Source organism: Nostoc sp. UIC 10630, from assembly GCF_010747425.1.
In the GTDB taxonomy this organism is placed as follows: Bacteria; Cyanobacteriota; Cyanobacteriia; order Cyanobacteriales; family Nostocaceae; genus Nostoc.
Genome location: NZ_JAAGOG010000032.1, coordinates 1 through 54127, shown reverse-complemented (window position 1 = coordinate 54127; position 54127 = coordinate 1). Strand labels below are relative to the sequence as shown.

38 protein-coding genes are annotated in these 54127 nt (G+C 40.6%); 19 read left to right on the top strand and 19 right to left on the bottom strand.

What is annotated here, in order from left to right:
- Window positions 1–41 precede the first annotated feature (41 nt).
- The 6 genes from G1O98_RS10955 to G1O98_RS10930 all read right to left on the bottom strand — a co-directional run bounded on the left by G1O98_RS10955 (window position 42) and on the right by G1O98_RS10930 (window position 8062).
- A complete protein-coding gene (locus tag G1O98_RS10955; protein WP_163928816.1) occupies window positions 42–1184 on the bottom strand; it encodes a hypothetical protein in 1143 nt (380 codons plus the stop codon).
- A gap of 90 nt (window positions 1185–1274) precedes the next feature.
- Entirely contained in the window at window positions 1275–1514 is a 240-nt protein-coding gene (locus G1O98_RS10950; protein WP_163928815.1) for a hypothetical protein, read from the bottom strand.
- A 312-nt stretch (window positions 1515–1826) separates the two neighbouring features.
- Window positions 1827–2456 carry a response regulator transcription factor gene (locus tag G1O98_RS10945; RefSeq protein WP_114085203.1) on the bottom strand — a complete coding sequence of 210 codons (630 nt, stop codon included), beginning with the start codon at window positions 2454–2456 and terminating at the stop codon, window positions 1827–1829.
- A 5-nt stretch (window positions 2457–2461) separates the two neighbouring features.
- The gene (locus G1O98_RS10940; RefSeq protein ID WP_163928814.1) at window positions 2462–5248 is read right to left on the bottom strand and encodes a PAS domain S-box protein; all 2787 of its coding nucleotides are present in this window, start codon (window positions 5246–5248) and stop codon (window positions 2462–2464) included.
- An 802-nt stretch (window positions 5249–6050) separates the two neighbouring features.
- Window positions 6051–6830 carry an SDR family oxidoreductase gene (locus G1O98_RS10935; RefSeq protein WP_163928813.1) on the bottom strand — a complete coding sequence of 260 codons (780 nt, stop codon included), beginning with the start codon at window positions 6828–6830 and terminating at the stop codon, window positions 6051–6053.
- A 392-nt stretch (window positions 6831–7222) separates the two neighbouring features.
- Complete coding sequence (locus G1O98_RS10930) at window positions 7223–8062, bottom strand: nuclear transport factor 2 family protein (RefSeq protein ID WP_163928812.1); 840 nt, start codon at window positions 8060–8062, stop codon at window positions 7223–7225.
- Window positions 8063–8146: 84 nt separating this feature from the next.
- Between G1O98_RS10930 and murG the strand changes: the two genes are divergently transcribed.
- Together murG and G1O98_RS10920 are read left to right on the top strand one after the other, a co-directional pair.
- Window positions 8147–9220 (top strand): undecaprenyldiphospho-muramoylpentapeptide beta-N-acetylglucosaminyltransferase, encoded by a 1074-nt coding sequence (gene murG, locus G1O98_RS10925; RefSeq protein WP_163928811.1) that lies wholly within the window; start codon window positions 8147–8149, stop codon window positions 9218–9220.
- A 38-nt stretch (window positions 9221–9258) separates the two neighbouring features.
- Complete coding sequence (locus G1O98_RS10920) at window positions 9259–10575, top strand: hypothetical protein (RefSeq protein ID WP_163928810.1); 1317 nt, start codon at window positions 9259–9261, stop codon at window positions 10573–10575.
- A 197-nt stretch (window positions 10576–10772) separates the two neighbouring features.
- Here G1O98_RS10920 and G1O98_RS10915 read toward each other — a convergent pair whose 3' ends face one another.
- Entirely contained in the window at window positions 10773–11426 is a 654-nt protein-coding gene (locus G1O98_RS10915; protein WP_163928821.1) for a response regulator transcription factor, read from the bottom strand.
- The gene (locus G1O98_RS10910) at window positions 11426–12691 is read right to left on the bottom strand and encodes a sensor histidine kinase (protein ID WP_163928809.1); all 1266 of its coding nucleotides are present in this window, start codon (window positions 12689–12691) and stop codon (window positions 11426–11428) included. The genes G1O98_RS10915 and G1O98_RS10910 overlap by 1 nt, the downstream gene beginning before the upstream one ends.
- A gap of 376 nt (window positions 12692–13067) precedes the next feature.
- Between G1O98_RS10910 and G1O98_RS10905 the strand changes: the two genes are divergently transcribed.
- The 4 genes from G1O98_RS10905 (at window position 13068) to G1O98_RS10890 (ending at window position 14975) form a co-directional block, all read left to right on the top strand.
- The gene (locus tag G1O98_RS10905) at window positions 13068–13586 is read left to right on the top strand and encodes a P pilus assembly/Cpx signaling pathway, periplasmic inhibitor/zinc-resistance associated protein (protein ID WP_163928808.1); all 519 of its coding nucleotides are present in this window, start codon (window positions 13068–13070) and stop codon (window positions 13584–13586) included.
- A gap of 63 nt (window positions 13587–13649) precedes the next feature.
- Window positions 13650–13883, top strand: coding sequence for a hypothetical protein (locus G1O98_RS10900; protein WP_163928807.1), 234 nt, complete (start codon window positions 13650–13652; stop codon window positions 13881–13883).
- Between the two features lie 234 nt (window positions 13884–14117).
- Window positions 14118–14360, top strand: a complete 243-nt coding sequence (gene sipA, locus G1O98_RS10895) for a regulatory protein SipA (protein WP_163928819.1) — start codon at window positions 14118–14120, stop codon at window positions 14358–14360.
- A gap of 57 nt (window positions 14361–14417) precedes the next feature.
- Complete coding sequence (locus tag G1O98_RS10890) at window positions 14418–14975, top strand: peroxiredoxin (RefSeq protein ID WP_163928818.1); 558 nt, start codon at window positions 14418–14420, stop codon at window positions 14973–14975.
- Between the two features lie 331 nt (window positions 14976–15306).
- Here the strand turns inward: G1O98_RS10890 and G1O98_RS10885 are convergent, their stop codons facing one another.
- Window positions 15307–19233 carry a DUF2157 domain-containing protein gene (locus G1O98_RS10885; RefSeq protein ID WP_163928806.1) on the bottom strand — a complete coding sequence of 1309 codons (3927 nt, stop codon included), beginning with the start codon at window positions 19231–19233 and terminating at the stop codon, window positions 15307–15309.
- Window positions 19234–19399: 166 nt separating this feature from the next.
- A complete protein-coding gene (locus tag G1O98_RS10880) occupies window positions 19400–20983 on the bottom strand; it encodes a glycosyltransferase family 39 protein (protein WP_163928805.1) in 1584 nt (527 codons plus the stop codon).
- A gap of 1282 nt (window positions 20984–22265) precedes the next feature.
- On the opposite strand from G1O98_RS10880, the gene G1O98_RS10875 reads away from it, so the two are divergent.
- Window positions 22266–24377, top strand: coding sequence for a TIGR00300 family protein (locus tag G1O98_RS10875; protein ID WP_163928804.1), 2112 nt, complete (start codon window positions 22266–22268; stop codon window positions 24375–24377).
- A gap of 40 nt (window positions 24378–24417) precedes the next feature.
- Entirely contained in the window at window positions 24418–24942 is a 525-nt protein-coding gene (locus G1O98_RS10870) for a DUF2085 domain-containing protein (RefSeq protein ID WP_163928803.1), read from the top strand.
- Between the two features lie 20 nt (window positions 24943–24962).
- On the opposite strand, the gene G1O98_RS10865 is transcribed toward G1O98_RS10870, so the two are convergent.
- On the bottom strand, window positions 24963–26171 hold the full coding sequence (locus G1O98_RS10865) for a NupC/NupG family nucleoside CNT transporter (protein WP_114085216.1): 1209 nt from the start codon (window positions 26169–26171) through the stop codon (window positions 24963–24965).
- 236 nt (window positions 26172–26407) lie between these two features.
- Here G1O98_RS10865 and G1O98_RS10860 point away from each other — a divergent pair, with 236 nt between their 5' ends.
- Entirely contained in the window at window positions 26408–31924 is a 5517-nt protein-coding gene (locus G1O98_RS10860) for an ATP-binding sensor histidine kinase (protein ID WP_163928802.1), read from the top strand.
- 2 nt (window positions 31925–31926) lie between these two features.
- Here G1O98_RS10860 and G1O98_RS10855 read toward each other — a convergent pair whose 3' ends face one another.
- Together G1O98_RS10855 and G1O98_RS10850 are read right to left on the bottom strand one after the other, a co-directional pair.
- Window positions 31927–32784 carry a hypothetical protein gene (locus tag G1O98_RS10855; protein WP_163928801.1) on the bottom strand — a complete coding sequence of 286 codons (858 nt, stop codon included), beginning with the start codon at window positions 32782–32784 and terminating at the stop codon, window positions 31927–31929.
- Between the two features lie 89 nt (window positions 32785–32873).
- Complete coding sequence (locus G1O98_RS10850; RefSeq protein WP_163928800.1) at window positions 32874–34274, bottom strand: amidohydrolase; 1401 nt, start codon at window positions 34272–34274, stop codon at window positions 32874–32876.
- Window positions 34275–34355: 81 nt separating this feature from the next.
- Here G1O98_RS10850 and G1O98_RS10845 point away from each other — a divergent pair, with 81 nt between their 5' ends.
- On the top strand, window positions 34356–35135 hold the full coding sequence (locus G1O98_RS10845) for a cysteine hydrolase family protein (protein ID WP_163928799.1): 780 nt from the start codon (window positions 34356–34358) through the stop codon (window positions 35133–35135).
- A gap of 271 nt (window positions 35136–35406) precedes the next feature.
- Window positions 35407–35862 (top strand): cupin domain-containing protein, encoded by a 456-nt coding sequence (locus G1O98_RS10840; RefSeq protein ID WP_163928798.1) that lies wholly within the window; start codon window positions 35407–35409, stop codon window positions 35860–35862.
- Window positions 35863–36225: 363 nt separating this feature from the next.
- On the opposite strand, the gene G1O98_RS10835 is transcribed toward G1O98_RS10840, so the two are convergent.
- Complete coding sequence (locus G1O98_RS10835) at window positions 36226–37881, bottom strand: B12-binding domain-containing radical SAM protein (protein ID WP_163928797.1); 1656 nt, start codon at window positions 37879–37881, stop codon at window positions 36226–36228.
- 328 nt (window positions 37882–38209) lie between these two features.
- Here G1O98_RS10835 and modA point away from each other — a divergent pair, with 328 nt between their 5' ends.
- Window positions 38210–39004 (top strand): molybdate ABC transporter substrate-binding protein, encoded by a 795-nt coding sequence (gene modA / locus G1O98_RS10830; protein ID WP_163928796.1) that lies wholly within the window; start codon window positions 38210–38212, stop codon window positions 39002–39004.
- A 160-nt stretch (window positions 39005–39164) separates the two neighbouring features.
- On the opposite strand, the gene G1O98_RS10825 is transcribed toward modA, so the two are convergent.
- Window positions 39165–40112 carry an NAD-dependent epimerase/dehydratase family protein gene (locus G1O98_RS10825; RefSeq protein ID WP_163928795.1) on the bottom strand — a complete coding sequence of 316 codons (948 nt, stop codon included), beginning with the start codon at window positions 40110–40112 and terminating at the stop codon, window positions 39165–39167.
- Window positions 40113–40683: 571 nt separating this feature from the next.
- Between G1O98_RS10825 and G1O98_RS10820 the strand changes: the two genes are divergently transcribed.
- Window positions 40684–41181: a quercetin 2,3-dioxygenase gene (locus G1O98_RS10820; protein WP_163928794.1), complete on the top strand. Its 498-nt coding sequence runs from the start codon at window positions 40684–40686 to the stop codon at window positions 41179–41181.
- Window positions 41182–41274: 93 nt separating this feature from the next.
- On the opposite strand, the gene G1O98_RS10815 is transcribed toward G1O98_RS10820, so the two are convergent.
- Window positions 41275–41658 carry a hypothetical protein gene (locus tag G1O98_RS10815; RefSeq protein ID WP_163928793.1) on the bottom strand — a complete coding sequence of 128 codons (384 nt, stop codon included), beginning with the start codon at window positions 41656–41658 and terminating at the stop codon, window positions 41275–41277.
- A 305-nt stretch (window positions 41659–41963) separates the two neighbouring features.
- On the opposite strand from G1O98_RS10815, the gene G1O98_RS10810 reads away from it, so the two are divergent.
- The 5 genes from G1O98_RS10810 to G1O98_RS10790 all read left to right on the top strand — a co-directional run bounded on the left by G1O98_RS10810 (window position 41964) and on the right by G1O98_RS10790 (window position 48286).
- A complete protein-coding gene (locus G1O98_RS10810) occupies window positions 41964–43946 on the top strand; it encodes an amylo-alpha-1,6-glucosidase (protein ID WP_163928792.1) in 1983 nt (660 codons plus the stop codon).
- A gap of 137 nt (window positions 43947–44083) precedes the next feature.
- Window positions 44084–45085: a glutathione S-transferase family protein gene (locus tag G1O98_RS10805; RefSeq protein ID WP_163928791.1), complete on the top strand. Its 1002-nt coding sequence runs from the start codon at window positions 44084–44086 to the stop codon at window positions 45083–45085.
- Between the two features lie 34 nt (window positions 45086–45119).
- Entirely contained in the window at window positions 45120–45575 is a 456-nt protein-coding gene (locus tag G1O98_RS10800) for a VOC family protein (protein WP_163928790.1), read from the top strand.
- Window positions 45576–45712: 137 nt separating this feature from the next.
- On the top strand, window positions 45713–46366 hold the full coding sequence (locus G1O98_RS10795) for a glutathione S-transferase family protein (protein ID WP_163928789.1): 654 nt from the start codon (window positions 45713–45715) through the stop codon (window positions 46364–46366).
- Window positions 46367–46852: 486 nt separating this feature from the next.
- A complete protein-coding gene (locus tag G1O98_RS10790) occupies window positions 46853–48286 on the top strand; it encodes a HAMP domain-containing sensor histidine kinase (protein ID WP_163928788.1) in 1434 nt (477 codons plus the stop codon).
- Between the two features lie 17 nt (window positions 48287–48303).
- Here G1O98_RS10790 and G1O98_RS10785 read toward each other — a convergent pair whose 3' ends face one another.
- From G1O98_RS10785 to G1O98_RS10775, 3 genes are all read right to left on the bottom strand, one after another.
- On the bottom strand, window positions 48304–48531 hold the full coding sequence (locus G1O98_RS10785) for a hypothetical protein (RefSeq protein WP_163928787.1): 228 nt from the start codon (window positions 48529–48531) through the stop codon (window positions 48304–48306).
- Between the two features lie 19 nt (window positions 48532–48550).
- Window positions 48551–50833, bottom strand: a complete 2283-nt coding sequence (locus G1O98_RS10780) for a heavy metal translocating P-type ATPase (RefSeq protein WP_163928786.1) — start codon at window positions 50831–50833, stop codon at window positions 48551–48553.
- Between the two features lie 119 nt (window positions 50834–50952).
- A complete protein-coding gene (locus G1O98_RS10775) occupies window positions 50953–51147 on the bottom strand; it encodes a heavy-metal-associated domain-containing protein (RefSeq protein ID WP_114084902.1) in 195 nt (64 codons plus the stop codon).
- A 389-nt stretch (window positions 51148–51536) separates the two neighbouring features.
- On the opposite strand from G1O98_RS10775, the gene G1O98_RS10770 reads away from it, so the two are divergent.
- Window positions 51537–52976, top strand: a complete 1440-nt coding sequence (locus G1O98_RS10770; protein WP_163928785.1) for an RtcB family protein — start codon at window positions 51537–51539, stop codon at window positions 52974–52976.
- Window positions 52977–54127 lie beyond the last annotated feature (1151 nt).

Below are 54127 nucleotides of genomic sequence, written 5' to 3'. Positions count from 1 at the left end.
TTATAATTATTCATCATAAAACCCCATGAAACCCATGATTATTAAACAATAAGCTCAGATTCGGGAAAGTCTTGTTCAAGTTTACCTTGAATATATAAAAAACTATCTATTGCGTGATTTAAAGCTGTTTCTTCATCTTTAACTTTTTCAAGAGAACTGTCTCTTTCCACTCTTAATTTATCAATATTTTCCTTATTTTTAGCTTTAGCTATAGAAAAGAAAAAATTATCTAATTTACCGATTAAAACTTTAGCAATTTTCTTATCTGGAAAATACTCAAATAAAGGTAAATGTTCCAATACTTGGTCAAAAGCAATATCAAGAATTAAGCCACCGAACTTCCAAAACACATTCTCTTCAGATAGTTTTTGATTCTCAAGTTTTTCTTTTTTTTGTAATAGCTCGCTAAGTTGAGCTTTTATTCTATCTGGGAACACGCAAGAAATAGGTACTTCAACCTGAAAAGGCTTGGGAACTGCACCAGGTATTTTTTCCATACTTCCATCAGGCGCAAGAGTTGCAAAATTCGATCCAACAGAACTGACTGGAATAAGCCTAACTGGAGAATTGGCTTGATTCCGTTGATATATTAACATTTGAAATTCAGGAATTTCAAGAAGGCGATCGCGTATCTGTTGTAAAGAAAATTTTGCTTCAAGTAAGTCCCATTTACTAATGACGAAATGAATTGGTACTTGACTATATGACATCCATTTAATAATACCTGGTAAATCTTTTATAAGTAAAGAATCAACATCTGATTGCTTATTGTTATTCATCAAATCATAGATTTTTTTTCCATCAAGAAGTCCCAAAATAGCATCTGATTGCTTAATAATGTTTTGAAACTCTGTGTCTTCCTCGTTTATATCTGTGAGTCTTCCTCCAGCGTAATCAAAATAGACAAACTCACAAGCATCATAGTATTCAAGAGTTTTTGGATTTTTAACACGACAAATATAAGACCATTCAGATATTTCGCTATATCTTGTTCCTTTAGGCCAAATTTCTCCAGCAATGATCTCTGTATATATAGCATTGAGTAGCTTTTTCTGCCTAGAATCTTTAACTTGAAGGTAAAACCCATGATCTGCTTGGATTCCTAGTGCCTTAAACATACTGGAAAGGAAAACTGTTTTTCCCGATCCTGATGCACCCAAAGTAATAATTTTATAAGTGTTCATAGGTCATGAATTATTCAATTATTTCTTTTATCATTAATTTTCACTAAACCAGCAATATTTAAGATATTTAAGTTATGAATATTGCGTTTATTAATAATAATTACCTTCTATATCACTTATTAATATCCATTGAAATTGGGATACATTTAAGGTTGTTGCAGTACTTGTTGATATCCATTTGGGTAAGGATATATTGAGGGCTGTTGCGGTAATACTTGTTTCAATATTGATTGTTTGGAGTTGTGGCATTTTTGCAATATGAGGAAAAAATTTAAAAGTAATAAATCTCAGCATTAAAAAAGTAGGCAAAAAATAAGTTTTATTGGACATTTATTTTGCACCTATGGATATTGTTGTATAGAAAAGTTCTAATCTTAAGGCTTTAATTTAGCTATAGATATCCCCGAAAATATTAATCATAAAATAGCAGGCATTAATAAGTTAATTCATAACCTTAGTCAAGAATTTTTAAATGATTGGCATCGCCAGCATCACTCAATTTAATGAGTGCGATTGCCCTCATCAAATTTATGCTCATCAAAACTAAGTGAATATACTAAGCCTAGAAAATAAGCCCAACATTGTCACTAGCGAAATGTTGGGTTTTAAACCTATCAAAATGTGAGGTCGAGAAGCTGCAAACTACAGTCTGACAATCCCGCGATTCAGCGCGGTGACTAGGGCTTGAGTCCGATCGCTAACGTTCAATTTGCCGAAAATATTATTGGTATGAAATCTGACGGTACTCTCAGCAATATTAAGGACATTGCTAATCTGCTGGTTATTCTTGCCCTTGGCGATCAGGCGCAACACCTCTAACTCGCGATCGCTCAATTCCTCACTACCCATCCGCTCGGCTAGCTTGGCTGCTATAGTGGGCGGAATATACCTTTGACCTTTATGAACAGTGCGAATCGCATCCAAAAGTTCGTTCGGTTCCGCGCCCTTGAGGAGATAGCCCTTTGCACCCGCCCGTAATCCCCGATAGATATCTTCATCGCCATCAAAGGTAGTCAATACAACGATCCGGGCGTGTTTAAACTTAGCACAGATGGCAGCGATCGCATCAGCACCTTCCATCTTCGGCATTCGCAAATCCATCAGCGCTACATCGGGTTGATGTTGGTGGAAAAGTTCTAACGCTTCTCGCCCGTCGCCAGCATGGCCGATTACAGTCATGTCTGGCTCACATTGAAGAAACATTGTTAAAGCTTGTCCCAAGATGGGATGATCGTCAGCAAGCAGGATGCGAATGACATTGGATTGGCTCATATCATTTACTCTCGGTAGACTAACACTGAAACTTCTGTTCCCTGTCCTGGCGAACTCTGAATTGTTAGTTTTGCCCCTATGCGTTCAGCTCGTTCGCTCATAATTAAAAGACCAAAGCTGTTGATAACAGATACACTGGCGATGTCAAAACCTTGCCCATCATCTTTGATTCGCAAGCTGCACTGGCTTTCTTGATACGCCAGTTCAATTTGGATTTCTCCAGCTTGGGCATACTTGAAGGCATTGGTTAATGCTTCTTGTCCAATGCGGAGTAGGTTATTTTCAACATCTGGAGACAAGGGGTATATCTCGCCTATTAATTGGCAGATAATATGTGTATTGGTAGGGGAAAACATCTGTGTGGCGAAGCGATTGAGAGCATTAAAAATGTCGCCGTCCTCCAATAATTGCGATCGCAATGCTTTTATCGAACGGCGTGCTTCAGTTAGCCCAGAATGAGCTAAGTCTCGCCCTGCTTTGATTAATTTCTGTGCTACTTCTATATCTGTTGTCAGTTTTCGTGAGGCGGTGTCTAAGTGGACAATAACAATGGTGAAGGCTTGTGCTAAAGTATCGTGAATTTCCTGTGCCAAGCGGTTACGTTCTGCTAATACGGTTGCTTGTTCAGCCTGCTTACGACTACTAATATCCTGTATTGCAGCCATCCTGATGGTACGCCCACGATATGACATAAATCTGGCTCTGATCTCAGCCGGAAATGTGCTTCCATCCTTACGCAGACAAACGGTTTCATAAATTCCTTCATCTCCTGAGCGAATCTTCTGCATTACCTGTTCCCGATATTCAGGAGCAGTAAAATCCATGACACGCATACCAACCAACTCAGAAAGTTCATAACCAAACATCTCAGCACAGGTTTGGTTAGTATCTAAAAGTATGCCTTGCTCGGTAATAGCGATCGCTTCAAATGTTGCCTCTGCTAATAGCCGAAATCGCGTCTCGCTTTCTAGAAGCGCTATTTCTGCCTGCTTGCGTTCAGCTATTTCTCGTTGTAGTTCTAGAGTACGTTCAGTAACCTGTTGTTCTAAAATCGAATTATAATCAGCTAGAATCTTCTCTGCTTTTTTGCGTTCGGTAATATCAATACAAACGGTGAGCGCATATATTACTTTCCCCGATTCATCAAAAATTGGGGTGCTTAAAACTTCTACAGGGATAGTTTTATTCGGGTGGCGAAACTCAAGATTATCAACATGGACAGTTTTACCAGCTAAAGAATATACAATTGGCAGTTCATCAGCAGGGCATAACTGGTCAGTTCCAGCTAGATAAATTTGATAATATTCTGCTATTTTTTCGTATTCGATAAATGGTAATAACTCTACGTTGACTAACTGTTGTGAAGCTCGATTAGTATAGTAGAGTTGCCCACTACTATCATCTATCGAAACACTCACAGGTATAGCGTCAAGAAATTGTTTCAGGCGGGTTTCACTTTGCAATAAAGCTTTGTTTAAATCCTGCATTTGGGAAAATTTTTCTTGAAGTTGATCCGCCATACTATTAAATGACTTGGCTAATTCCCCCAATTCATCGGAACGCTCTATTTCTATTCTTTTTTCCCATTCACCTTGAGCAAGCGCTAAAGCTGATTTTTTTAAAGCTAGAACTGGTTGAGTAATCCACCGTAAAATTAAAACACCGACAGCTACAGCCACTATCAAAGCAGCAATACACAGCACAATAGTGGTGCGGGTATTAACATTAATTGCCTGCATGAAGTCATCTTCTGGGACTACTACCACAATTAACCAGTCAAGTCCTCGATTATCTTGGAAGGGTAAAACTTGAATAAACTGCCGCTTCCCATCTATCGAAAAATATAATTGTTGTGAGCTATTAATTGACTTAAATTGATGAAATTTATTTTTTAAATATTTACTAGTAAATTGTGTTTTTTTATCATTACTATCTATAGCCAAAAATGGCTTGATTCTATTCTCTGCTAATTGTGTCTCTAAATTATTTGAGCGGAAAGGCTTTTCATTAGTTGAGGTTGCTACTAATCTTCCAGACTGACGCTCAACAATAAAACTTATTCCTGTTTTACCAATTTTTAAATTTTGTAGAAAAGTACCAATTTTGGATAAGTTTAAATTTGAGAGTAATACACCTTGCAAATTTTCCTGTTTATCGTAAGCAGGTTGACTAGCAGCGATGTACAAGGCAATGCCAGAATTATGAGGATAAATTTCACTCCAAATTGGTCTTTTTTCTGCTATCGCTTTGTTATACCAATTACGTCTTTGAGTATCATAAGGTTTGCCAAAATCCTTTATTCCCGTGCGTGTGCCTTGTTTATTAGTAGTATAAGTCCGTAAGTTATACTTAGTCGATTTACCAGATGCTCTGATTGTCAAAGAGCCATCAGGAAATATTTCTGCTGAAATAAACTCTTTATTTTTATTGGCAAACCCAATTAGACTAACTTGACTAAATACTTTTAATTGCTCAAGAAAATATTTTTCTAAGATAGCAAAATCTTGTATATTTAATTGTCCAAGTTTAATAGTATTAGCATTATTCTGATTAATTTGTTGGGGAGTTTCAAGAAAAGTATGCAGATTCTGCTGAACACGCTGGCTAATTTCACTTAGTAGCCGTGTGGCAATATTATTTACTGCTTTTTGCCCATTCTTGAATGAGAGATAACCTGTTAAACTCACCACCGCTAAGATTTGCAGAATAAAGGGAATAATCAGAACGGTTCGCAGAGAAGATTTAACGCGAAGAGAAAGAAAGTATTGAAGATATGATATTTTGTTAAACAATAAAATGTTCCTTTTATTGTCAAGATTATAAAAGTTACTTAATAAATTAAACTTCAGAAATTTTTAAGTGTCTGAAGCAGAAGTAGTTCAGGCTTTTTTAACTCATCCTGAATTCACTACAGCAATTTTATTTTGATTAATAATGAATGTTTTCTTTAAGTTATATATATAGTCAGCACTTTTCTTTGGATAACATATATGAATTTTATGTAGGAGTAAAAATCATTTTTGCATAATCTAGTTCTAAAAAATGCGTACAGAAAGATTAATTATAAAAAATCTCTCTTAGGATAGATGCTTATTTTATTTTCTAATAAGCAAAAACTATATAACTACAAGACAATCAAAACAATTTCCGCAATCATCTACAACCAAAAGCTATAATTTTTTGAGGAAATTGTAATTTCCTGCATTTTCTCAGATTTTCCAACCAGCCTTGAAGGATGTTTGAAAAGTAATTGCTTGTTATTCCAGGCTCTTATTGATCCCCCCTAACCCACGCCAGTCGCTCCAGTTTGCAAGACCAGAATCAAAGTCCCCCTTTTTAAGGCAATACAGTTCACATAAGAGCAAAACACTTGTAGAGACGGCGATTTATCGCGTCTCAAAAACCCAAAATTTTGTACTTTATTAAGGGGGATTTAGCAGGGTAATTTCATACGAAAAAAGAAAAATACATTTAATAAAGTATTTTTAGTAACATCAAAATATTCCAAATCTAACCAACGGTTTTTTGGAAATGAGCGTAGTAAAATTTTCAAAATATGTGGGAGTGTTTAGAATTTAATCTTCTTAAAATGGATTACTTTTCTGTTCGCCGATTAACTAACGTAGCGCTAGCTTGGTCAACAGGCATCAGCACAACTTCGTTAATATTGACATGGGGCGATCGCGTCACACAGAAAAATATCACATCAGCCACATCATCTGCTGTCAGTGGCGTAACTCCCTGGTAGACTGTTTTAGCGCGTTCAGTATTTCCGTGAAACCGCACTTCGCTAAATTCCGTTTCCACCATACCAGGGTCAACGGAAGTTACACGTACCCGCGTTCCCAACAAGTCTTGTTTTAAACCTTCAGAAATTGCTCTCACAGCAGCTTTGGTAGCACAGTAGACATTGCCACCGGGATAGGTTTGATGTCCCGCAATGGAACCTAAATTTACCACATGGCCGCGATCGCGACTCACCATTCCCGGAACAACATAACGGGAAACATAAAGTAAACCCTTAACGTTAGTATCAATCATGTCTTCCCAGTCTTGGAAGCTGCCTTCGTGCAACTTGTCTAAACCACGACTTAGACCAGCATTATTAATCAGAATGTCAATGTTAGACCAGGCAGGCGGTAGAGTAGAAATGGCAGATTCGACAGCGTTGCGATCGCGCACATCTAGCTGTAATAAATGAATTTCAGTACCAAATTCTTTAACGAGAGCATCTGCTAGCTGCTGCAAACGTTCTAACCGTCGTGCTGCTAGGATTAGTTTTGCACCCGCACCAGCGAAGATTCTCGCACAAGCAGTACCAATACCACTACTTGCGCCAGTAATCAAAATGATTTGATTTTGTAGGGAAGTCATTAGGATAGTTAGAAGTGAGGAGTTAATAGTTATGAATTATGAATTAGCACAAGTTTCATAGTTCATAATTTATCATCAGTCGTCTATAACTCCTAGCTCCTAACTCACGCAATGTGCAACTTATTCTTATAACCCCACTTCTATTTTTCTCCCCCACAGAGAGTTACGGTGTACACACATCTTTCTAGAAAACCAAAATCGTCGTAGATTCCCCTAAATCCCCCTTAAAAAGGGGGACTCTGAGAGGTTTTTGCCCCCCTTTTTAAGGGGGGTTGGGGGGATCAAAAGCTTGTGGGACAACTTTAAAAGACTTGTGTTTACACCGTAGCGCTAGAAGGGAAGGGGTTGGGTGTTGGGTTTGAGAGAAAGTTGCACACCGCGTTAACTCCTGATTATTTCTTCACCACTTGTAGGCGCTGAGTTACCATCGTCATCCCATTACCCCGCAGGATGACAGCAGAAACCCATTGACTACCAGGGGTGGATGGTGCTTGTCCCGTTTTAAACAGTCCACCGGATGTCAATAATTGTAAATCCACAGATGTGGGGTTAAGAAATTTCTCTGGTTGGATGGTTTCCTCTAGCGCCGTTCCTAGGAGAAAATCATCGCCAAGTGGCTCTTGGACGATCGCATCAAAATTATACTTCTGACCAACTTGTACCTGTTGTGGTAATTTAATATCAATTTTCGGTGGCTTGCTGCCAGAGGTAAGTAGGGTGCGTTCTGCCAAAATGTCTTGGCGGACAATTTTACCGCTTTCAATGCGCTGACGCGATTTAATTGTGGCATCGAGAGCCAAATTATTCCCGCTACCGGAGGGTAAGCCAGTTATTTTCGTCTCTGTTTCGGCAATAATCCCATTGCCTTCCGATTTTGAAGATAGCAGTTTGGTACTGTATTGTAATTTAGGATATCGTTGCCAAAGTGAAACCAAAGACTTTTCTAGTGTTTGGAGGTTTAATCCATCCCCATGAGTGAAAGAAGGACTGTAGAATTGCAACACCCCTTTAACATCACCCTTGCTGGCAGCTGCATCGACTTGTGTTAACAGGTTTTTTAAATCGGTTGGTGCATTTTGAACTGTACCAGTTTGGGCTAATTGCTGTGGTGTAGTGGCTTGAGTGCGTTGCCAACCACTTGTTAAACCAAGGGTTAGCAGGAACGAAACCAGCCAAATACTGGCTGGAAATTTGAGTTGGTGTTTCACGAAAGCAGTAATAATTTTAGTCATTTGCAAGAGTTTACTGATTTGATGAGAGAAAGTCAGGAAATTGTTTTATCTTAGTTAAGCTAGACGCTAAACGGTAGAGGTTTGATGGCAAACGCACCGATACGATTATTAATAGCTGCCAGTGGGACTGGTGGACACCTGTTTCCAGCGATCGCACTGGCAGAAAAACTTCCAGATTATCAAATCGAATGGCTGGGAGTACCCAATCGGCTAGAAACTCAACTTGTCCCTAAAGAGTATCCCTTGAATACTATTGCAGTTGAAGGGTTTCAGCAAGGGTTTGGACTCTCCTCGATTCGCATCTTTGGTAAACTCGCTGGTTCGATTATAGAAGTCAGACGAATTCTCAAACAGGGAAATTTTCAAGGGGTGTTTACTACTGGGGGTTACATTGCCGGGCCAGCTGTCATTGCGGCACGTTCTCTCGGTTTACCCGTGGTTTTCCACGAATCTAACGCCTTACCAGGTAAAGTGACTCGCTTTTTTGGCCCTTGGTGTAGTGCGGTAGCCTTGGGATTTGAAGTAGCTGCTAAGTATTTGCCTCGTGCCAAAAATGTTTGTGTTGGTACTCCTGTGCGATCGCAATTTCTCAATGGGGAAATTAATTCACCTCTGGATTTAGCCATTCCTGATGGTGTTCCCTTAGTTGTCGTCTTTGGTGGTAGCCAAGGTGCAGTTGCGGTTAATAAGTTAGTGCGCGAATCTGCAAAGGCTTGGTTTGATGCTGGTGTTTATGTAGTACATTTAACTGGTGATCGCGATCCCGAAGCAGATAGTCTCAAACATCCACAGTATATAGCCTTACCTTTTTACAACAACATGGCGGCGTTATTGCAACGAGCAACTCTTGCCATTAGTCGTTCTGGTGCCGGTAGCTTGACAGAATTAGCAGTGTGCGGAACACCAGCAATTTTGATTCCCTACCCCTTTGCCGCAGAAGACCATCAATCTTACAATGCAGACGTATTTACCAAAGCTGGTGCGGCGTTAACACTGAAACAATCGGAGTTGACGGCGCAAGTATTGCAAAGTAATGTGTTGAATTTGTTGCAGTCACCGCAAGAGTTAGCAAAGATGGGTGAAAACGCTCATGCGATCGCAGTTCCCGATAGTGCCGAAAAATTGGCGCAATTAGTGCGTGAGGTGGTGGAAACATAACGTTGATTATTTAGTATTAGAAATTTAATTTCCAAGTTATGAATATCTTATCCAGCCCAAAATTTCGCTTTACAGTAGGTTGTGCTGCCTTATTATTTGTCAGTTTAGCCAGTAGCCATCTATATACTCAGCCAAAAAATAAACAGCTAGCCCAACAAAATCAACCCTTTACTCAGCAAGAAAATTCTGCCTCACTTCCATCACAGATTTCTCTGACTACAAATTTTCAAAATCCTTTTGTTGCTCAACAAGTATCTAATGAAGTTATCGATAAGCAAAACGCTTTTTTATCTCAGCAAAATTTGCTAGCTGCATCTGCACCCTATCCAGTTGTCGATGAGTTCAAAAAATATAAATTTAGTATTAATGGCAGCCAAGTTGTTAAACCAGGAAAACTTCCAAGTAGTAAGGTTAACTTCAATCAAGGAGATTTATTAACTGTCCTAGTTAATACTAGAAAATATTTTCAAGATTACTCTTCAGAAGACCCAGATATTCTCCGTACAGGAATACTTGCAGCTCAAGGAGTAACCATACCAGATGTTCTCAACACTTTGAATTTCATGATTGCTGTGTTAAAGGAGGATATTGCTAATAACCGAGCTACTCGTTTGCAAGATCCTAACTTTATTAATACAAATTTTCGAGTTATAAAATGGTCTCCCTATAACCCAAAAAATAAACAGCAAAAACAATTACGAATTACCAAATATGCTGTCTTTACTCATCCCGGTGCTCGGAAGAAAACCTCTACTTTTAATACACCAATTTATAGCTTAAAAGACAACGCTAATAACGACAAATTCTATACAAAATACACCAAGCAGGATGTGTTGTCAGGTATTTATGAACCAGGTGGTAAAGAATTTGGAAAAGTTACCAGTCTCGCTTATCTAACCCGAAATGGTTTAGAAGAAGCAATTATGGAAGGAACAATACTAATTAATTTTACAGATGGTTATAAGGCATTTTTTAATGTAGACAGAAATAATGGAATGTCTTATATTCGCGGATTGAAGGCAACAGCACAAAAACGTTATTGGTATTTTAGAGAAGTTGATGCTATTAAAGGCTATGGATATAAAATAGATGCAAAAATTTCTATCAAACCCGGAGTTACTTTTGCTGGAGATGTTTTGAATATTGGTTTAGGTAAAGTGGTCGTAATTGAGCATACTCAAGGTGGTCGCAAACATCTGCGAATGGGAGTAATTGCCGATACAGGTGGAGCCTTTTTACCCAATCTTTATCAGCTAGATTTTTTGGCAGGTATATTTAATAATAAAAAAGAATTTGGTCAGAAAATCAGCCAATTGCCTGACTATGCTACAGCATATTTTTTAGTCAAGAAGTAAGGGAATTTAGAACAATAGATTATCCAGTAGCGATCGCCCTAGATCACAAAGACGCGATAAATCGCCGTCTTTACAATAATCATTCCTTTGTAGAGACGGCGATTTATCGCGTCTATTGCCTTAACCGAACCGTATTGATACCGCTACTATAATTAATTTAAAGGCTAAAATCACGAATTACGAATTATTTAAGTTGGCTAATTCAAATAGGATAAATATGTATTTGCCCAAATCGCCGCTTGAGTGCGATCGCGCAGATTTAACGTATTTAAAATATTTGTCACATGATTTTTTACCGTTCCCTCAGAAATATAGAGTTCTTGAGCAATTTCTCGGTTACTAGCGCCTGTAGCAATTAACCGCAAAACCTCTTTTTCTCTAGGAGTAAGTTCAGTTAAAGTAGATGGTACAGGTGTTGAATGGATTGGTGTACCATTAGAAAACTGAGTTAACAGCTTCTTAACTATACCTGGACCTAATTGAGTATATCCTTTATAAACAGCACGAATCGCAACAGCTAATTCTTCTGAGGGCGTATCTTTTAATAAATAACCCATTGCCCCATTTTGTAATGCTGCTGATACATATTCATCATCATCAAAAGTTGTCAGTACTAAAATTTTAGTTGTAGGAAAACGTTTTTGAATTTCTTTCGTCGCTGCAACTCCATCCATAATAGGCATTCTGATATCTAGCAATACTACATCTGGTTGGAATTCAGCAACCAAATTAATCGCCTGTTCACCATTTTCTGCTTCTGCAACTATCTCTAAATCTGGTTCTAATTCTAATAACGCTCTTAATCCTTGACGAATTAAACCTTGGTCATCTACTAACAATACTTTAATCATCATCTCAACCTCATTAAGGGGATATTAACTGTAATTTTGCAACCAGAACCAGGAGTGCTATTAATATTAAAGTCACCTCCAAGTGCTAAAGTGCGATCGCGCATACTATGAAGTCCAAAACCAGTAGTATTTTGCTCTAAATCAAAACCTCTACCGTTATCCTGAATTATCAATCGCAAATTTCCTCTGATCGTAGCGAGTTCCAGTTTAACCTCAGTCGCGTAAGCATATTTAGTTATATTTGTCAAAGATTCTTGAGTAATTCGGTAAATAGCAGTGTTGATTTCAGGTGGTAGAGGATATTCGAGGTTAATTTGATAAATTGGTAAAATACCATTGGAGCGATGAAAATTTTCTGCAAGGCTAGCGATCGCACGTTCTAAAGATTGCTCTTGTAAAGGATTAGAACGCATAGTAGAAACAGATTGGCGGACATCGTTTAGTGCTTTTGAACCTAATTCCTTTGCTGTTGCGAGAAATGTCTCAGCCTTACCTGGGTTAGATTGCCATAGTTTTAAAGCAGTTTCTAATTGCAGATTTAAAGCAGTGAGAGAATGTCCTAATGAATCATGAATTTCCCGAGCAATGCGGTTACGTTCTTCTAAGGTAGCTTGATTTTCAATTCGCATCGCATATTCACGGAGTTTTTCATTAGCGATCGCTAGCTTTTCTCGACTGTGCCGTTCAGATAATACTGCATTCATCATCAACAACACAAACACTAAGCTTAAGCCAAATACCAGCGACCAATTTAAGCTAAGAAATCGAAATTTTTCTTGTGCTTGTGATGATGCTTGTAAATTAAATAACTGGTATTTTAGTTGTGTCGTAAATAGGAATAATCCAAAGGATAGAGATGTAACAAATAAACGCCCAGGCAAATTAAATATTAGGCAACTGCGAGTAACTAAAATTATGTAAAGAAAAGGGAAAAGCCGAGCAAATCTTTCACCAAATAATCCAGTTGTTAAAATTAATAAAATTTCAATGGACGTGTATATCACTTTATAAGTCTGGCTACTTCTGGGCAATCTTAAGCCCATTAATGCAAAAAGTATCAAGCTATAAATTGATAGTTCAGGTAATAAATTACAAATTGACAAGTCTGGAAATAAACTACAGATTGTTAGTTCTGGAAGTTTAGGACGAAATCTCCGTAATGGAGGTGGTATAACTGCTGTCAATGCAGTGATTGCCAGTAGTATCCACTCCAGATAAAGTAGAGATGGAAAAGGATGTTTTTTAATTTGAATTGGATAATTCATTGTGGTTTACCTCAATTTATGGATAAATTATAATTTTGGAGGTAGAAGTTAAAAAGGAAGAATTAAAATTTTGAATATTTAAGTGTGGATTTCGCAGCTTCAACTTTTAGTTAAGTCAAAAATTGATAATAAAAGTGGGCTAGGTAAAAATATACAATCAGCTAAATAAGGATTTGCAAATCAATCATCATAGAAATGTTCATTATTTATAATATATAACTCCTAACTTCCAACTCCTCACTATTTATTGTTAATCAAATTTGTCAAAATTCAATCATGACTAAAGTCATGGGTAGAACCATGACTTTCTCCTCATGTAACTAGTAAAGATAAGTTCTTATGATGGTGACAACCAACCAGGAAAAAACCACAAGAAATGAAACTCAAAGCATTATCGCTAGTCGCTGGAGCCATCGCTCTAACTCTAACTGCAACCTCCTTCGCTGTTCATGCCCAAACAGCCTCTCCTTCACCCGTGTTACTTGCACAAACTCCACAAAAAGAAAGGGGCCCTTGGAAAGATTTGGGTTTGACAGATACCCAAAAAACCCAAATTCAGGCAATTCGCCGCGATAGCCGCGCCAAATTTGAAGCAGTTTTGACCCCAGAACAAAAGGCAAAATTAGAAGCAGCTAAACAAGCACGTCGGGCTGAGTGGCAAGCGCGTAAGGCTCAGGGGCAAACAGGTCAAGGTCAACGCCAACCAGGTCAACGTCGAGGAAAGGGTGGTTATGCTGACTTAAATCTGACTGAAGCACAGAAAACCCAAATGCGACAAATTCGGGAATCTGAGAAACAACAGATTCAAGCAATCTTAACCCCTGAGCAGCGCCAAAAAATAGAGCAATATCGTCAAAATGCTCCTTCCCGTCGTCAACAAGGGAATCCTCAATAATAATCTTTTAAAAAATAATAGTTTTGGGGTGGGCAATGCTGCCCATCTTATCCAAAATAAATTATGATGCAACCCTTGGTTGCTTCCCCAAATCCCGCTCCTCGCCTGCAACTGGTTTTAAATTTAATCGCTCGCATTGCTGTAGCACGAGGGCGAGATGTTCTCCAAATTATGGAAATAGAGAAATTGCGTTTCTTCCCTACTGGCATTTTTGGTAGAACTTGGGCAGATTTCCTTTATGAACACAATTTTCAACTTTTTACAACTGGTAGCCGTCGTAAACAGCTCCATGAATAGTTAAAAATTAACAAGCTTCTTGCAGAAGATGCGGAAAGGGGATGAAGTTTTTCCCCTTTCCCTTTCCCTATTTTAATACTTACCCATTGACACGAAAGACTACATCGTAGTGGCAATATCCTACAGGAAGCCGTAAAGCGTTTATATGAATTACCCCTACGACAGAACCCTATTTACTAGACTTTCGAGATAATTATGAGTTATGAGTTAATCAAAACTCCTAGCTTGATTAAGATGTCTCAAGAATTTGCAATTGGTAGTAAAGTCCGTGTTGTGGCACTACCACCCTACGTCAAAACTGCTGAACCAATGCCCATGCTGCGCCCCCCTGATGTTATTCACATTGGCGAAGAAGGTATAGTCCTTGACCGCCGTCCCGGTGGATATTGGGGTATTCGCTTCGCTAGAGGAGCTTTTCTCTTAGATAGTCAATACATCGAAAGCATAGATAAACCTAGCGAATCTGACTCTAAGTGATATTTGGAGTAACTAAGAATTGTAAACTTGTGTAAAGTTGTAATTCTGGTTTGCGCCATGATTTCCCGCCGCACTTTTTTAAACATATTATTTGCCAGCTGTATTTCTTTCATCAGCTGGCTGAACTTTATACCTGCTACTGATGCCCTGGGTGGTAAACTTCCCGCAATTAATCAACCCGCACCAGAGTTTACTTTGCCAACTAACACAGGTGATGGCAAAATTTCCCTCTCTGACTTGCGTGGTAAGTGGCTAGTTCTCTACTTTTATCCTAAAGACTTCACCTCTGGTTGTACTATAGAGGCTCGCCGTTTTCAGCAAGACTTACCCCAATACCTCGCAAAAAATACCCAGATTATTGGCGTAAGTGCTGATGATATTGATTCTCACGCCAAATTTTGTGATTCTGAGGGACTCAAATTCCCGCTTTTAGCTGACACTGATGGTTCAGTGAGTAAAGCTTACGGTTCGTGGCTCGGCTTCTTATCGATGCGCCATAGTTTTATCATTGATCCTCAAGGTGTTTTGCGCGAGACTTTTGTCAAAGTCAACCCAACTGTTCATAGTTCAGAAGTGCTGGCACGATTAGAAAAGTTACAGTCTACAGCTTCTTAGACTTCAATAAACGTGAGTTCGGCGAAGGTAAATAGACCACGCTGTAGGGGCAATTCATGAATTGCCCCTACGACAGATGTGCTTCAAATACATGAAAACTGCTGTAACCCAAGCGTATTGTCTCTTATCCCTCAAATTTAATGGGACAGACCACCAGTAGTATGTCCCATTAATTTTGCTAGGTTTGTAGTAAGCACTTTAGTGCTTGAATATTTGAGGACTAAAGTCCTCACTACAAGCGTATTTACCCCTCAAATTTAATGAGACAGACCACTAGATACTTGTTATCTGATCCTCTAAAACACACAAAAAATTGAATTCAATCCTCTCTCTATTGCCATGTTTGAAATTCATCAATGGCGCTACGAATTAAGGAAGTTATTTGAGTGCGGCGGGTTTCAAAGTTGGCGGCAATATAAATCAGGAGGATGCCAACTAGTAAACCAACAACCCATTTTAAAAAGGAGTACTGCAAACTAAAAATTACCGATTGATAGATTGTAGTAATTAAAAAAGTGGCTGTACCAATGTAGAGAAAAGCCCGCACTCGCAAAGCTAATCCAGCAAAAATGGCGATGAGGCTGAAAATTCCAGGTATCCAGGCTGTGTTTTGATTAAATAAAATTGCCCACCCACAAATTAAACCACTACCTAGCAATCTCAAAATATGGCGAGGTGCTTTGTACTCTGGTAGCCTCAGTTGGGTATCTACTTGAGCAATATAAAGCAGTGATAATCCAATTGGCGTTATATACCATAAAGTATCAGTCAGGCGTAAGGAATCAAACCATCGGTAAACAGCCCAATTAATCAACGCCACACTAACATAAGTAAAACGGATATTTTCACCTATTTTTGCTAGGAAAATGTAAAATCCAGCTGCGAGTAACAAGGTAATGGGGTAAGTTTGCAGTCTGGTTTCCCACAAAATTATCAGTGGTATGATGTAGGCGGCTTGCTGCCAAGGTTTTTTAGACCAACCCCAACTTTCCCAAGGTAGGATGTACAGAAAATAGGCTACCACACAGGCGATCGCACCGTTCCAAGGAACTAACGGCCCAGCCCAAAATTTTCCCACTGCTGTCTCGCGCCAATAAACCCTCATACCGGCTACCTCTAATAAGCCAAGGTAAACCCACATTTCGGCTATGGTGATTCCTCCCAATATGCTGGGGGAAGTGCGCGAATGTCGTCCTTGAAAGATGGCATAACGGATCAAAAATACTCCAGTTGCTAATCCCACCAAACGGTTAATTGCAATGGGAAGAGGAATGGCAGCCATTAATAAGCAGCTACTCCAAGCCCAATGAATATGGGCAATTCTTTTCAATTCTTGGGGAGTTAGGCGTAAGTAGTTTACAAGCCAAGGTGACAAAATACGGTAAGCATACATGATACTGGCACCAAGGGCAGACATGGCAATTAATCCATCACCTAATGCTCCTCCTGAAGCTTGTGACATTTGATAGAACAAAAGTTCATAAGCAGAAATGGATACGCCAATTATTCCTAAGTACAGCAAGGGTTTAAAGTTCTCGCGCCGTCGCCCTACGCCAATAATAATTAAAGCTACACCCAAAGAATACAAACCTGTCCACTCGGTGAAGGTGTTCAAACGAAGCAACACACTGAATGCACCATAAAATAATGGCAAAATGTGAAGGCTGCTAGGAAGTTTTTCTAATTGATATCGTCGCCGCCACCACTCACCGACAAGTTGAGCGATTAAACCTAAAGCGATATTTGCGATCGCTATCCTAACAATTGATCGCTCCCCAAATCCCAACACTTGGGTAATTAACAATTCTAAAGACCACCCAATGCCATAGAATGCCCAATTTGTCGGTTCTCGCCAACTGCGATAAACAATGGCTGTCAAGGTGATTACAGTGGCAGCTAAGTACAAAAATCCCGAAGTGATAAACCCTGAGTAAATCAGCACTGAGTGTAGTGTCAAACTCAACAACTCAAAAGCACACAATGCGATCGCCCATTTATCACTGGCGGCTGCATAATTAAGTGCTAATTCGTTTCCGCGTCGGCTCAAAACTGTCCTGGCTAACCATAGAATTAGGATGGCGATCGCGCCTACGAGAAACCAACCTCCGAGAATGAGGTGAGGTAAACCAGGTACACCCGTCCACAGCAGCGCCACGATGAAACTCAGAGCAAATCCTTCTGTAATTACCGCAGATAGTTGGTTTCGTAAATAGCGCGTATTTACAAACATTAGCCCTGTACCTACTGCCAAACCAATTAATCTGGTTCCTGGTAACTGTAGAGTAAGTACCTGGGCAACTCCCACAGCCAAGACACTCAAGTAACGGGTAGTAGTCCGACGTTCTCTAGTTGTGCAATTGGCAACACCTGTGAGAGCTATAGGCGTAACTAGCCATAAGGCTCCCAAATAAGCTTGGCTATCAGCGACACCATACCAAGATGATTCTGCATTCATCCACAATAGAAAAAAACTAGCGGCGGCTAGTCCTAAACCGATATCCCATGCACTACGTTGCCATACTCCTTCTTCTACGCTAAATCGCCATTCTGCAACCATCAGAGCTAATAAAATACTTGCCCAGACTTGTTGACTCAGGGTTGGTGCTAGCCAATTAATGGTAGAGCAAAATGTCAGCACCCCGATGATGTGAGTTAGATATACCAGGGGAAGGGATGTAGGGGAACGGCGTTGACTGACGAATGCCAGAGTGATGGTAGAAAATAATAGATTTAGCGATCGCAATACAGGATTGACAATCGCGATCGTTGTTAAAAAGGCTCCCAGTAAGAGGGTGAGCAGTTCGCCAAATTTAGCTAATTCTCGCTTTTCGGTGCGATGTAGGCTATCAGTAAGCGCCACCATCAAAATTATGTAGGGAAATAAAGCTACACCCAGCAAAGCCCAAGGTTCATTTTGAGAATTAGTGAGTTGAGTACCAGTTGCGATCGCTAATTTCTGTAAGCTATCAGGTACTAATCGCCAACCTAGCCAAATCGTCTGTAAACCGATGACGAAAACCGCAGCGAAGTCTAGCTTTAAACTGTGCCGCCGCAAACGACTTCCCACAAACCACAAACCTAAACCACTTACAGCTATTGCTTGCCAAGGATAATTTGTTACCGAAACCAGCCAGCCCAAAAAGAGGAGAATTCCACCAAGTTTTTCCCAAAGGAAAAGAGATGAGGGGAATATTACAGTTACTTCCTCTGCTCCCCTGTTGCCCTGCCCCCTGCGCCTTATCCTCTTCTGTACTAACCAAGTTACTAGCCAGCCGCAAATACCAATAGCTAATCCCAACTGAGTGACATTTACCCCAGCAACAAAAATTGCCCGCACTAGCAGCACTATCAAAGCATAAATAATTACGGCGGCAGGTAAACTAATACTTAAGCTGTTGCTATCGCTTCTATCTTCCTCACTGACAATATTAGGCTGTTGGTAATTGTGATAAATAGTAATTATAGTTGTGCCAATCATTGCCACATAGACGGCAATTAAGGGGAATCCTGGCAATTGCCAACCCCAATGCAGATAACTCAGCCCTAGAATATTGGCTAAAGGTAATTTGCCAGTACGTAAATTAGTAAAAATAGCCCGATTTTTGGAGAGTAAAACAGTTATAGCAGTGAGGGTAGTCCAGGCGATCGCAACTGCAACCAAATCCAGAGGATTTTGCCACAATTGAAAGCTATCCATTGCCCAAAAGTTTACTGGAACTAACAAAAGGGTGACAATCAGCAAAGTTTGAGCCGTCAATCTCAGGTTGTTTTGCCTAGTCGCCCAAAAGCTTAATCCCCAAAAACTCAGAGTATAAGCAAATAAAACTCCATACTGTCCCGAAGCAGGAAACCTTTCCCACTGACTCGCAGCCAGTACCCCAGAGGATACCACTACCAGAAATACCCCTAGAAAAAGTAGCCAGCGTACACTCAGTTCTGCCCCCAAGGACTGCAACATTGTACTGACAAAGTTGGGTTCGACTGTTTTTTGTTGTGGTTGTCTACGGCGGCTAGATTGTAAAACTGCTACGGGTAACTCCTGCACGGGATCAGAAGTTAAAAAAACCACCTTTGTTTTAGCTTCAGGCTGGAGTGGCAACACGACCGAACACACCAGAAACTCTTGGCATAGCTGCCTAACTTGGGTATCGGATATTAAACCTAAACGTAGCCATATATCTAGTCCTTCTAGTAACTGAGGATGTGACGATGGCAGTCTAATTTCAAATTTTAGCGGGCGCTCAAGGGGCGATGACATAAGCGGCAGCAGTATCAGTATATACTTTCAGTAGATTTCAATTAAAGTATATTTTGGTTCTAATTGTGCCACTTATTAGGCTAATTGATGTTAACTTTTAACCTAGTAACGATATTCAAATACTAACCGTCTGCTTTTAAAGCCTAGGTGCGATCGTTTCCTTGGTTTAGGTGGATTTTGTTACTTTCCACAGTAAGTTGTTTATCTGCTGTAACTTGGAGTTATAAATTTTCTCAATTCCCGCTTTTAAATAATCAGAGCAATTGAACAAGAATATGTCAGTAAAACCATTAGTAACTTCAGGTAAGCTATTCTTTTTGACAATTTGAAACTGCACCTTGGGATCAACTAAATGACCAAGCATTTGAATCGATGGAATTATGCCACCATCACTAATTAAAAGCGGTTGATTACTTTGACTAATGATGTTAGCTATTTTCGGATATTCTTGGTATTTTTCAGGGAATTGATTCCACCAAATCTTAGCTTGCAAGTTGAGACTACAAGATATCACTCCGCTCGTAATTATCATAAATACAACAAGTAGCCAGAGCTTTCTTTGCCACACTTTAGGAGAAATAGAAGTTAATTTAGTAGTAAGCAAGTAAGCAACAGCTAATTGTATGCCTAAAGTTAAGGGAAGGGTATATCGAGTAGTAGCGTAGCGCTTTTGAAAGACAAAATCCAATATGAATAGGGGAAGCCCTAGCGATCCAATCAAGGTTAAGACAAATAACCAAACTTTTTTAGGTGTGCTTCGACAAAGAATATAAATTGAGTAGAAAATTAGAGCGAAAATAATTATAACAAATGGAAGTAATGCAAACTTAATTCTTCCTGAATCACTAGGACTAATACCCAAATCAAGAAACGCGCGGCTCAAGATACCAGCCCATCTTTCAACTGATCCAAAGAACGTTTGTTTAGCATTTGCCCAAGCTACTGCTTGTGGCTGAGGGTTGGTAATAATAATCCAAAGCCAAGGTACAAAAGTTATAAACCCTGCAAAGAGTGAAATTAGGTAATCAATTGTGATTTTATTCAATCGAAAGCGTTCGATTGTAATTACATAAATTCCCTGTGCAAGAGCAACCAAAGCAAAAAATATATGAGTATAAAACCCTACTACTAATGTTGCTGAATAAATCCACCAACTAACCTTTGTTTTAAGACGCATGGCTCGCAGCATAGCGAAGCTCGACATTAAGATGGCTACTATCCATAAACTGTATGCTCGTGCTTCTTGTGCATACACGACCTCAACAGGTGAAACAGCTACCAAAGCGATGGCCATCCACCCGAATAGTGAAGACCCAAATAATTCTTCACATAGCAAATAAATAAAAGGAAAAGTGAACAGACTAGTGAATGCCGAAAAACTTCTTACCGATGCTACAGAATCACCAAAGTGTTGTACCCAAAACCTAGTCATTAAAATGTATAGCGGCAAAATCTGTGAGTCTTCTACAATAATCCCTTTAATTGTATCAATTGTATTTTTTTCAGAATTGGGATATTGGTATTTACTCAAATCTTTTATAGTAAGCAAACTACCATTGCTTAACTGCTCATTCATTTCTGACTGCATATAACCCGATATGCGTAATGAGGAGAAAACTTCATCACCCCAATAGACTTTTTTATCAATATTGACGAAACGGACAAATACACCTATTACTAATAGGATTATAATTAAAAAACGTAACCAAAATAGAGAAGTAAGCCAGCTTTTTGACAATTGCTTTCTCATGTAGTTCTCGATCTCCTCAAAGCATGAATGAACGGGGATGGAATTTTATTCTTATCGCGATAAAAGGTTCCATCTATGTTGAAACCTAGAGTTTTTTAAAAGATATATTTATGTAGGTTGGGTGGAGTGAAACGCAACCCAACATTACCACCTAATTTATGTTGGGTTACGCTATCGCTGCACCCAATCTAAAAAACTACGCTTCTCAAGGTAGACTAGGTTTAATATTCAGCTATTAAACTAATAACAAAACTGCCAAATATTTTATTTTTCTTTTTTTACTATTTGTTTTGAACATCTTAGATATAAAAGCGACAGTAAATATCTAGATATGCTCTCACAATTTAACACTCAATTAGTGTCAAACAAATTGTTTATGAATATATGAGCCAAAAGTATCCTCTATCCATAGAATGAACTTTAAAAATTTTGCAGATTTTAGCAACAAGATATCATACTAAATGCAATTGGTTATCTGTTGTTTTATAGTATAAATTAAATAATATAGAAATATGGATACGGAGCATCCTAGATTTTTAAATTTACTATTTCGCTGCATTAGGACAGGAATAAGAGAATGGATAAATGTACTGTATACTCCTAGATTGAAACAAGCTACGTGCAGTTTCTCGGAGAGAACTGGATTTCCGCAAAGGGAAGACATTTATAAAGGATTTGTGTCTCAGTTTCGTAAATTTTTAAAAAATTGGGATGCTTCCTATAGATATATAGCAGTCTGCTTTGATTTTTGAAATTTATTTGCATGGTTCGCGTTCGCGGAGCGTGTCGCAGACAAGCCTCTCGTAGAGAAGCGCAGCGCAAGAGGTAATAGGCAAGAAGGCTCTTTAACTCGTACTTTACTTTGCAAAAATTAAATAGGATTCCTACATGATACTTGTAGCGTAGATGTAAAATACTTGTGTGAAAAATAAAAATATTTAATAAAGCTAATATTAAGATATTATAAATACACCTTTGAGTAGGATTGAAACTAAAGAGTTAGGTTAACGTTTGTTTAAAGCCTCCACATATTTGCTCAAAACAGACTCACTCAGCACTAGTAAAACATTTAGGGCCGCCAAAACTATCCTAATTTTGCCACCGACTCTACTTATTACCATCTTCCAGTAATAGAATTAAGGACGAAGCCTTTGTAAAGCTTTCAACTATCACAAAGATAGAAGCTGTAGTAGTAGATTTGCGCTAAATGTCAGGAAATCTAAATCTGCATCCCAAAATAGACCCTTAGTATAGTAGCATATAAAACGCTTGTAAGATTTTTATGACTTCCCGTATTCGCTTTTTGATGTGTCCTCCTGACCACTACGATGTAGACTATGTGATTAACCCCTGGATGGAAGGGAATATTCACAAATCATCGCGCGATCGCGCCGTGGAACAGTGGCAGAGATTACACCAGATCCTTAAACAGCACGCCATTGTAGACTTAGTACCACCCCAAAAAGGTTGGCCTGATTTAGTTTTTACCGCCAACGCTGGCTTGGTACTGGGTGAAAATGTCGTACTCAGTCGCTTTTTACATAAAGAACGTCAGGGAGAGGAACCTTTCTTCAAACAATGGTTTGAAGAAAATGGTTATACAGTCAATGAACTTCCTAAAGATTTGCCCTTTGAAGGTGCAGGAGATGCACTCTTAGATCGAGAAGGACGCTGGTTATGGGCGGGATACGGTTTCCGTTCAGAATTAGATTCTCACCCTTATCTAGCTAAATGGCTGGATATAGAGGTTCTCTCTTTGCGACTCATAGACGAACGTTTCTATCACCTGGATACCTGTTTTTGTCCCTTAGCAAATGGTTATTTGCTCTACTATCCAGGCGCTTTTGATTCTTACTCCAACCGCTTAATTGAAATGCGAGTCGCACCAGAAAAGCGAATTGCAATTGCTGAAGCCGATGCAGTCAACTTCGCTTGTAATACGGTGAATGTGGACAGCATTGTGATCATGAACAAAGCGAGTGAAGCTTTGAAAACCCGCCTTGCAGAAGTGGGTTTCCAAGTGCTGGAAACACCGCTTACCGAATTTCTCAAAGCTGGTGGTGCAGCAAAATGTTTAACCTTGCGCGTAACGGAACCAGTTAGGGATGAAATTCATGCCAATGTCTCGGTAGAAAGCCGAATCATTCGCATGGAAGGACATTTGCTGGATGCTGGCTTAATTAACCGCGCCTTGGATTTGATTATAGATGCCGGGGGAAGTTTCCAAGTTCTGAATTTCAACTTGGGAGAACAACGGCAAAGTACCTCCGCCGCCGAGGTGAAGGTATCAGCACCATCTCATGAGGTGATGGAAGAAATCATCTCTCTATTGATTGATTTGGGTGCAGTAGATTTACCCCATGATGAGCGAGACGCGATCTTGGAACCTGTGATCCAAAATGGTGTAGCGCCCGATGATTTCTACGTCAGTACAATTTATCCTACCGAAGTCCGAATTAATGGGCAGTGGATCAAGGTAGAAAATCAGCGTATGGATGGCGCGATCGCAATTACTCAAACCCCCTCTGGCTTCGTAGCTAGGTGTAAAATACTACGAGATTTAGAAGTTGGCGAACGAGTAATTGTAGATGTACTCGGTATCCGTACTATTCGCAAAACGGAATCGCGCGAACAACGCAGTACCCAAGAATTCAGTTTCATGTCGGCGGGCGTTTCCAGCGAACGGCGCGTGGAATTGGTGGTTGAACAAGTAGCTTGGGAATTACGGAAAATCCGCGATGCTGGTGGTAAGGTAGTTGTCACGGCTGGCCCCGTGGTGATTCACACTGGTGGTGGCGAACACTTGGCCCAACTGGTTCGAGAAGGATATGTACAAGCACTGCTGGGTGGAAATGCGATCGCAGTTCATGACATCGAGCAAAATATCATGGGCACTTCCTTGGGTGTAGACATGAAGCGGGGTGTCGCAGTTCGTGGTGGACACCGCCATCACCTGAAGGTAATTAATAGTATCCGTCGTTATGGCAGCATTTCCAAAGCTGTGGAGGCGGGGGCAATTAAGAGTGGTGTGATGTATGAGTGTGTCCAAAATAATGTACCTTTTGTGCTGGCGGGATCGATTCGGGATGACGGGCCTTTACCTGATACCCAAATGGATTTGATTCAGGCACAGGAGGAATATGCCAAACACCTAGAAGGTGCGGAAATGATTTTGATGCTGTCATCAATGCTGCACTCCATTGGCGTGGGAAATATGACTCCGGCGGGGGTGAAGATGGTGTGTGTGGATATTAATCCAGCTGTGGTGACTAAGTTAAGCGATCGCGGTTCTGTAGAATCAGTGGGTGTGGTGACGGATGTGGGATTGTTCCTGAGTCTGTTGATTCAGCAGTTGGATAAGTTGACAAGTCCTTATGTTAATAAGGTAGGTTAAGAGACGAACCGCGAAGGCGCGAAGGGCGCGAAGAAAGGAAATGACAAGAGTAGCTTTCAGGGAAGAGTTTCAGGTTAATTGGGTAAGTTTGATTGCTGATTTCTTGTTAGTAGGGATGGTTTTTGGCCCGCCACTTGCTCCCTTTTTGGCTGCGTCTGGAGTGTCTTTGCTTCCTGGGATTGCGGACATCATTTATTTCATGGGTAATCATGTGTGTCCGCAACCAACTATGGGGTTAGATTTGGCACCACCATATATTATGGCTGTGTGTATGCGCTGTTACGGCACTGTCACCGGTTTGCTGATTACTCGCCTGCTATATGGGCTAACTGGTGGTAAAGGATTTTACTGGTTAAGTCAGTATGGATGGAGTGGTGTGGCGATCGCCAGTGTGCTGATGATGGCTTATCCTTTAGAATTGGCAGCACAAATTTTCGGTTTGTGGAGTTTTAATAATTATCTGGTTACACCTTTTGGGTTGATTACGGGTTTAGCGTGGGGATTGTTTACTATGCCCATTTTTCACGGGTGCCGGGGTGCTAAAACTAGTTTGGATCGATTTTAGTCTTACTCTTAATTTCTTCTTCAAATCAGCATCCCAGCAATACAAGCGGTGATAAAACCCGCCAACGATCCGCCAATCATCGATCTTACTCCCATACGAGCTAAATCATGTTGGCGATTAGGTGCTATCCCAGTAATACCGCCAATGGTAATGCCAATTGAACCTATATTTGCAAAGTTACATAAGGCGTAAGTCGCAATAATTACTGCACGTTGGGAAATTTTACCACTTTCAATTAATGCCTTCAAATCCAAAAAAGCAATAAACTCATTGAGAATTGTCTTTGTACCCAACAAAGCCCCCACTTGCTGACAATCAGCCCAAGGTACGCCCATCAGCCACGCTACGGGAGCCATAAAAATAGACAAAATCAACTGTAATGACAGTTGCGGTAAACCCACAAATGCCCCCAACCAGCCCAGTAGTGCATTTAAAGCAGCCAATAATCCTAAAAAGGCAATAATTATTACCCCAACATTAACCGCTAGTTTCACACCATCAATTGCTCCGGCTGTAGCAGCATCAATTGCATTTACATAATTGGTTTTTACATCTGCCTTTACTTCACCAAGCGTCTCTGATACTTCTGTTTCTGGATACAGCAATTTTGATACTACCAATGATGTGGGAGCAGTCATAAAAAAAGCAGCAATTAGGTGTTCTGCTGGTATCCCAAAAGAAAGATATGCCCCTAGTACTCCACCTGCAATTGTGGCAAAACCACCCGTCATCACGGCATGAAGTTCTGATTGCGTCATCTTCGCTATATAAGGTTTAACCATCAGTGCTGACTCTGTTGGCCCTAAAAAGATGTTACCCGCACAAGATAAAGATTCAGAACCCGATGTTTTCAACGTCTTCATCATTACCCACGCCATTACATTTACCACTCGCTGTAAAATGCCGTAGTAATATAAGACACTGATAAAGGCAGAGAAAAAGATAATTGTCGGCAACACTTGGAAGGCAAAGAAATGATCCTTAAAATTTTCTCCAAACACAAATTTGGCACCAACATCAGAAAATGCTAAAAATTTGCTGACAAAATCTCCTAGAAATTTAAACACAGTCAAACCCCAAGGAGTTTTAAGAATCACGATTGCCAATGCAAATTCTAATCCCAAACCCCACGCCACTATGCGCCAACGCACCGCTTGACGATTAACCGAAAAAGCGTAGGATATACCGATAAAAACTAAGATTCCCAACGCAGAGATGGCGCGTTCCATGTTTACTCCCAAAAAGGTATCGCTAAGGCACTTGGACACAAAGCATACACAAAAATCTGCCTTATTTTGTGGCTTTGTAGTCAATTACTAGAGTTTTGATGCTGTAAACAAGAAATTAGCGATCGCAAATTCATATCTTGTTACAAAATCGCCTTCCCAAACCTTAAGCACATTTGTATTAATGGGAACAATCAATATAAACAGGAAAAAATTAACCTTGCAAGGAAAAGCAAATTATGGTGGCACTAACCGGTTATCAAATACATGAGCTAATTTATTCTGGCTCTAAAACCCTAGTGCATCGCGGCATTAGAGAATCAGACAAAATGCCAGTAGTGATTAAACTGTTGCGGCGTGAGTATCCCACATTTTACGAACTCGTGCGGTTCCGAAATCAGTACACCATTGCTAAAAACTTAGATATTGATGGGATTATCAAAACCTATAGCTTGGAGAACTATCAAAACAGCTATGCCTTAGTCATGGAAGACTTGGGTGGTATTTCTCTCCAAGAAGAGATGGTGAGGTGGGGAGATAGGGGAATGGGGGGAACTGCTGATGGGTTGCAGGCATTTTTTCATATTGCTTTGCAAATTGTCTCCATTCTTGATGGACTGTATCACAACCGAGTGATTCACAAAGACATCAAACCCGCCAATATTTTGATTAACCCCATCACAAAAGACATAAGACTCATCGATTTTAGTATCGCCTCTTTACTTTCCAGAGAAACCCAAACCCTGACTAATCCAAATATTCTGGAAGGGACGTTGACATACCTTTCTCCCGAACAAACCGGACGAATGAACCGGGGAATTGACTATCGCAGTGACTTTTATTCCTTGGGCATCACTTTTTTTGAACTGCTCACCGGACAGTTACCTTTTAGCACAGATGAACCGATGGAGTTGGTGTATTGCCACTTGGCAAAGGTTCCTCCACAGGTGCATAGTCTGAATCCTGAGATTCCCCTAATTTTGTCTGAAATTATCGGCAAACTGATGGCGAAAAATGCCGAAGATCGCTATCAGACTGCATTGGGGTTGAAATATGACTTAGAAATTTGCTGGCATCAGTGGCGAGAAACTGGCAGTATTGATGCCTTTGAGTTAGGCGTGCGAGATATTTGCGATCGCTTCATCATCCCAGAAAAACTCTATGGTCGGCAAGCAGAAGTAGAAAACTTACTCGCAGCATTTGACAGAGTAGCTAACCCCCCTGAATCCCCCCTTAACAAGGGGGGATTCAGGGGGGTAGAAATGATTTTAGTCGCAGGTTTCTCTGGTATTGGTAAAACTGCTGTTGTTAGCGAAATCCATAAACCCATTGTGCGATCGCACGGTTATTTTATCAAAGGGAAATACGATCAATTACAACGCAATATTCCCTTGAGAGGTTTTGTACAAGCATTTCGGGATTTAATGGGGCAATTGCTTAGTGAAACGGATACCCAACTTGAACAATGGAAAATCAAAATTCTGACAGCTTTGGGTGAGAATGCTCAAGTAATTATCGAAGTTATTCCAGAACTAGAAAAAATTATTAGTAAACAACCGCCAGTACCTGAACTTTCAGGGATTGCTGGACAGAATCGTTTCAATTTATTATTTCAGAAATTTATCCAAGTTTTCACAACCAAAGAGCATCCTTTAGTAATCTTCCTGGATGATTTGCAATGGGCAGATTCAGCATCTTTGAAATTAATGCAATTGCTGATGAGTGAAACTGGAACTCACTATATGTTATTGCTTGGCGCTTATCGGGATAATGAAGTCAATCCAGCACATTTGTTGATGTTGACCTTAGAAGAAATTCATAAATCTGGAGTAAATATTAATACTATTACTTTAGCTCTTCTCAAGCACACAGATTTAAATTATCTAATTGCTGATGCTCTTAAATGTGAGTTAGAGATTGCCCTACCTCTCACCGATTTAATATATCAAAAGACTCAAGGCAACCCCTTATTTACTAATCAATTTCTCAAATTACTGTATGAACAAGAGTTAATTAACTATAACTTTGACATGGGTCATTGGCAATGTGACATTGCTCAGGTTAGAGCATTAGCATTTACTGATGATTTGGTAGAGTTTATGGTGCTTCAGTTGCAGAAGTTACCAGAAGCAACTCAAAAAGTTTTGCAGCTTGCAGCTTGTATTGATAATCAGTTTGACTTAACAACACTAGCAATTGTCCATGAAAAATCCTTAGTGGAGACAGCAGCAGACTTATGGAAAGCTTTGCAAGAAGGTTTAGTCATACCCACAACTGAAGTTTATAAGTTTTATCAACAGGAGTCAGGAGAATCTGTGATTGCTTCTGATTCCTTGATGCTAAATTCTGGCTCCTGTTCCTACAAGTTTTTGCACGATCGTGTTCAACAAGCTGCTTATTCTCTAATTCCTGAAGATCAAAAACAGACAGTACACCTCAAAATTGGGCGATTAATGTTGAGGAATATTGCGATTGAAGAGCGCGAAGAACATATCTTTAAATTAGTTAATCAGTTAAATTTAGGAGTTGAACTAATTACTCAGCCAGAGGAACAAGAAGAACTAGCAAAGTTAAACCTAACTGCAAGTCATAAAGCGAGGATTTCGATTGCTTATGAAGCTGCTATAGAGTACACAAATTTTGGCATTCGGTTACTCACAGAAAATTGTTGGCAACATCAATATGAGTTGGCTTTGGCACTGTACTCAACATCTGCCGAAGTAGCCCATCTGAACGGTGATTTTGAACAGATGGAACAAGGAGTGCAACAAATATTGCAACATGGCAAAACACTGATTGATCAAGTCAAAGCCTACGAAGTTAGAATCTTATCTCATGTAGCACAAAATAGGATGTTGGAAGCTATAAAAACGGGACTCCAAGTTCTTAAGCTATTAGGCATAGAACTGCCTGAACAGCCAACACCAGCAGATATTCCCCGTGGACTACAGGAGACACAATTAGCTTTAGAGGGAAAACCCATTGAAGACTTACTAGAGCTAAAATTAATGACTGAACCAGATAAACTAGCAGCCATGAATATCCTGACAAATATAGCTGCTCCTGCTTATCTAGTTATCCCAGTACTCTATCCCCTAATATTATTTAAACAGGTTAGTTTATCCCTCAAGTATGGAAATACTGCTAATTCTCTCTATGGATATTCGTGCTACGGGCTGATTCTGTGTGCTGTTGTTGGAGATGTTGAATCTGGTTATAAATTCGGTCAGCTAACTCTCAAATTGTTAGAAAAATTGAATGCTAAAGAATTCCTAGCTAAGACATATACGAGTATTTATGGCTCTTTGAATTCTTGGAAAAAGCATATTAAAGAAATATTTAAACCTTTGCAGTTAGCCTATTCTAGCGGACTAGAAATAGGAGATTTAGAATTTGCAGGTTACTGTGCATGGATTTATTCTTTTAATTCATATTTAGCTGGAAAAGAATTATCTTCTATAGCAGACGAAATAGCAAAATATAGCCAGGGACTAGCACAAATCCGTCAAGAACCATCCCTACATAAAAATGAACTCTTTCGGCAGGTTGTGCTTAACTTACTTTCAAAAAATCAAAATCCTTGCTGTTTAATTGGTGATGCTTACAATGAAGAAATCATGTTGCCGCTTCATCAGCAAGGTAATGATAAAACCATAATTTGTTTTTTGTACTTTAATAAATTAGTTATCTGTTATTTATTTTCTGAGTACACTCATGCTATTGAAAATGCTGAATTAGCACAGAACTATTTAGAAAGTGTTCTTGGAAGTATTACTGTTCCTCTATTTCATTTCTATGATTCTCTGAGCCAATTAGCTGTTTATCCTGATGCTTCTGAAGAGAGGCAAGCATTTATCCTCAAACGGGTTACAGCCAATCAGGAAAAAATGCATAATTGGGCGCATCATGCGCCGATGAATCATTTACATAAGTTTCACTTAGTAGAGGCTGAACGCTATCGCATTCTCGGTGAATATATTCAAGCAATGGAAATGTACGATCGCGCCATTCATGGAGCTAAAGAAAACGAATATATCCAAGAAGAAGCTCTTGCTCACGAACTCGCTGCCAAATTTTATTTGACATGGGGTAAAGAGCAAATTGCCCAAACTTATCTAACAAACGCTTACTACTGCTATGTTCGTTGGGGTGCTAAAGCCAAAGTCTATGACTTAGAAAAACGTTATCCTCAATTACTCGCCCCCATTCTCCAATGGGAAAAAATTCGGCTCAATCCCACGGAAACAGCATCTAGCCTCCATAGCATGTCTCTATCTACTTTTGCTGCTGGTATGACAATTTCATCCAGTAGCACCAGTATTTCAGAGGCTTTAGATTTCGCAAGTGTTCTCAAAGCCTCGCAAGCACTGTCTGGCGAAATTCATTTAGATAAGTTGCTTTCTACATTAATGCAAGTGGTAATGGAGAATACCGGAGCTAAAAAATGTGCTCTAATTTTACTCAAGGATAATATTTGGGCGATCGAAGCGATGTCTACGATGGTCACTGAGCCAAGTCGAAGTGCGGGCTACGCCTACGCAACATTTCAGAAAGTGCCAATTATTCTGCAATCTATCCCTATTGAATTCAGCCAAGATATTCCCCTAACTCTCATCAACTATGTTAAACGCACCTTAGAAACATTGGTAATTGATGATGCAACTGGAGAAAACTCCTTTGCCTCTGACTGCTACATTATCCAACAACAACCTAAGAGTTTACTATGTACTCCAATTCTCCATCAAGGAAACTTAATGGGCATCCTTTATTTAGAGAATAATCTAATTGCAGGAGTATTTACACGCGATAGGCTCCAAGTAATCAACCTACTGTGTTCTCAAGCTGCCATATCTTTAGAAAATGCTTCTCTCTATCAGCGATCGCAAGAGAATGCCCAACAGTTAGAACACTCTATTACAGATTTACAGCAGATGCAACTACAACTAGTACAAAATGAGAAAATGTCAGCATTGGGTAACTTAGTTGCAGGTGTAGCTCACGAAATCAACAACCCTGTAGGCTTCATTGCAGGTAATATTCAACCTGCGGTTAATTTTGTTGGAGATTTGTTTCACCTCATCGACCTCTATCAGGAAAAATTTCCGAATCCGGGTGCAGAAATTGAAGAAGAAATTGCAGCCATTGACCTAGAATATCTCCGAGAAGATTTGCCAAAACTTATTTCTTCGATGAAATTAGGGATTGACCGCATTCGGAGTATTAGCAACAGTTTGCGAACCTTTTCAAGGGCAGATACAGAACACAAAGTTGCTTTTAATATTCATGAAGGTATCGACAGCGCGATTTTAATTCTCAAGCATCGCTTAAAAGCATCGGAATTACATCCAGATATTCAAGTAGTGAAAAGATACGGAGATATATTTTTAGTCAAATGTTTTCCTGGGCAACTCAATCAGGTATTTATGAATTTATTGGCAAATGCCATTGATGCTTTAGAGGAGTTTAATATTGGACGTAATTTTCACGATATTAATAATAAAATTGAGATTAAAACTTGTTTTAGCGAAGACAAACATCATGTTTTAATTTACATTCAAGATAATGGTATGGGAATGTCTGATGAAGTCAAACAAAAGATTTTTGACCATTTATTTACAACTAAATCTGTAGGTAAAGGTACAGGATTAGGATTAGCGATCGCACGTCAAATTATTGTAGAAAAACATGGCGGTACTCTGGAAGTAAATTCTGTACAGGGAGAGGGTACAGAATTTGTGATTCAAATTCCGATTTGAAATTACTCCTCGTGGCGTGGGTAGCCAAAGCTGAGATGGCTACCAATGAGTGTGTAGAAATCATCTGGCGCATGTGCTGCGCCCCCTGCACAACTCGGAACTTTGCACTTATCGCTAACAGTTTGAGCGATTTTGTCAAGCTTGATAACGTGTGGTGTCATGTCCCATCCTTCGCCACCATAGCTGCTTGTGATTTTTTCAATATTATGCAAAACGACCACTTCCAGCCGCCAGCCATTGATTTTGCACTCGCCCAAGCGATAAATTTTAGACAATGCTGGATCTGATAAAGCTAGACGTAGCTCTCTTTCTATTTGCACAAAGTCAGGCTTTTCCGGCCTCATCTGCAAGTAAGCAAGCAGTTCTGCGGCTGATTTGCCAGTTCTAAAAAACACCGATGAGTAACCGTCTCCGCCAGAAACGACTCTCCAATCAACTAAGGTGAGTTCTGGTGACTGCGCCAGCGCCATAATTAGTGAGGTGTCAGCTTGATTATGCGTGCCAGTTATCCCACCATAACCACACTCAATGCCAAATTTGCGATCGCAAACACCAATAATTTGCCAGACATAATGTGCAACAGTAACTATAGGTTCATCTCTTTGTATACCCGACATAACTTCAGCATAGTTGCTCTGGTCAACATACAAATCGTAAGAACCTGGAGTATTGGCATCTCCACATGGCGCATTGATTAATTTGCCAACAAAATTGCAGTGTTCAAAGCCAAGCAGTGGATGCTGGCGCACCAAAGCAGCAAGGCGTTTAGCATCAGACGGAGCAAAAGTAGCGTTGAAATAGTAATGAGGCCCTTGGCCGCACTCATTAATTTCCCAGAACCAATCTTGAAATATACCCATACTAAAGCATCATTTTTTATCAAAACAAGTACAAAAACTAATTACTAAAAGTACGAATTTTTTGCCGCATTTCTGTATTTATTTGTCTTTCACAACCCCATAACTGTGCGATAATGTGCTTCAATTTGCGCGACGGTTTCAGACTTACGCTTTGTCTCCCATTGACTGCGATTAAATAATTCTTTTCGCAATTCATCAACGTTAATTGTGGTAACTTTACCATCAGCAACAATTTGCTTGCCATTAACCCAAGCACTATTAACAACATTGGTAGGACGGCCTAAAACCAATAAACCAATGGGGTCTGTACGCGGAAGCAATGATAAATTGGTGAGATCATAAAGTACTAAATCTGCTTGTTTTCCCACAGTAAGGGAACCGAGTTTGTCTGCCAAATTCAGTCCCTTCGCACCTCCTAAAGATGCCATTTCTACTGCTTGTCGGGGCGTAATCCAGTATTGATAATCTGAGTCTGTAATATTATGTAAAATAGAACCCATTTTGATTGCTTCTAGCAAATCTTGGGAGTCATTACTAGAAGCACCATCACAACCAAAAGTTACATTTACTCCAGATTGACGATATTTTAAAATTGGGGCAATGCCACTGCCTAAACGCAAATTACTTAAGGGATTATGAACAACTGTAGATTCAGTTTCGGCGAGGATGGCGATATCCGCATCATTTAACCAAACGCAATGAGCAAGTGAAGTGCGATCGCTCAAAAACCCGATTCTTTTCAAATGTTCCACGGCAGTACAAGCGTACTTTTCTTGGGCGAGTTTTTCCTGTGCCCTAGTTTCAAGTAAATGGGAGTGACGACAAAGATTATAGCGATCGCTTAACTCGATACATCCTGTAAATAAAGCATCACTACACAATTGTATCCCCGTTGGTGCGACCAAAATATTTACACCCTCATCTGGACGATGAAACTGTCTCACCGCCTCTTCGATGATTTCCAATGTTGCCGCAGTTGAGCGATGATAAGGTTCATGAGTTCTTGCTGATTCTCCAGATGGAATCCCTGCGCTAAGGGATTCATCTTGAATTAAGGGGGCGATAAAGGCACGAATTCCAACTTCTCTGTAAGCGCGAGTTGCAATAGCGATCGTTTCTAACTCAAGTCCGGGAATTAACACTAGGTGATCTACTACACTTGTGCCGCCAGAAAGTAAGGTTTCTACCGCAGTACCCAAGGCGCTGAGATAAACCTGTTCAGTGTCGATGGGGGCAAAATCATACAGTTCCGCCAACCATAATTCTAAAGGCAAAACTGACATGATCCCACGTTGCCACATCTCTGATGAGTGGGTGTGGGCGTTGAAAAAACCAGGTAGCAGCAGTTTATTTTTGCCATCTATGACAGTGCCTATTACTGGTAGATTCGGGGCAAGTGCAGCTATTGCACCGTCTACAATCTGTACATCTACCGTTGCATAATCATCACTGGCGGCAATTAAAACATTCTGAATAGTGAAATTTACCATATTTAACCTTGATTAAGTAATTGTATTTTCAACTGAATTTCAAGTTACAAGATAGAAAATGGTGTAGGGTATTGCAATTTTATGAATTTGCCTTTTCGGACATTGGGAGTCTCACCAAATGCGTGGACAGTGAATGATGCGATCGCAGATATCACTCGTCCTCAAAAACCCCCACAACCCGTTATTTTATCAACAGAAACTAAAACCCTGCGTTTAGACTTGGCAAAAGCCGCTATTCTCGTCATTGATATGCAAAACGACTTCTGTCACCCTGATGGCTGGTTAGCGCATATTGGCGTGGATGTAACTCCAGCACGTCAGCCGATTAAACCTTTGAATAACTTACTTCCAGAACTTCGTGAAGCAGGTGTTCCAGTCATTTGGATAAATTGGGGGAATCGTCCCGACTTGCTCAATATTAGTGCTGGTTCGCGTCATGTCTATAACCCCACAGGGGCAGGCGTGGGATTAGGCGATCCACTACCAAGCAATGGTGCAAGAGTACTAATGGCGGGTAGTTGGGCCGCGGCAGTAGTAGACGAACTAGAACAGGTTCCTGAAGATATTCGTGTGGACAAATATCGCATGAGTGGGTTTTGGGATACCCCATTAGATAGTATCTTGCGGAATCTGGGAAGCACAACATTATTTTTTGCTGGTGTTAATGCCGATCAGTGTGTGCTAACAACCTTATGTGATGCCAATTTCTTAGGATATGACTGCGTGTTAGTTAAAGATTGTAGCGCTACTACTTCGCCTGAATATTGTTGGCTAGCAACGTTGTACAATGTTAAACAATGCTTCGGTTTTGTCACTGACTCCCACGAGATTTTAACAGCGCTGCAAAAGAATGAGGAGTGATTAGATTTTAGATTTTTCCTTCAATCCAAAATTCAAAATTGGTTGAATGAGGAGTATTTAGTGTTTAGCAATTAGTGATTTTGTCATTTATACAACTTAAAACTTACGCATAACCCACAAAGTAGAGGCAATTAATTCATGAATTGCCCCTACCTGAAAATCTTTTTTACTGGCATTGTTTGCGTCATTTCTGACAACTCACAACTTAATATTCAAGACTAAGATTTTAGGAATTTTCATACCCATTGATAACTTGAGAGGGGATAAATAAATGTACGCTACTCGTTGTGTAATTCCGGTTATCAAGTCTCCCAAAGATTACCAAGTATATCGCATTAGTCCCAATGACTCTAATCGATTAGCAATTATCTTCGATTCGACAAATGCTAATACTTCCTTAACTTGCTGTATAGAAATTTTTGATGTCGGTGGACAAACACCGCCAAATCGCCATCAGTGGGCGGTGGAAATGTTTTTTGTCCTCAAAGGCGAAGCGATCGCTATGTGTGACGGCAAGAGTGCCACGATCAAAGCTGGAGATAGTTTATTAGTGCCTCCCACTGGGACTCATTTGATTAAAAATACTGGTTCTACTCGCTTGTATACGTTGACTGTGATGGTTCCCAATGAAGACTTTTCCGAATTGATTCGCAGTGGCATTCCGACGGAGTTAGATGCAGAAGATATGGCTGTACTGGGGAGATTGAATACTTTGATGCCCTGTTAAAATAATTCGTAATTGACTGAGATAGAAACAGGACTTACGCAAAATAATGAAAAAACGAACCGCATTCGCGCAGCGTCTCGTTAGAGAAGGCGCATAGACGCGAAGCGGCTTCCCGCAGGGTAGGACACAAAGGAATGAGAGTTTCAGAGAGTTATTGCGTAAGTCCTAAGAAAGTGGAGAGTTATCTTATTCCCAGCCTATGACTCAATACGGTTCAGTTAAGGCTAAAGCTCTTTGTCAAAGTCAATTTCTTTAACGAACCGCCAAGGACGCAAAGGACGCAAAGAAAAGAAAGAAATGCTTAACTGAACTGTATTGGCCTATGACTGGGAATAACTAATGTGATGTTCCTTGTTTTGAGAGCTAGCTACGAACTTTTGTGAGGATTTTTTGGGAATAAAAAGAAGCTGATTCTTCGTTTTTGGAACAATCTTGTGCGAACTTAATCAAATGATGTCCCACAAGTCCAACGTGAATCAAGTTTTCAATACTACCTGCCTTCAGCGCTGGCTTGGCCATTTTCCAGAAAGTCTGACGATAGTTACTAAATAAGCCTATCCGTAGCAAAATATTAGTTAAATAAGTTAAACCTTTACGGATATTAGCCCCAGAAGTGCGAGCAGGACTGTTAGGTACTTCAATGCGATTTGGATAAGTGTGTTCCATATTGTAAGCAAACCGCTCATATAAAAATTCCGGCTCATAAGCAGTTGTGATGCAGCGCCGCCACATCTCGACAACTTGCTTGTAGGGCATCAAAAACTCAACATTTGATTCCCGGTTTTCATCAAATACGAGTCGTCCTTCTGCTTCTAACCTCCGCCATAACGGAGTTCTAGGCAAAGCATGAAGTAGATTAATTGTCAACATGGGAATTTGAGATGCCCGAATAAATTCGATAATTCGGTCTGCTGTTTCTGGTGTATCTGTATCTAACCCGATAATGATTCCTGAAACTACTTCCATGCCATAGCTATTTAAAACCTGAATTGCCTTTAAGATTGGCATACTCAGATTTTGATCTTTAGAAATAGCATGGAGAGCATCTGGTTCAGGTGTTTCGATACCGCAAAAGATCGTGCAGAAATAGGCTTCGCGCATCATCTCCAGCAGTTTTGGGCTTTGAGCTAGGTTGAGGGTTGCTTCACAGGCAAACTGGATGGGGTAGCCATTGCGTTTTTGCCAGTCAATCAGATGAGGAAGTAACTTCATGGCAGCGCGGCGATCGCCAACAAAGTTATCATCGACAAAATACACTGCCCCCATATTGCCAGATTGTCGCATTGCATCTAGCTCGGCAACCACTTGCTCTGGTGTTTTCATCCGGGGACTGTTGCCATAGAGTTCTGGAATATCACAAAACTCGCAGCGATAAGGGCAACCACTAGAAAACTGCACATTTGCTAAGAAATAATCATCGATATCCAGCAAATGATAAGCTGGAGTTGGGAACTCTGTTAAAGGTAAACGTTCTTTCGTTTCAAAGCGGATTTGCCTTTGAGGACGTTCTAAGTTTTGGTCTAGATACTCGATCATGCGATCGCTAGCATCTCCCAACTCACCCAAATGTAAAATGTCAAATTCAGGATAATATTCTGGACACCCAGATACCGAAGGGCCACCCACGACTGTGATTTTCCCGGCTCGATGGGCAAGTTCATTAATTTGATTAATCTGTGGTTTTTGGATATGCATTCCACTCACAATTACCACATCAGCCCATTGGTAATCAGCCCTGGTTGCTGATTTGACATTCTCATCAATAAACCGCACTTCCCATTTTTGAGGTAAGTAGGCAGCCACAATTAAAATACCTTGGGGTGGCATAAAAGCCCGGACATTACCCATCAGTGGGTAGGCGTAATGAAAAGTACCAAAAGAGCGGCTATACTTAGGAAAGATGCAAAGAATGCGTCGATGGTTCGATGGAACGTAGCTGGTTCTCTTAGTGTTAGAAGCGGTTTTGGAATCGGCCGCTATATAAGTTGGATTCTCTAAAGACTTAAGATTTACGGTCATCGCAAATTTCACCCCAGAAGACTGAGCAGTTAATTTGACAATTTATTGACACAATTCAGTTGTAATTCCAACTAGCTTACCGCGATCTTTCAGAAGTTTTTAACCGTAAAATATAAAATTTCTCCTAGAAGGGCATGTTCGCCCTTTCTCAGAATGCAGTTTTGCAATTACGGATGCGTTTGAGTCACCAGATTCTGGCTTATGAGTTAATTCATCTAGAATGCTTAGGAAAAAAGCAATTACCGATATAGTTGGTTATATGTTGGTATTTTGGTATTATTTTACCTAGCATCAATTTTATGGAAGAAACTTCTCAAACGCCTTTTCTATGAAAAGAAGACAAATTTTTGGCTTATTGGGTATAGCAGTTGCTGGTTTGCTCCTGGCAATTGGTTTACCGTTAGTTAATCCTTTTCCGGTAATAGCAGAGTCAAACAGCACTATCCTCGTCTCCGCAGCCGCCAGCTTAAAAGAGGCACTAGAGGAAATTAAGCCTTTGTACCAACAAAGTAAATCAGATGTCAATATTACTTATAATTTTGGGGCTTCTGGTGCCTTGCAACAACAGATTGAGCAAGGTGCCCCAGCAGATATCTTTATTTCTGCTGGCAAAAAGCAAGTGGATGCCCTAGAACAAAAAGGACTTTTGGTAACAGGTAGCCGTGCTAACTTGGCAAATAACCGTCTAGTCTTGATTGTGGCTCAGGATGTTGTTGGCATCACTAGCTTCTACAATTTAACAGATAGTAAGATTAAAAAAATTGCGATCGGTGAACCCAGAAGTGTACCCGCCGGTCAATATGGGGAGCAAGTCTTAAAGAAATTGAAACTTTATAATCAGGTAAAGCCCAAATTAGTCTTTGCTAACAACGTGCGTCAAGTTTTAGCAGCAGTAGAAAGTGGTAACGCTGAAGCGGGTTTAGTTTATACTACTGATGCCAAGATTTCCAACAAGGTAAAAGTCGTAGTTGCTGCTGACGATAAGTTTCACTCACCAATTGTCTATCCAATGGCAGTAATTAAAAGCAGTAAAAATATTCCAGCAGCCAAAGAGTTTATTCAATTTTTATCTGGCAGTGAAGCCAAGACAGTACTCAAAAAATATGGGTTTCTTGTAAGTTAGCAAGAAGCTTAAGAGTTCATTTGAATAAGTGTTTTGCTGTGACTTGAGGCACTTTTAGATCCCCCTAACCCCTTTTAAAAGGGTTGGGGGATATTTTGTGCATAAGTTTTAAAGGAGAATAACCAATGCCCAATGTCCAATTCCCAATGCCCCATACCCTTTAATACAACGACTTAATCCACTGCCATTCCTGCGTTAAACCCTCTCTTAGAGAGACTTGTGGCTGATATCCCAGAATTTTCTGCGCTTTAGATACATCAGCAGCAGTGTGGCGTGCATCTCCCATCGCTTTTTCTATGTGGTTTCTTTTGATGGGTTTGCCAACGATTTCTTCAATCGTATCTAAGACTTCTGCTAAAACCACCCTGCTACCACCACCGATATTAAAAATTTCTCCCACTGCTTGGGGTGTGGAAGCAGCCGCTAAATTGGCCGCCACTATATCACCAACAAATGTAAACTCCCGCGTTTGCTGTCCATCGCCGTAAATAGGAATCGCCTCATCCTGCAAAATGGATTTAAAGAACTTATGAAATGCCATATCTGGGCGTTGTTTAGGCCCATAGACTGTGAAATAGCGCAATGATACAGATGGCACACCAAAGTTTTTGTGATACAGTCTGCACAAAGTTTCAGCCGCTAGCTTAGTAATGCCATAAGGAGAAACAGGTTCAGGGCAAATTCCTTCGTGAGTGGGTAAAGTTTCTGCATCACCATATACACTTGACGAAGAAGCAAACACTAATCTTTTCAAGTGTTTTGCATCTTTAGCCGCTTCTAGCAAAACTTGCGTAGCATTAATATTTCGTTCTGTGTAACCTCGAAAAGCCTTACCCCAGCTTGCCCTGACACCTGCTTGTGCTGCTTGATGGTAAACGACATCAACATCTTTTAAGAGTTCCTGCCAATCTAAAAACTGAATATCTGCTTCAATTAATGTAAGATTAGGTGAGCTATGTAAGTGTGCAACATTCTTACGCTTTAACATAGGATCGTAATAATCATTGAATTCATCAATCCCAATGACTTCTTCCCCTTGTTGTAGCAAGATGTCTACGAGGTGAGAACCAATAAAGCCTGCTGCTCCAGTAACGATAATTTTAGCCATGTTAGCTATTTTTTGCTATTTTCATAAATTTCTATATTCACAGGTTAGTACTTGTAATCAATAATCGTCATTACTTAAGCTTGATTTTTAATCAATTATTGTACTGTTTTAAACACAAGTATTACTTAAATAAATATACTTATAATCTAATTAATTCAAGTATATTTGTTTGGTTATTGTATGACAAAATTGACTAAGCAAATATACTAGTTGACAGAATTTAATCTTGAGAATAAAAGCAGTTGAAATTCCAATCACGAAATGGTCTTAAAATCCAATACGGTTCAGTTAGCGATAAAAACCTTAAGCTGCGTAGGTTTGGTTGAGGAACGAAACCCAACATTACCACCTTATTTATGTTGGGTTGCACTTTGCTTAACCCAACCTTGTATCTTAGAAATAGTAGTAGACCATCCCAACCTTGGTCATTATAGACCGTTTTGTAGCATGGGTTACTACAACAATATTCTAGACAGAACTTGAACAGTCGCCGGGGTCAAAGCTTTAAAGACTGAAAAATTAGATTTTTATGAGAAATTTGTAATAGAAAACATCTCAAAAGGGAATAACTATGACAGTCAATCTACAAGGAATATTACAGCAACCGGGACAAGGTTCTTCATACTGGGTGCTTGGGGATTTGTATACTTTTAAGGCAGTGGGTGAAGAAACTGGTCAAGCTTATGCTCTAGTTGAGATTACCGTTCAACCACAAAACGGTACACCTCCCCACATTCATAGTCACGAAGACGAAGCTTTTTATATTCAAGAGGGAGAATTGGAATTTCAGCTTGATGAGCAAATTATCTTAGCAACTCCTGGAACTTTTTTCCACTCTCCCAAAGGTCAACTCCACAGGTTTTCAAATATTGGTGCAAAGCCAGCAAAATTACTTTGTTGGTTCACACCAGCAGGGTTAGAGAAGTTTTTTATGGAAGTAGGTGTGCCAGCCTCAGAGAGAATGCAATTACCTAGCGTTAGTCCCGCAGATATGGAAAAAGCATTGGCTGCTGCTTCTAAATATGGTCTTAAAATTATTCCGCCCTCTGCTGTCTCTTCGCAGATATAAGCTAATATAACTACAAGCGATCGCAGTTAGACACCAAACAACAGTGCGAGAAAGTCTCAGAGGAGCGATCGCTAACGAACCTAATCAACATTTCTATTGGAGCGTTTCAATATGAAAACGCTTAAATGCTCTAGCTGCTTCTGGAATTAGCTCAATGTACCAATGCCCATTTGTTTCATCTGCAAACCAACTAATTATTGCAAGTGCTGGTTGCCCAAATTCATCATCTTTTACTCCAAAGAATTGGCTGAACTTTCCACCTAAATGACCAATTTGGCCAGAAGAGTCACCATCATATCCCGCCGCTTCAGATAACTCCCAAGTGCGTAATCTGCGATTGTCTTTCATAAAGTAACAATGCTGATACAACTTATTCAAGATAGCTTGGTGTCCCGGAGTCAATCCTTTATAAATTGAGTGGAATGCCTCTAAATATTTTTCTTCTGAAGGAATATAACGTTCAACATCTTTCAACACTCTATTCTTCCTCTTTTGATTAGAAAATTCGCTGACAATGAGTAAAATATTATAGTTTGCCCTCCCTACTTCCTTGAGGGTGGGTGCTTCTGCAATAACCTTAAAGAATCGTTTAGAGGCATTTTAGCTTCTACTTGCAGAAATGTCTTACCAAGGATACCTGTATTTAATATTACCCGGAGAAATGTATTTTATTTAACCGCGATCGCCAGTTAAGATTTTAGAACTCTTAATACCATTCTCAGCACACTAGAGGATTCATAATCCATAATCCAAATATTGATCCCAAGGAAAAGTGTTGACTTATGTGTATAGAATTTGGGCGGGAAATCTGCGGCAATCTTGACACGGCAGAGTCACGGGAATGGTTAGTTACTAACGGTATTGGTGGTTACGCTTCTGGAACTGTGGCTGGTTTATTGACGCGCCGCTATCACGGACTATTGGTAGCAGCATTGAAACCACCTTTAGGTCGTACCTTACTGCTAGCAAAACTAGATGAAACTATCCTGTATGACAATCGCTCTTATTCTCTAGATACCAATCGTTGGGCTGATGGGACTGTCAGCCCTCACGGTTATCAAAATATTGAACGTTTTTCTCTGGAAGGTACAATTCCCTTATGGCGTTTTGCTGTTGCCGATGCCTTGTTAGAAAAACGTGTGTGGATGCAACAAGGTGTTAACACAACTTATGTCCAATATACTTTGCGTCGTGCCACGCAACCTCTGAAGTTGACGCTCAAAGCAATGGTCAACTACCGCGATTATCACAGTGACACCCAAAGCAATGGCTGGAAGATGTCTATTGAGGAAGTCGAACAAGGGATTTGTGTAACTGCCTATCCGGGTGCTGTACCAATGTATTTACTGAGTGATGGTGGTGGTAGATCTGTCGCCGACAATTGGTATTATGGCTTTGAATTGGCTGTTGAGCGCTATCGGGGATTGAGAGATAAAGAAGACCATCTCCACGCTGCGACTTTTGAAGTTACACTAAATCCTGGGGAAGCGATCGCATTTATAGCCAGTACAGAAAAGCAAGCAAATCTCAATGCCGAGGCTGCACTTAAGTTACGTCGCGCTCAAGAGCAGAAGCTAACTGGAATTTGGAAAACTAATCAACCCCTCAAGACCAAGGAATCGCCTATCTGGATCAAGCAACTAATACTAGCTGCTGACCAGTTTATTGTTGACCGTCCAATGCCAGAAGACCCCTACGGTAAAACTATCATCGCTGGTTATCACTGGTTTAGCGACTGGGGACGCGACACGATGATTAGTCTACCTGGTTTGACAATTTCCACTGGTCGTCCAGAGGTAGCACGCTCAATTCTTCGCACCTTTGCCAGATACGTAGACCAGGGAATGTTGCCAAATCGCTTTCCTGATGCGGGCGATCAACCAGAATATAATACAGTCGATGCCACTCTCTGGTACTTTGAAGCAGTCCGCGCCTACTACAGTGCTACAGATGATGATACTTTGCTTGGTGAACTCTTTCCCATACTTGCAGACATCATTGATTGGCACTGTCGCGGTACACGCTACAACATCCATCTCGATGCAGCCGATGGCTTACTTTATGCAGGCGTTGCAGGTGTACAACTGACCTGGATGGATGCCAAAGTTGATGATTGGGTAGTTACGCCCCGAATTGGCAAACCGATTGAAGTTAATGCCCTCTGGTATAATGCTTTACGGACAATGGCAAAGTTTGCCCGTCACCTTGGTAAACCACACCAAGAATATGAGGCAATGGCAGACCGGGCGAAGTATAGATTTTCTCGCTTCTGGAATGAAGAGGCAGGTTATTGCTATGACGTTCTAGACAGTCCTGATGGTGATGATGCAGCATTGCGACCTAACCAAATATTTGCTGTTTCGCTACCAGAAAGCCCGTTAACACTTGCCCAGCAGAAGAGTGTAGTGGAAGTTTGCGGGCGATCGCTGCTGACTTCTCATGGATTGCGATCGCTAGCGCCCGACCATCCTCAACATCAGGGTAAATACGGTGGTAATCAGTATCAACGTGATGGCGCTTATCATCAGGGGACAGTTTGGGGTTGGTTATTGGGACCGTTCGTTCTAGCACACCTGCGCGTCTACAAAAATCCTGAGCAGGCTCGTCAATTTTTGGAACCAATAGCTAATCATCTCACTGCACATGGTCTTGGTAGTCTCAGCGAAATTTTTGATGGTGATGCCCCGATGACTCCACGGGGATGTATTGCCCAAGCGTGGACAGTGGCAGAGGTTTTACGCGCTTGGTTTGCAACAGAGAGTTGATGCAGGGAATCTCTGGCTCTGCAAAGTCGATTTTGTCAAGAATTTTTAAGAAATTAACATCCTTCAGAAAAGGAAAGACGTAATGCTGAAGTAATCCTCAGAAGTTTATAGACACGCCCTAGTGTTAGGAGGAAATTATGCCGTCAGGAATGATGAGCAAAGGCGAATGGACAACTGATAGGACAAAATCAGATCCTAGCGGTAAGTTCAATGAAACGCCGACAACGTTTCGCGATCGCATAACCGCCGATGGTTCTAGTGGGTTTAAGGTAGAAGCAGGACGCTATCACCTCTACGTTTCCTTGGCTTGTCCGTGGGCACATCGCACTTTAATTATGCGAGAACTCAAAGGTTTGAATGATGCCATCTCAGTCTCTATCGTTGATCCAATTATGAGCGACAAGGGATGGATGTTTTCTGAAGCACCGGGAGCTATTCCTGACTGGGTGAATCACACTCAATATTTGCAAGAGATTTATCTGAAAGCCGATCCCAAATACACAGGACGAGTTACTGTTCCGGTGTTGTGGGATAAGCAAACTCAAACAATCATCAATAACGAATCTCGCGAAATCATGCGGATGTTTGATGTAGAGTTTGGGGAATTGGCAACACAAAAAATAGACTTATACCCACGCGACCTACAGCATAAGATTGATGAAACGATCGATGCAATCTATCTGCCAATCAATGTTGGTGTATATCGTGCTGGTTTTGCGACTTCGCAAGCAGCCTATGAAGATGCGGTGACAGAACTTTTCGAGAGTTTAGATCGATGGGAAGCCATTCTGAGCCAGCAACGGTATTTATGTGGCAATCAACTCACCGAAGCCGATATTTGTATGTTTGTAACTCTGTATCGGTTCGATTCAGTATATTACGGTCATTTTAAGTGCAATTTGCGGCGAATTATTGACTATCCAAATCTCTGGAATTATCTACTAGACCTATATCAGCGTCAGCCATTCAAAGCGACTTGCAATCTAGACTGTACCAAGCGCGGCTATTACATGAGCATGACTGATATTAATCCAAATCGAATTGTGCCGAAGGGGCCGCTCGTTGATTTTGACCAACAGCACGATCGCGATCGCTTCACTAAAGCGTCTCGTAGAGAAGTTATCGCTCTTTATTCATAGAAAAGAAATTGCACAATCTAATTGGAGTAACACCATGAGCCTTATATCAGGTATCCACCATGTTGCAGTGGTGACAGCAAATATAGACCGCTTTATCGACTTCTATACTGATGTATTCGAGATGCCAGTAATCTTTCAAGAGACGACTCCAGCCTTTCGTCACGCACTTCTGCTAGCTGGATCGCAGAGTGTGCTTCACGCAGCAGAGATGCCTAATAATATTCATAGTTCTGGATTGCCGGATATGTTTGGACGAGGACACATCGACCACTTAGCTTTGAATGCTCCAACCGAATCAGCATTCCAGATTATCCGCCGCAAACTCATAGATCGAGGTGTGAGTGATGGCGCGATCACCGATCTTGGCCCAGTACTTAACTTATCATTTTCCGATCCTGATGGTATGCATATCGAAGTTTGCCTCATCGTCGATACTTCACTCCAGGGTTTTCACCAACCGCGGCCATATCTAGAGAGTATCAACCAATAGGTTGAAGTTAGCGTTAGTCTCCTTCGGTCGATCTCGTCTGCTTATTTTCAACTTGCGATCGCATTCAAAGAAAATAATCATGATTTATCATATTTTGATCGCTGTCAATTGTTTTGCCCAATATAAAGAGTGTCTCTATGACTGAAATCGAAATTTACAGTGCAGCTTTGTGTCCCTTCGCACACCGATTGCGCTTAACTCTGACCGAAAAAGGCGTTTCTTTTGAAATCGTCGAAATCGACTTGCAAAACAAACCCGCCAACTTTCTAGAAATCTCTCCCTATGGCAAGGTGCCTGTCCTCAAGCATGGTGATGTTCGGGTGTGGGAATCTAGCATTATTAATGAGTATCTGGATGAAATATTTCCCGAACCTCCTCTGTTACCTAAAGAGCCAATTCAGCGTGCCCATGCGCGGATTTGGATTAACTTTGCTGATACCCAATTGTTCGCTGCTTCTGGCAAATTGTTACACAGCCAAGATCCTCAACAGCAGGCAGGGTTGTTAAAAGAGCTAGCCGAACACTTGCTATTTATCGAACGTGAGGCATTGCACAAATTGTCAGATAGCGCTCCCTACTGGCTTGGGTCGGAGATTAGTCTAGTCGATCTGACTTATTATCCTTGGTTCGAGCAGCTAAATGTATTGGAGTATTTTCTAGGCTTCCAATTACCACCGGGACTAGATCGGCTCAAAAAATGGTGGGCAGCCGTAGCAAATCGTGAATCCGTGCGCTCGATCGCCAATCCTCCTAAGTTTTATATCGAACATTACGCTCGATTTGCTCAATGAGAGTAATTAGACACTAACCGTTCTCTTAAATATCATATACAGTAATCCGCATTCTTTGAATCCAAAGTTTACCAAGGATCAAGAACCAAAATAGAGAAAGATAAAGACGCGATCTCTCTAACAATAACAACATCCAGATATCATTCTCTCTCGCACTCATTAAAAAGGCTTATTGTTACCAAAATTTGCTTTGTTACCATTTTGAGGATTAAAAATATTAAGGTAATTCTCAGCAAAAATTAATTTAATTAGTAGTAAATGCATTTAGACTATTATTAGGCAAGAATTCGTGGATTTGAAGAGGGCGATAAAATAAAAATATTTAGCAATCTTTTTGGAATAGCTACACTTTTAACTGTATGTATGCAACAGAGGTAACTTCAAATCAGCTATAACTAAAGATGTAGCAGTTAAGAGTAACTTTATATTTAGCAGTCTGATTTTATTTTTCAAACTTTATTAAGCACCTAAAATGCAACCGAAACAGTGAAGCAAATCATAAAATTTGGGATAAATATAGACCCATTTTCCTTACAATCACGCCTCACAGTTGGTATTGCATCATTTTCAGCTTTGGTATTAGGTAGCCTCGCTACATGGACTAGTTGGAAAATGCAGCAAATCTTAGTTGATAGTCATAAGTATAATATAGAACAAATCGCCAAGCGTTTGCCGCAAGATGTGCAAATTTATAGTGAAATGATGCAACCGAAAACTGGGTTGCAAAAGGCTATTAATAACTTGGCAAATACCAACATCTTATTATGGTTGAAAAGTCCTGATAATAAAATTTTAGTAAAATCTGCCACTTTAGATTTGGTATCCGATACTAAAGTAGCTGAGTTAATGTCCTTGACTAAGATGCCGATTAAACCACAAGTTTACAAATTAAACGAAAGCTATTTTGTTTTATGTGGTAGTTCTGTACAAGTTCAAGATAAGTTACTTGGTGAGTTATTTGTAGTCAAAGATATTACCCGCGAACAGAAAATGTTTCTGGGAATGGTGCAGAGTTTAACTATTATTAGTGTTTTGGCAATTTTTATTTTAACTGCTGCGATCGCATTTTACATCCAGCGTTCTCTGCAACCTCTACGTCAGCTAAATCAAATGGCTTCTGTCATTTCGGCTGAAGATTTAGGTCAATCGCAGCTATCGGTTGAAAATGCACCCAGCGAAGTTAAAGAATTAGCTCAAACTTTAACTATGCTCTTATCGCGCCTCTCTCAATCTTGGAAGCAAGAACGAGAATTTGTGAGTAATGTTTCTCATGAATTACGCACACCTTTAACTATTGTACATGGTTACTTGCAAAGCGTCTTACGAAGGCAAAATAATTTAACACAAACCCAACAAGAAGCTTTGGAAACTGCGGCATCGGAAGCTGAACGCACTATTCGTCTGCTACAAGATTTACTTGATTTAGCACGAGCTGATAATGGTTACTTATATTTTCAAATGAAATCTTATGTGCTAAATGACTTGGTTGAAGAAGTGGTGATGATGGCAAAAAAATATAGCGATCGCATAATTAAAATCGAGTCAAAAGTTGATCAAATTGAGGTGAAAGTAGACTACAGTCGCCTCAAACAAGTATTATTGAATTTGATTGATAATGCCATTAAGTATTCTGAAGCTGATACACCTATAGCTTTTAAATTAAATCAACTTGAAGATCGGGCAATTATTGAAGTTTGCGATCGAGGCTATGGAATTCCTTTGCAACAGCAAGCACGGATATTTGAAAGATTTTACCGCGTAGATGAATCCCGCTCTCATACTACTGGGGGTTGTGGTTTGGGTTTATCTATTGTCAAGACACTTGTAGAAGGTATGGGGGGTAGTGTCAGTGTGCAATCAAAGTTAGGGGAAGGGAGTACATTTACAATCAGTTTACCGACATATAGCAGTGCTATCTGAATTTTTAAAACATCCTCTCAAGAATCAGGACTTTTATAGAGAAGGAACCACCACAACTCTAGTCCAATCAAGGTTAAACCAGCGATCGCAACACCAACTTTCAAACCCAAAGGTTGCTCTATGTGGTTAAATTGACTGTTTTGCTCTGACGAGTGGGCTGGCATTTCTGCTAATGTTGCACTTGGTGTTCCGGTGAGAAGCACTAAAGCTATAAGGCTTCCCCAAAGCATTTTTTTACTGAACATTTTCTAAATTAACCTGCAATTATGAGTTAGCTTTTGGTTGAAAGTTACGCAATCTGAGGGCATTGCTAACAACAGATAGCGAAGAAAGAGCCATCGCAGCCCCAGCGATAATTGGATTGAGTAACCAACCAAATATTGGGAACAAAATTCCAGCCGCAATGGGAATACCAATGACGTTGTAAATAAAGGCAAAGAAGAGATTTTGCTTGATATTGTTGATGGTGGCATGGCTAAGTTGAATTGCTGTGACAATTCCTTGCAAATCTCCAGAAATGAGGGTGATATCGCTAGCTGCGATCGCAACATCTGTTCCCGTACCAATAGCAATTCCCACATCAGCCTGTGCTAGGGCTGGCGCATCATTTATACCATCGCCCACCATCGCCACAATTTTAGATTTTGAATTGGGGGATTTCTCTATCTCCCCTTGTAGAGATTGGATAATCGCCGCCTTTTGATCTGGACGCACTTCGGCAAATATTCGCTCAATGCCAACTTCCCCTGCGATCGCATCAGCCGTTTTACGATTGTCTCCGGTGAGCATTACTACTTCTAAACCTAACTTCTGTAAGGCTTTCACCACTGCTGCTGATGAAGGTTTCAGGGCATCGGCAATACCCATTATTCCTTGTAGTTCGCCATCTACAGCAATCAAAATGACTGTTTTACCAGCAGCTTCCCAGGCATCTTTATACTGCTGGAGACTCATAGTGTTAATTCCAAGTTCTGTTAACCAGCGTTGTGTACCAATTTGCACAAGCTGATTTGAAACAACTCCTTGGACACCACTACCTGCATTAGCCTGAAAATTCTTTACCTCTGTTAAACTCACCTCTTGAGACTGGGCGTATTTCACCACCGCTTCAGCTAAAGGATGCTCAGAATTCCGTTCCACTGTTGCTGCTAACTGTAAAAGCTTGATTTCATTACCATTAGCTGTACCGTTAACAGTCACAAAGTCTGTAACCGTGGGTTTACCCTGAGTCAAAGTGCCAGTTTTATCTAGAACGATGGTTTGAATTTTGTGTGCTAGTTCTAAGCTGTCCGCACCCTTAATCAAGATGCCATTTTCTGCACCTTTGCCCGTCCCCACCATTACAGAAGTGGGAGTGGCTAAACCCAAAGCACAAGGACAAGCGATAATCAGTACACCCACCGTTGTCATTGTTGCCAGGGTAAGGTTGCCCGTGAAATTAAACCAAATGACGAAAGTGGCGATCGCAACGGCAATCACAGCTGGTACAAACCATCCTGTAACTTGATCTGCCAAGCGTTGAATTGGTGCTTTAGAACCTTGGGCTTGTTGCACCAGTTTGACGATTTGAGCCAAAAACGTATCATTTCCGACTCGTGTCACCCGAAACTGAAACGCACCTGCACCGTTAATCGTCGCCCCAATCACCTCATCTCCTGGCTGCTTTTTGACTGGCAAACTTTCACCAGTCACCATCGCTTCATCTACTGTCGAAGCACCTGCAATCACCTCGCCATCGACTGGAATCTTTTCACCAGGACGTACCAAAATCACATCGTTGATTCTAACTTCGGCGATGGGAACATCAATTTCCACACCATCACGGATAACTCTGGCATCTCTGGCTTGCAATCCGATCAGTTTACGGATGGCTTCAGAAGTTTGTCCCCTAGCGCGATTTTCCAATAACCGCCCCAGCAAAATTAAGGTAATAACAATGGCTGCAACTTCATAATAAACATGAGGTATCAAGCCCTGAACAATAAAAAATTTCGGGAAAACAGTCACAAACAAAGAATATATATACGCTGCACTTGTACCCAAAGCAATCAGCGTGTCCATTGTCGCCGTATGGCGCTTGAGGCTTTTCCAGCCATTGCGGTAAAAAGATCCACCACACCAGAAAATGACAGGTGTTGTCAGGACTAACTGTACCCAAGGATTTTGCAAGAAACTGGGAATTAAGGGGAAGTTTAGCCCAGTCATCATGGGCAACGACCCCAAAAAGAGGAAAATGCTGATTACACCTCCCACAATTACCTTGAGGAAAAGTTCGCGTTGTAATGCTTGCCTACTCGCAATCTCTGCATCATCTTCTTCAGAGAGCAATTCTTCTTGGAGTGAGTCAGAAGAGTATCCCGCAGCTGCGATCGCAGTTTGAATTTTCTCTAAACTTGCTAGAGAGCGATCGTACCTGATGGCGGCTTGTTCTGCTCCAAAGTTAACGTTGCAGTCAATCACTCCAGGAACAGAGCGAATTGCCTTTTCGATGTTGTTGGCGCAACCAGCGCAACTCATGCCTCGAAGTTTGAGTGTGAGAGTATCCATATTGGGGATTGGGGATTGGGGACTAGTGACTGGGGATTAGGGACTGGGGATTAGGGCTTGAGAATTAGGGAACAGTTTTCCCAGTACCCAATACCTAGTACCCATTCCCCAGTCCCCGTTTAAGCAACTGGATAGCCAGCAGCAGCCAACGCTTCCTTAATTTCTGTTTCTGATGCTTGAGTTTCTACACTGACAAGCTTGGTTGTTGGATCAGCCTGAACGCTAGCATTAGCATCGACTGCCTGAAGTGTTTTGGTGATGGTGCTTGCACAAACAGAACAAGACATATTGGGAACTGTGAGTTGGAGAGTCATAGATTTACGGGATAAAAATGAACAACCTAGCCAAACCAAGTTGGATGACTGAGGGATAATCGTCAACAATCAGAAATTTCTGGTTGAGAGTCCCCTTGAATTCATACTAGACTCTCTAGTCGGCTGGAGAGTCTAGAGAATTTTAAAAGTTTTTTGCTAAAGTTCAAATTCATTTACAGATGTAGTATATAAAATGCAAAGAATACAAAATACTACAAAACACTTGTTTTTCAATGCAAGTGTGTGTTATCAAAGCTATATAACCTGTTGTTTTCCCCACAATTCTGGGAAAATAACCCTCCGCACCACTTGAGACGCGGCTGCTGAACCCAAGTCTCCTACTCTCTTCACAACCAAGAGTCTTTTTTAAGGCTCAATTTGGAGTTTTCATGCAGCCAAAAAATTTAAAACGTCTCCTGCGTGCTTTAGAGCGGCAGGGTTTGGATGTAACTTACAACAATCGCACTTATTCTGTCCGTTTAGTTAATTCTCCTGATGCCCCTGTAGCAGAAGTACTACTGCCAGAAGGCTTCCCCGTAGAAGCTAAGGCACTGAAGCAGCTAGCGAATTTGGCAAGTGTCCGCCACCCATCTGGTGGATGCGTTTGTCGTGCCTGTGCTACCCCTGACTTTCACCCAGGTGATGCGGGTGTTGCCATTGGTTCAATTGTGGAAACTGTGGGTCAGGTTATCCCTGGCGCTGTCGGTTCTGACATCAATTGTGGAATGCGCCTGCACGTTGCTGATTTGACAATCGACGAATTCATGGCAAAGCGCGACCAATTCGTCGAAAAGATGAAGGGGGATTACTTCTTTGGTACGCGTGATGTGACAATGACTGCTGAGGCAATGCGATCGCTATTTCAATACGGAATTCCCGGCTGGCTGGATGCCATGCTAGATCGGCCTACGGGGAGTGTAATCAAATCAGATTTGCAGCAACTTGCCCAAGAGAGCGAACGCATCTTCTTAGGTGGTTCAATGGATGGTGACTGGAAACTTGCACCTGAAGAATTGGTTCCCGATAGTGGAATGGTACGCGATGGCGGACTGGCAACCATTGGCGGCGGCAATCATTTTGTAGAAGTGCAGCGAGTTGATAAAGTCGAAAATCGCCCACTTGCCCACGCTTGGGGAGTGCGCGAGGGACAACTGGCTTTTATGATTCACTCTGGTTCTCGAAACGTGGGTAAGTATATCGGGGGGATGTGGCGAGATAAAGCTAAGGCGACTTGGCAAAAAGGTCTGAAGTACCCTGATTCTCAGATTTTTCCTCTCTCTACCCATTCTCACCCCGAATTAGTCGCCAGTTACCTGCAAGCTGAGGCAACTGCTGCTAACTATGCTTTTATTAATCGCCTGCTATTAGCAGAACTGCTACGTCTGCGTTTGCGAGAAGTATATAAAGATGTGGAAGCACCTCTAATTTATGACTTGCCGCATAATATCACTTTGCCAGAAGGTAAAGGATGGGTAACACGCAAGGGCGCTTGTCCCGCCCATACAGGGCAACCAGTGATTATCCCTGGTTCAATGGGTGCTTATTCCTATCTGATGGTGGGTAAAGGCAATCCAGCCTTTTGTAATTCGGCCTCACACGGGGCGGGAAGAATTCGTTCTCGCTTCGACCTCAATCGCAAAGGTGCATCTCAAAATGAGGCAGAACTGGGATTAACTGGGATAGACTGCATTACCTTGCGTGAAGAACGCCGCATTGAAGAAGCACCAGCCGCCTACAAACCCATTCAGTCTGTAATTGATGTGCAGGTTGAGGCAGAAATGGTGGACGTTGTGGCGCGATTGAGTCCGGTATTGACGTTTAAAGCGTAGCCTCTAAATAAAAAGCCCCTGGTCAACCCAGGGGTATCCATCTTTATTCCCTAATATTAGAATCGCATCTGTGAAACTATTATAAATCCGTACCAATGCAATTAACGCATAAGATTGATGATTATTTTGCAATAAGTTAGATGGATTTACCCAGTGTCATCAATGCTACGGTGTACACACAAGTTAGATCCAGTTTTAGTTTTATCCCAAGCGTATTGGGATAAGCCAGAAAGCCCTCAATACGGTTCGGATAAGCATTTTTCACTTTCCTTGTGGTCTGGGTAAAGGGTAAGGGTTAAAGGGGCAAGGATGTATTCAAAACCTTTTCCCTTTCCCCTTTAACCGAACCGTATTGAGAAAGCCCTCATACTGATACGTTAGAGAGACGCGATAAATCGCCGTCCTGAGAGAGAATGTACTCGTCAATTATTCCTTGACAGACCACTACCGTAGCTGTTTCGGAGAAAGGAATGGAAGTGGGGTAAAAAGTCATGCTACAAAACAAGAAATCAATACTTTATGTATTTTTATTTTTTCGTATGAAACTATCATACGTAGCCTGCCTCCGTAGGGGTACGCTATCGGCATCGCTTCTTTCTCTTCACTCGATCAGAAAATAGGTTTAGCTCAGTGCTAAACCTATAGATTTAGTGCTTAAGTAGACATTTCAGATTAATTTAGACTGACTTTTCTAGCAGTTCATCTTCCTATAGACTGTATCCAAATTTCTTGAAGACTTGTACATAATAAAAGGCTTGGTTAAACCAAGCCTCTATATATACCAAGCATTTACTACACCAAGATTAATTTAGACTGACTCTTACTTTAGTTCATCTTCCTATAGACTGTATCCAAATATTCTGAAATCTGATAGCACACTTCCTGGTTACTTGTAAAAAAGAGGTTTGGCTGTGAACCAAACCTCAATAATTGCTGTGCTTAACAACGTACAAAATTAATTTAGTTCTACTCTGTACTACAGTTCATCATCCTAGAGGATGTGTATAAATATTCAGAAATTTGGTATTTCATAACTTGGTAAAAATCTTAACTAATTTTTTGAAAAAATACAAAAAAAATCTACCTAAAGTTAATCCTGTTTAAAAATTTCTGGATTAGGCTAAAGACTCTAATCATCAAGGTAGATTATG

What these genes read in the sequence shown, in the direction of transcription:
- G1O98_RS10835 (WP_163928797.1), bottom strand. Translation starts at nt 37,881, where the DNA reads ATGACCGTAAATCTTAAGTCTTTAGAGAATCCAACTTATATAGCGGCC.
- G1O98_RS10855 (WP_163928801.1), bottom strand. Translation starts at nt 32,784, where the DNA reads ATGGGTATATTTCAAGATTGGTTCTGGGAAATTAATGAGTGCGGCCAA.
- G1O98_RS10905 (WP_163928808.1), top strand. Translation starts at nt 13,068, where the DNA reads ATGAAACTCAAAGCATTATCGCTAGTCGCTGGAGCCATCGCTCTAACT.
- G1O98_RS10805 (WP_163928791.1), top strand. Translation starts at nt 44,084, where the DNA reads ATGCCGTCAGGAATGATGAGCAAAGGCGAATGGACAACTGATAGGACA.
- G1O98_RS10795 (WP_163928789.1), top strand. Translation starts at nt 45,713, where the DNA reads ATGACTGAAATCGAAATTTACAGTGCAGCTTTGTGTCCCTTCGCACAC.
- G1O98_RS10910 (WP_163928809.1), bottom strand. Translation starts at nt 12,691, where the DNA reads ATGAATTATCCAATTCAAATTAAAAAACATCCTTTTCCATCTCTACTT.
- G1O98_RS10915 (WP_163928821.1), bottom strand. Translation starts at nt 11,426, where the DNA reads ATGATTAAAGTATTGTTAGTAGATGACCAAGGTTTAATTCGTCAAGGA.
- G1O98_RS10935 (WP_163928813.1), bottom strand. Translation starts at nt 6,830, where the DNA reads ATGACTTCCCTACAAAATCAAATCATTTTGATTACTGGCGCAAGTAGT.
- G1O98_RS10770 (WP_163928785.1), top strand. Translation starts at nt 51,537, where the DNA reads ATGCAGCCAAAAAATTTAAAACGTCTCCTGCGTGCTTTAGAGCGGCAG.
- G1O98_RS10880 (WP_163928805.1), bottom strand. Translation starts at nt 20,983, where the DNA reads ATGAGAAAGCAATTGTCAAAAAGCTGGCTTACTTCTCTATTTTGGTTA.
- G1O98_RS10955 (WP_163928816.1), bottom strand. Translation starts at nt 1,184, where the DNA reads ATGAACACTTATAAAATTATTACTTTGGGTGCATCAGGATCGGGAAAA.
- G1O98_RS10785 (WP_163928787.1), bottom strand. Translation starts at nt 48,531, where the DNA reads ATGTTCAGTAAAAAAATGCTTTGGGGAAGCCTTATAGCTTTAGTGCTT.
- G1O98_RS10865 (WP_114085216.1), bottom strand. Translation starts at nt 26,171, where the DNA reads ATGGAACGCGCCATCTCTGCGTTGGGAATCTTAGTTTTTATCGGTATA.
- G1O98_RS10820 (WP_163928794.1), top strand. Translation starts at nt 40,684, where the DNA reads ATGACAGTCAATCTACAAGGAATATTACAGCAACCGGGACAAGGTTCT.
- murG (WP_163928811.1), top strand. Translation starts at nt 8,147, where the DNA reads ATGGCAAACGCACCGATACGATTATTAATAGCTGCCAGTGGGACTGGT.
- G1O98_RS10890 (WP_163928818.1), top strand. Translation starts at nt 14,418, where the DNA reads ATGATTTCCCGCCGCACTTTTTTAAACATATTATTTGCCAGCTGTATT.
- G1O98_RS10845 (WP_163928799.1), top strand. Translation starts at nt 34,356, where the DNA reads ATGAATTTGCCTTTTCGGACATTGGGAGTCTCACCAAATGCGTGGACA.
- G1O98_RS10850 (WP_163928800.1), bottom strand. Translation starts at nt 34,274, where the DNA reads ATGGTAAATTTCACTATTCAGAATGTTTTAATTGCCGCCAGTGATGAT.
- G1O98_RS10945 (WP_114085203.1), bottom strand. Translation starts at nt 2,456, where the DNA reads ATGAGCCAATCCAATGTCATTCGCATCCTGCTTGCTGACGATCATCCC.
- G1O98_RS10825 (WP_163928795.1), bottom strand. Translation starts at nt 40,112, where the DNA reads ATGGCTAAAATTATCGTTACTGGAGCAGCAGGCTTTATTGGTTCTCAC.
- G1O98_RS10780 (WP_163928786.1), bottom strand. Translation starts at nt 50,833, where the DNA reads ATGGATACTCTCACACTCAAACTTCGAGGCATGAGTTGCGCTGGTTGC.
- G1O98_RS10840 (WP_163928798.1), top strand. Translation starts at nt 35,407, where the DNA reads ATGTACGCTACTCGTTGTGTAATTCCGGTTATCAAGTCTCCCAAAGAT.
- G1O98_RS10930 (WP_163928812.1), bottom strand. Translation starts at nt 8,062, where the DNA reads ATGACTAAAATTATTACTGCTTTCGTGAAACACCAACTCAAATTTCCA.
- G1O98_RS10920 (WP_163928810.1), top strand. Translation starts at nt 9,259, where the DNA reads ATGAATATCTTATCCAGCCCAAAATTTCGCTTTACAGTAGGTTGTGCT.
- G1O98_RS10860 (WP_163928802.1), top strand. Translation starts at nt 26,408, where the DNA reads ATGGTGGCACTAACCGGTTATCAAATACATGAGCTAATTTATTCTGGC.
- G1O98_RS10875 (WP_163928804.1), top strand. Translation starts at nt 22,266, where the DNA reads ATGACTTCCCGTATTCGCTTTTTGATGTGTCCTCCTGACCACTACGAT.
- G1O98_RS10885 (WP_163928806.1), bottom strand. Translation starts at nt 19,233, where the DNA reads ATGTCATCGCCCCTTGAGCGCCCGCTAAAATTTGAAATTAGACTGCCA.
- G1O98_RS10810 (WP_163928792.1), top strand. Translation starts at nt 41,964, where the DNA reads ATGTGTATAGAATTTGGGCGGGAAATCTGCGGCAATCTTGACACGGCA.
- G1O98_RS10870 (WP_163928803.1), top strand. Translation starts at nt 24,418, where the DNA reads ATGACAAGAGTAGCTTTCAGGGAAGAGTTTCAGGTTAATTGGGTAAGT.
- G1O98_RS10900 (WP_163928807.1), top strand. Translation starts at nt 13,650, where the DNA reads ATGATGCAACCCTTGGTTGCTTCCCCAAATCCCGCTCCTCGCCTGCAA.
- G1O98_RS10950 (WP_163928815.1), bottom strand. Translation starts at nt 1,514, where the DNA reads ATGTCCAATAAAACTTATTTTTTGCCTACTTTTTTAATGCTGAGATTT.
- G1O98_RS10800 (WP_163928790.1), top strand. Translation starts at nt 45,120, where the DNA reads ATGAGCCTTATATCAGGTATCCACCATGTTGCAGTGGTGACAGCAAAT.
- G1O98_RS10775 (WP_114084902.1), bottom strand. Translation starts at nt 51,147, where the DNA reads ATGACTCTCCAACTCACAGTTCCCAATATGTCTTGTTCTGTTTGTGCA.
- modA (WP_163928796.1), top strand. Translation starts at nt 38,210, where the DNA reads ATGAAAAGAAGACAAATTTTTGGCTTATTGGGTATAGCAGTTGCTGGT.
- sipA (WP_163928819.1), top strand. Translation starts at nt 14,118, where the DNA reads ATGTCTCAAGAATTTGCAATTGGTAGTAAAGTCCGTGTTGTGGCACTA.